The sequence below is a fragment of the Arthrobacter sp. 001422645 genome, assembly GCF_059816125.1.
Genome location: NZ_JCBANT010000023.1, coordinates 1 through 48,019 on the forward strand (window position 1 = coordinate 1; position 48,019 = coordinate 48,019).

The following is a 48,019-nucleotide window of genomic DNA, read 5'->3' on the forward strand; positions in this document are numbered from 1 at the left end:
CGCGTTCCCGTACCAGCAGGCCTACCTGCCCTACAACCGCCTCGTCGACGGAACCGTCCATGACTGGTAACCGGGCAGCACTGATGACCGCCACCGAACCGACAGGCATGACCGGACCCCGCATCGTTGTAATGGGCGTCTCCGGCTGCGGCAAGACGACCATCGGCGACCTCGTCGCCCGCGGACTCGGCGCACCCTTCCTCGACGGCGACTCCCTCCACCCGGTGGAGAACGTCGCCAAGATGGCAGCCGGGATCCCGCTGACGGACGAGGACCGCTGGCCCTGGCTCGCCACCGTGGGCAGCGAGCTCGCCAACGCCGGCGACGGCGGTCTGGTGCTCGCCTGCTCGGCCCTCAAACGCTGTTACCGGGACGCCATCCGCGCCCTGGCGCCCGGCACCGTGTTCCTCCACCTGCACGGCAGCAAAGAGGTCCTGGGATCGCGGCTCGAAGGCCGCTCCGGCCACTTCATGCCGGCCGCGCTGCTCGATTCCCAGCTCGCAACGCTGGAACCGCTCGAGTCCGACGAAACCGGGATCGTGGTGGACATCGCCGCCCCGGTCAGCCAGGTGGTGACGGAAGCGCTGGCCGGCATTGCCGCCGTCGCCGGTTCCGCCGCGGGAACGGGGACCCGCGCCGGTGACCCATCCGGTACCGCGGGCACCCGGCCGCGCGAGTTCGACGTCGACCTCCGGGCCGCGCCGTTCAACCTCGACGACGACGCCGTGGCCTGGGTGGATGCCACGATCGCCGGGATGAGCCTCGAGGAGAAAATCGGGCAGCTGTTCATCAATCACAACAACGATTACTCCCCGGAGTACCTCGACGGTGTCCTGGAGAACTACCACGTCGGCGGCATGCGCTACCGGCCGGGGCCCTCTGCCGCGGTGCAGGAGCACATCCGCTACGCGCAGTCCAAGGCCCGCATCCCGCTCCTGGTGGCATCCAACCCGGAAATGGGTGGAGCCGGAAGCTGCGACGACGGAACGTTTGTGTCGACGCATCTGCAGGCCGGTTCGCATCCGGACAAGTCCATCGCCCGGCGGATGGGGCAGGTCGCGGGAGTGGAAACCGCGGCGCTGGGCTGCAACTGGGCGTTCGCGCCGATCGTGGACATCCACTACAACTGGCGGAACACCGTCATCTCCACGCGGGCTTTCGGCAACACCCCGGAGATTGTGGTGGAGCGCGCCAAGGAATACTTCGACGGCATCAGCGAGTCACCCACAGCCTGCGCCATGAAGCACTTCCCCGGCGACGGCATGGACGAACGTGACCAGCACGTGGTCACGTCCTACAACACCCTCGGCTACGAGGAGTGGAACCGGACGTACGGGCACGTGTACCGGGAGATGATCGGCCATGGTGTGCAGTCCATCATGATCGGGCACATCGGGGCGCCGCAGCTGTCCCGGCACTTCCGCCCCGGTCTGGCGGACAAGGACATCCTGCCGGCCACCCTCGCGCCGGAACTGCTCCAGGACCTGCTCCGCGGCGAGCTCGGCTTCAACGGGCTGATCCTCACGGACGCCTCGCAGATGATCGGCCTGACCCAGGCCATGAAGCGCAAGGATCTGGTGCCCGCCACCATCGCCGCCGGCTGCGACATGTTCCTGTTCTTCCGCAACCCGGCAGAGGATTTTCAGTACATGCTGGACGGCTACAAGTCCGGCGTCATTTCCGACCAACGGCTGCACGACGCCCTGCGCCGGATCCTGGCCCTCAAGGCAAGCCTGGGGCTGCACCGCAAGTCGGCCGCGGAACTGGTTCCGCCGGCGGATGCCCTTGGGGTTATCGGCAGCGACGCCCACCGTGCCGTGGCGGCGGAGATCGCGGACAAGACCGTCACGCTGGTCAAGGACACCGCCAACAACCTGCCCATCACCCCGGAAACGCACAAACGCATCCGGCTGTACGGCATCTCCGGTGGTGCGGACTTCACCCGCGCTGATCCGCTGGCTTACCTGGACACCGTCAAAGCCGAACTGGAAAGCGCCGGGTTCGAGGTGCACCTGTTCAAGACGGCGGACCAGCGGGAGGCGGCAGGGGAGACCGGCGTGAACTTCATGTCGGTCATCTCCGAGGAAGCCACCGGCGACTACGCGGACAAGTACGACGCCGCGTTCGTGTTCGCCAATGTCAAGGGCTTCGCCCAGGAGGCTGCCATCCGGATCAAGTGGTCCACACCCATGGCCGCGGAAATCCCCTGGTACGTCACGGAGGTCCCCACCGTGTTCGTCTCACTCAATCAGCCCAACCACCTGATCGACGTGCCCATGGTTAAGACCGCCATCCACGCGCACGCCGGAACGCCCGAGGCCATCCGGGCAACCATCGGGAAGATCCAGGGCAAGTCGGAATTCCAGGGCACGTTCAACGAGAACGTCTTCTGCGATTCCTTCGACACCCGGCTCTAACGCGGCGGGCTTTTCGGACCTGCGCTACGCATCCGGACCGGCGCTGCGCGGATCTCCGTAGCGCCGGTCCGAAACCGCCGCGCAGGGCGGAATTCGCCGCGAAAACCCCTCCCGCCGGGGCCCGCGCGGGCGTAGCGTATGGCCATGGAGACGACCGGATGCGTGGTGGTCGGCGGCGGCCCGGCCGGGATGATGCTGGGGCTGCTGCTGGCCCGTGCAGGCGTGGATGTGACGGTACTGGAGAAGCACGCCGATTTCTTCCGTGATTTCCGCGGCGACACCGTCCACGCCTCGACCGTCAGGCTGATCGATGAACTGGGCCTCGGCGAGGAGTTCCGCCGGCTTCCGCAAAGCCGGCTCACCAATGTCGCCTTCCCGGTCCCGGGCGGGCGGCCGGTGGTGATGGGCAACTTCGAGTCGCTGCCGCCGCCGTACAACTACGTGGCGCTGATGCCGCAGTGGGACTTCCTGAACTTCCTTGCCGACGCCGCCGCCGCCGAGCCGTCCTTCACCCTGCGGATGAGTTCCACCGCCACCGCGCTGGTCCGGAACGGCGGCCGGGTGACCGGGGTCCGCTACCGCGCCGCGGACGGAACGGAAAGCGAGCTCAGGGCCGACCTTGTGGTCGCCACGGACGGGCGGCATTCCACCCTGCGCCGCGCGGCCGGGCTCGCGCCGAAGGAGTACCGGGTGCCATTCGACACCTGGTGGTTCCGGCTGCCGCGCTATGCCTCCGAGCAGGGTGCCGTGGCCGGAATCGTTCCCGCGTTCGGCCGGGGCGAGGCCCTGCTGGGACTCAACCGCACCGACTACTACCAGATGGGTTACCTCGCGCCGAAAGGCACCGACGCCCGGATCCGCGCCGAAGGGATTGACCGCTTCCGGCAGCGGATCGCGGCCCTTCGCCCCGACCTGGCCGACCGTGTGGACGCCATCTCTTCCCTGGCGGACCTGCATTGGCTCGACGTGCGGCTGGACCGGCTGCGCGAATGGCACATCAACGGGCTGCTCTGCATTGGCGACGCTGCGCACGCCATGTCGCCCGCCGGCGGCGTCGGGATCAACCTGGCCATCCAGGACGCCGTGGCCGCCGCGGAGGGATTGGTCCCGGCGCTGCTCCGCGGCACGGTCTCCCGCGCGGATCTCGCGAGGGTCCAACGACGGCGGCGGACGCCCACCGTCGTCGTGCAGACCGTCCAGCGGATCATGCACCGCGTCCTGTTCGAGCCAATCATGACCGGAAAACGGGCCGGGGCGCCGGCCGTCCTGCTGTTCCTGGCCCGGCACATCCCGGCCGCCGGACGGGTGGTGCCGCGGTTCGTTGCCTTCGGACCCCGGCCCGAACACGCGCCCGCCTTCGCCCGCCGCACTCCGCAGCGTTCGTAGCCGTTCGTCACACAGGCAAGGAGCCGATCAGGGGGCAGTTTGGTTGTCCACCTGCCGGGGTGTAGCGGCCGGGCTCAGCCGTGGGCCGCGAGATAGCCGATCAACCCCTTGACGGTGGCCACTTCCGGGTAATCGCGCTCCGGGATGTCGACGCCGGTGGCCGTGTCGATCGTTTCGACCAGCCGGAGGAAGTCCAACGAGTCGAGCTCCAGGTCCTGCCGCAGCCGGGCGTCCTCGTCCACCTCGGCCAGCTCGACGTCCGGTGCCACCTTGCCGATCGCGGCACGCACCGCGTCCCGGGCGTCCTGTTCGTTCATGGTTCCTCCCGTTGCACACTCTGCTTCACAATTCCCATCTGGTTCACAGTTCCTCCGGCTTCTGCAGCAGCTCGTCGATCCGGGTCAGGTAGCGGCCGCCGCGGAGCCCGTCGCTAACGCGGTGGTCGGCGGAGAGGGTGGCGGTAACAGCCGGCCGGACACCCAGCAGCCCGTTCTGTGCCCAGGGTTGTTCCATGACCCGGCCCAAGCCGAGCATCGCGACCTGCGGGGGATAGATCACCCCGAACACACTCTCCACGCCCAGGTCCCCGAGGTTGGTCACGGTGATGGTGGGATCCGCCATTTCGGCGCGCTGCAGCCGGCCGGCCCGGGCGCGGCCGACAAGGTCCCGCAGCTGCTCCATGAGCACGTCCACGGCCAGGGTGTCCGCGTCGTGGATGGCGGGGGCCACAATGCCGCCCTGCCGCAAGGCTACGGCGACGCCGAGGTGCACGGACGCGCTGGGCCGGAACCCGCCGTCGTCGTAGAAGCCGTTGACCTCCGGCACGTCTTTGGCCGCGAGCGCCGCAGCCTTGAGCAGCAGCGCCGAGGGAACCAGCCGGGACGCCACCGGCCGGTGAGCGTTGACGGACTGCATCCATTCGACGGCGGCGCGCAGGTCCAGGGTGGTGCTCAGGTAGTAGTGGGGGATGGTCTTCTTTGACCGTGACATGAGGGCGCCGACGGCACGGCGCAGGCTGGCGACGCGCTCGCGGGCGTCCGGGCTTTTCCCCGGGTGCGGCGCCTCGGGGGCGTGTTCCCGCGGGGGAGCGGGCTCGGCGGGAGCCGCGGCTTCCGCCCGGCTGCCCGCTGCGTGCTGCACGTCGGCCACTGTCACGGCGCCCTCCGGTCCGGTGCCGCTGACCCCGGACAGCTCGACGCCGAGTTCCGCGGCGAGCCGACGGGCCCGCGGGGAGGACCGCACCCGTCCGGCGGACGGCCTCGCCGCCACAGCGTGCTCCACGTCGGCCCGCGTGACGGCGCCGCCTTTGCCGGTGCCGTGGATCCTGGCCGTATCAACCCCGAGCCGGTGGGCCAGATGCCGCACCGGAGGGGCGATGGGTGGAGGCTCCCCGCGAGATGCCTGCACTACGGCGGCACGGACCGGGGGCGCTGCCGCACTAGATGGCGTGGGGGCAACCGGTGGGGCCGGCGCGCCGACTTCGGCCGGGGTCGGGGTGATCCGGGCCAGCGGGGTCCCGATCGGTACCGTTGCCCCGGGGTCCACGAGCAGTTCGGCGACCACTCCCTCCTGGAAGGACTCCACGTCCATGACGGTCTTGTCCGTGTCCACCACCGCCACGAGATCGCCGCGGCGGACGTAGTCGCCGGGCTTGACCAGCCATTCGACGATTTTGCCGTGCTCCATGTCGGCCCCGAGCGATGGCATCAGGAAATCAGCCACCGGCGCTGACCGCCTGCCTGGCCGCCGCGAGGATCCGGTCCACGGACGGCAGGGCCGCCAGTTCCAGATGCTTCGAGTAGGGGATCGGCACTTCGGCGCTGCAGACCCGGCCCACCGGGGCATCCAGGTCATAGAACGCGTTCTCGGTGATCCGGGCGCTGATTTCGGCGGAGATGCTCCCGCTGCGCCACCCTTCGTCCACCACCACGGCTCGGTGGGTCCTGCGGACGGAGGCGAGGATTGAGGCCTCGTCCAGGGGACGGAGCGTGCGCAGGTCCAGCACCTCGGCGTCGATGCCCTCTGCCGCGAGTTGCTCTGCGGCGTCCAGCACGGCCGGAAGCGTCCCGCCGTAGGTGATCAGCGTGATGTCGGCGCCGGGCCGCCGGACAGCGGCCGTGTCGATGTCCACGGGGCCGGCATCGTCGTCGAGCTCCCCGGTCACGTTGTAGAGCGAGCCGTGTTCGAAGATCAGCACCGGATCCGGGTCCTGCATCGCGGGCCACACCATCCCGCGGGCGTCGGCCAGGGTGGCGGGGGTCAGGATGCGCAGCCCGGGGATGTGCGCAAACCAGCCCTCCAGGCTGTGCGAGTGCTGGGCGCCGAGCTGGCGGCCGGCGCCCGTGGTCATCCGGATCACGATGGGCACATTGAACTGCCCGCCGGACATGTGCAGCAGGCTCGCCGCGTTGTTCACGATCTGGTCCAGGGCAAGCAGGCTGAAGTTGACGGTCATGATCTCCACGATGGGACGCATCCCGCCCAGGGCCGCGCCGATGCCGGCGCCCACGAAACCGGACTCGGAGAGCGGAGTGTCGCGGATGCGTTCCGGGCCGAACTCCTCCAGCAGGCCCAGGCTTACGGCGAAGGACCCGCCGTAGGCTCCGACGTCCTCGCCCATCAGGAAGACCCGCTCGTCCCGGATCATGGCGTCGCGGATCCCGGCCCGGAGCGCCTCGCGGTAGCTGGATTTCATGGCGCGCTCCGCTCGCTGTAGACGAAGCGGGTCAAATCCTCCACGGGTTCCAGGGTCCCGGCTTCGGCGAATTCGACGGCGGCAGTGACCTCCGCGTTGGCCTCGGCCTGCAGCTGGTCCCACTCCTGGGCCGAGAGCTGGCCGGCGGCCTCCATCGTGGCGCGCAGCAGGTTGATGGGATCGCGTTCGAGCCACTGGGCCACCTCGGCTTTGTCGCGGTACCGTTCCGGGTCGAACATCGAGTGCGCCCGGAACCGGTACGTGCGCAGCTCCAGGAAGTGCGGTCCACCGCCGGCGCGCACAGCCTCGACGGCGCGGCGCGCGGCGTCCTCGACGGCGAGGACGTCCATGCCGTCCACGGCCCACGCCGCGATTTCATAGCCGGAGGCCTTGAGTGCCATGTCCGTCTGGGATTCCGAGCGGCCCAGCGCCGTTCCCATCGCGTACAGGTTGTTTTCGCAGCAGAACAGCACGGGCAGCTGCCAGAGCGCGGCGAGGTTGAGGCTCTCGTGGAATTCGCCTTCCGCGACGGCGCCTTCGCCGAAGAAGCACACGGTGGCGCGGGAGCGGCCGCTCATCTTGTCCGCGAGCGCCATGCCGACGGCGAGCGGCAGCCCGCCGGCGACGATCGCGTTGCCTCCATAGAAGCGCGTGGCGGCGTCGAAGAGATGCATGGAGCCGCCGCGGCCCCGGCAGCAGCCCTCGACGTGGCCGTACATCTCGGCGAGGATCGCCCCGGCGGAAACCCCGCGAAGCAGGGCATGGCCGTGTTCCCGGTAGGTCGCGAGGATGGCGTCCTCCGGTTCCAGTGATTCCAGGACGCCTGCCGCGACAGCTTCCTCGCCGATGTAAACGTGCAGGAAGCCGCGGATCTTGGCGGCACTGTACAGCTCGACGCATTTCTCCTCAAGCCGCCGGACACGCAGCATCTGCAGCAGCAGATGCCGGCCGTGGGCCGGGTCCAGCGCGCGGGCCGGCGGCTCGAGCGGCCCGGTCATGTCCGTGCCTCCGGCCGTGCCGGGGTCTCGATCGTAGAGGTGTCACCCTCCGGAAGGCCCAGCTCGCGGGCCTTGAGCAGCCGCCGCAGGATCTTCCCGCTGCGCGTCCGGGGGAGGGACGCGGTGAACTCCAGCAGCCTGGGCGCCACCGCCGCGCCGAGCCGCTTCCGGGCGAAGCCGATGATCTCCAGCTGCAGTTCCTCGGACGGCTGCCAGCCGGGCCGCAACTCCACGAAGGCCTTGACCACCTCGCCGGCCACGGGGTCGGGGACGCCGATCACCCCGGCCTCGGCCACGGCGTCGTGCTCCATGAGGCAGCTTTCCACCTCGAACGGGCCGATCAGGTGCCCTGAGGACTTGATCACGTCGTCGCCGCGTCCGACGAACCAGTAGTACCCGTCGGCGTCGCACCTGGCGAGGTCGCCGGTGAGGTACCAGCCGCCCGCGAAGCAGCGGCGGTAGCGCTCCTCCTCGTGCAGGTAGCCGCGGAACATCGAGGGCCAGCCGGGCCGCAGGGCCAATTCGCCGACGGCGTCCGGCGCCGTCACGAGGGCGGCCTCGCCGTCGCGGACAATCGGCCGGTCCTGGGCGTCCCGGGCCACGAGGCCCGCCACGACGCCGGGCAGCGGCCGCCCCATCGACCCGGGCCGGATCTCCGTGGCGGCGTAGTTGGAGATCATGATGCCGCCGGTTTCGGTCTGCCACCAGTTGTCGTGGACGGGCTGGCCGAATGCCTCCTGGCCCCAGACGACCACCTCGGGGTTGAGCGGTTCGCCGACGCTGGCGACGAAGCGCAGCGCGGACAGGTCATGGCCCCGCGCCCGGTCCGCCCCGGCTTTCATCAGCATCCGCAGCGCCGTGGGAGCGGTGTACCAGACGGTGACATGCTGTTCGGCGAGGATCCGGTACCAGCGGTCCGGGTCCATCTCCTCCTCGTCCACGATGGTGGTCACCCCGTGGGTCAGCGGCGCGATCACGCCATACGAGGTTCCCGTGACCCAGCCGGGGTCGGCCGTGCACCAGTAGATGTCCTCCGGGTGCAGGTCCAGGGCGGTGGTGCCGGTCGCGTGGTGGGCGGTGACGGCGTCGTGCACGTGAATGGCGCCTTTCGGGGTCCCGGTGGTGCCGGACGTGAAGTGCAGCAGGGCCATGTCCTCGGCCTGCGTCGCGGCAATCCCGCCGTCGGCCGGGGCTGCGCGCATCAGCGCGGCGAGATCCAGCGTGCCCGGCTCCGGGCTGCCGTCGGCATCGGTCAGCAGGACGTGCCGGAGTTCCGGCAGCGAGTCGCGGAGCTGGGCGATTTTCCTGCGGTAAAGCGCCCGGGTGGTGACCAGGGCCCGGCCGGATCCCAACTGCAGCCGCTGGCGGACGGGTTCGGGGCCGAACGCGGAAAACAGGGGGCAGAAAACACTGGCGTTCTTGAGGGTGCCCAGCACCGCAACGTAGAGCGCCGGTCCGCGCCCGGTCAACGAAAAGACACGCTCTCCCCGCCCGATGCCGAGGCTCCGGAGCACCCCGGCAAAGCGGTTGGTCTGCTCGGCGAGTTCGGCGAAGGTGAGGGAGTGGCTGCTGCCGTCGGCCCGGACGAACCGCAAGGCCTCGTGCCGTGCGTGCCCGCCGGTGGCATGCCGGTCCACCGCTTCATAGGCGATGTTGACGCCGCGGCCCCCGGGCAGCCCGGACAGTCCGTGGCGGGCCTCATCCCAGGAAAAAGCGGCACAGGCCGCGTCGTAGTCCACCATGTTCGGCCGGACCCGGAAGCTGCCGGGGTCTTTGGGGATGGCGGGCCAGCGGGTGGAAGAATCCGTTCCTGCCGTCATGGTTCCATCGGACTCCTGCCCGGCGGGGGTGCCTAGAGGAGAAAGGCCCGGCGCGTTCATCCCCGGATCCGCCCGCGGCGCCCCGACATCTAACAGACCGGCTGGGAGTCCTGAACCACCCAGCCACTAAACTGGGTCCCATGACTGCCAACAGTGCCCCTGCAGCTGACACCGCTGCCGCCCGTGCCCGCCTGCTTGAACTGATCAAGGAGCTGGCCGTTGTCCGCGGCAAGGTCATCCTCTCCAGCGGCGCCGAAGCCGATTACTACATCGACCTGCGCCGGATCACGCTGCACCATGAGGCGTCCAAGCTGGTCGGCCAGGTCATGCTTTCGCTGCTGGACGACGCCGGGATCGACTTTGAGTGCGCCGGCGGACTGACCATGGGCGCCGACCCAGTCGGCACCGCCGTGATGCACTCCGCCGTCGACGCCGGACGCACCGTGGACGCCTTCGTCGTCCGCAAAGCCCAGAAATCCTACGGCATGGGCCGGCAGGTGGAGGGCCCCTCCGTTGACGGCCGCAAGGTGTTGGTGCTGGAAGATACGTCCACCACCGGCGGCTCCGCGCTGACCGCCGTCGAAGGAGTCCGCAAGGCCGGCGGCAACGTTGTTGCCGTCGCCGTGATCGTGGACCGCGACACCGGGGCCAAGGAAAAGATCGAGGCCGAGGCCGGCGTTCCCTACCTCTTCGCCTTCGGGAAGGACGAACTCGGCCTCGGCTAGGCGGTTCTTCCCTCAGCGGACGCGTGTAGACGGTGGATTGGGTGTGTTTTATCATTCTGTAATATCCCTTTGAACACCCCCGGAGACCACGCGCCATGCTCCTTCCCGAAGAAGTCCTCGGAAGTGAACCCCTCAGTACGGTCGATCAGATCCAGAACCTCATCCTGGACAGCGCCGACTTCGAGGACTTCCTCAACGAACTCGCCCGTTTCTCCGCGCACCAGGTCGCGGGCACCGGGGACGACGCCCTGTGCGGAATCACACTGCTGCGCGACCGCAAGGCCGCGACCATCGGCTGGAGCAGCGATTCCGCCCGCGAGGTGGACGAAATCCAGTACCGGCTCTCGCAGGGCCCGTGCCTGACGGCGGCGCAGGAGGAGCGTGAGGTCTACGTTCCGGACCTGTTTGACGAGGACCGCTGGGGACCGGACTACGCCAGCGCTGTCGCCTCGCACGGACTGCGGTCGGTGCTCTCCGTGCCGTTCCACCTGCAGGGCGAGGCCCAGGCGGCCCTCAACCTCTATTCGGATGTGCCGCACAAGTTCGACGGCGATGTTGCCGCCCGGGCCCGCGGCTACACCCGCGAAATTTCCCAGGCCCTGCGGCTGGCCGTCCGGTTCTCCCTGCACACAGACAGCGCCACGAATCTCCGGGCCACACTCGAATCCCGCACTGTGATCGACATGGCCATCGGGATTGTCATGGCCCAGAACCGCTGCAGCCAGGAGACTGCAGTCAGGATCCTCACGGACGCCTCGAGCAACGGCAACGTCAAGCTCCGCGACATCGCCACCTCACTGGTCCAGTCGGTGGGCGGCACGGCGTCCCGCACCCACTTCGAGGAACCCGGCCGGCAAGAGGCCGGCTGAACCGGTAGCCCAATATGACTTGTGCGCACCGCGGCTGGCCTATACGCTGAATGAGGTTGAGCCGTCGGCCATAGATTCCTTCTTTTTGGAGTACCTATGGACACCTCTCTTAATGCCCAGCCCACCCTAGACATCGCGTCAGATATCGTCCGGATCGACGTCCGGGGGAGCCTTACGCAACAGTCCCGCCCCGTTCTCATGCAGCTGATCCAGCGCGTCCGGCGGATGGGCATCACTTCGCACATCCGGGTGAACCTTGGCCTCGCTGTTCTTGTGGAGTCAGCGGCCCTCGCAGGTCTCCGGAACGACCTCAACGCGATCGATGGCGCGGCAGCCCTGGTCGAAACAGCCGGTGCACTGCCCGCCTCCGCCGGCGTCTCGCTTGAACTGACTCCTTTCCGGGACGCCCCCAGCGGAGCCGTGCGCCCGCTTGACCTCTCCGCTGACTTCTCCGCGTCCATCGACGCCACAGGAACCCGGCCGTTGAATGTCTACTCCGACGATGAACTGCTGGCCGCGAGCGACTCGGTGTTCGGGATGATGGACAACCCCGCGGATATGGCCCGGACGCAGCTCCTCGCGACCTACACCGAAATCGGCCTCGAAATCAGCCGCCGCGAAGGTGGCCTGGAGACCGTCCGCCGCGAGGTGGGCCCCTATCCCGTCATGCGCGAACTCGACCGGGAGATCAGCGGCGCCGTGGCCGGCCGGGAGCCGGAACCGGTCTAGGGACAACCAGCCGCGGCCCGTTTCGGATCCGGCGTCCCCTGTGGCTACGGTAGAGATGTGCCGGATGTTGAGGATATGGACGGGACCGGCGACGCCGACGCCCGGGTGCTTCGGCACGCCGCCGAACTCAAAAGATTTTCCCGGCGAAGTTTCCTGATCGGCACGGGGTCCGCCTCCGTGTTGGCCGCCGATATGTTGTTTACCAGGCGTGTGCAGGCCGAGCGCCGGGTCCATAGGATCCTCACCGTGCCGGACGAGACCGCAGAGAAGTACTTCCCCCATGCCAGCTGGTTCCTCTTCCCCGGCTACAAGACGAGCTGGGAGGAAGCGCTGTGGATTCTGAATGCGCTGCGCGGGGCGCTGAACAAGCGCGGCCAGCTGGCCGCCGTCGGATACTCCAACACGGGCCTCGACATCGACCAGATCGTGATAGCGGTGGTGGAGCACGCCCGGGCCCACCAGCTGGATACGCTCTACTTCTACGGCCACAGCTTCGGCGGTATGGTGGCCACCCAGGTCGCCGCCCGGCTCCGGGAGCTTCACGGCATTGAGGTGGCGTTCATCCTGCTGGATTCCAGCCCGTACAGCAAGTACGACGTGCTGGACCAGAGCTGGTTTGAGGGCGTCGTGTTTCTCTACGAGAGCGGCTTCCGGTTCCCCACGGTGGTGCGCGGCGGCTACGAACTCGGCGAGCGGATGCTGCACAAGAACGAGCGCAGCTGGGGGCAAGTGGTGGACCAGACCCTGGAGCAACTTTCACCGGTTGCGCCCTCCAGCGTCCTGATCCAGTCCGAGTCCGCCTACATCTACCACTTTGATGCCACCCGTTTCGTGGGAAAGCTCGGAGGGACGCGGATGGCCTTTATCGGCAACCCCCGCGACCGGACCGTTGACTACGAGACGGCCCGCGACTCCTGGTCCCTGACGTTCAAGGACAACATGGCCTCGGACTCGCACCGGACCGACGGCGCACGGCCGGCGCACGCCAGCCCGGGCTGGAACCCGTTCGTCTACCGGCCGGTCATCGAAGGGCTGCAGGACGAGCTCTTCCCGCTTCCCTCAGGCGGGGGCAAGAAGATTGCCTTCTAAGGCGGTGCCCTAGATCTGGTTCTTCAGGTCCGCGACGGAGTTCAGGACCTGGTTGGGCCGGAACGGGTAGGCGGCGATGTCGTCCTTGTGGGTGATGCCGCTGAGCACCAGCACCGTGTGCAGCCCCGCCTCCATGCCGGCGATGATGTCGGTGTCCATCCGGTCACCGATCATGGCGGTGGTTTCCGAATGAGCGTCGATCTGGTTCATGGCCGAGCGGAACATCATCGGGTTCGGCTTGCCCACAATGTAGGGCTCCCGGCCGGTCGCCTTCGTGATCAGCGCGGCGATCGCACCGGTGGCGGGCATCGGTCCGTCCTTCGAGGGGCCGGTGGCGTCCGGGTTGGTGGCGATGAACCTCGCGCCGCCCAGGATCAGCCGGATGGCCATGGTGATGGCTTCGAAGGAGTAGGTGCGGGTTTCGCCGAGCACCACGAAGTCCGGGTCCTGGTCGGTGAGGATAAAACCGGCCTCGTGCAGCGCCGTCGTGAGTCCGGCTTCGCCGATCGTATAGGCGCGGTTGCCGGACTCCGAGCCACGCACCTGGTCCTTGAGGAACTGGGCTGTGGCCAGGGCCGAGGTCCAGATGTTCTCCTCGGGGATTTCCAGGCCCGAACTCTTCAACCGTGCGGCGAGGTCCCGGGGAGTGAAGATGGAATTGTTGGTCAGGACGAGGAAGCGCTTGGAGGTGTCCACCCAGCGCTGGATGAGTTCGGAGGCGCCGGGGATGGGCTGGTTTTCGTGGACCAGGACCCCGTCCATATCGGTCAGCCAGCACTCGATCTCCTGGCCGCTGCGGTATACCGACTTTGATGAACGCACGTGATCCGACTCGTCCGTGTGGTTTGACTGCTGCTCCGTCATGCTGTCCTCCGCCGATAATGTGCCGATGCCAGTCCCAGTCTAATGTTGAGTCGTGACTGAACCCGAGATACCCAGCGAAACCCGTTCCGGCAGCTTGACCGCAGGAGAGGGCGACCCGGCGCCGGAGGCGGAGCCCAAGGCGGAGGTCGGCGTCGGCCCCTGGGAAGGCGAACTGCCGGAGGGTGCACACTGGGATCCGGACCTCCTGGCGGACGGGGATCGCCGCAATGTGGTGGACAAGTACCGCTACTGGAAGCACGAGGCGATCGTCGCGGACCTGGACTCCAAGCGGCACAATTTCCACATCGCGATCGAAAACTGGCAGCACGACATGAACATCGGCACTGTCGTGCGCAGCGCCAACGCGTTCCTGGCCAAGGAAGTGCACATCATCGGACGACGCCGGTGGAACCGCCGCGGGGCCATGGTCACTGACCGGTACCAGCACGTCCGCCACCACCCCACCGTGGCGGATTTCGTGGCCTGGGCCCAGGGGGAGGGGCTGGCGATCATCGGAATCGACATCTTCCCGGATTCCGTCCCGCTGGAGACCTATGAACTGCCCAAGGACTGTGTGCTGGTGTTCGGGCAGGAGGGCCCCGGCCTGTCGCCCGAGGTCCACGCAGCAGCGGTGGACACGTTGTCGATCGAGCAGTTCGGATCCACCCGCTCGATCAACGCCGCCTCGGCCGCGGCCATCGCCATGCACGCCTGGATCCGCCGGCACGTGTTCAACCAGCTCCCGGGGTAGCACACCGCACGGGTTGGCGGGGCGCCGGACCCGGACGGGCGAGTATTACAGGCCCGAGTGACCGGAAACACTGCCCCGGCGCAGGAATGGCTAGGATGGTTCCTAGCCGACGAGGTTCACTCCAGGGTCAACCCAGCCCGCAGACGAAATTCACTTTAGGAGTCAGCATGCCCATTGCAACCCCAGAGATCTACTCCGAGATGATCGACCGCGCTAAGACGGGCGGCTTCGCGTTCCCCGCCGTTAACGTCACCTCCTCCCAGACCCTCAACGCAGCCCTCCGCGGCTTCGCCGAGGCCGAGTCCGACGGCATCGTCCAGGTCTCCACCGGCGGCGCCGCCTACTGGTCCGGCGCGTCCACCAAGGACATGGTGGCCGGCTCGCTCGGTTTCGCCGCGTTTGCCCGCGAAGTCGCGAAGAACTACGGCGTCAACATCGCCCTGCACACCGACCACTGCCCCAAGGACAAGCTCGAGGGCTTCGTCCTGCCGCTGCTGGCAGCCTCCGAAGCCGAGGTCAAGGCCGGCCGCAACCCGCTCTTCAGCTCGCACATGTGGGACGGCTCCGCCGAGACCCTGCAGGAAAACCTGCGGATCGCCCGTGAACTCCTGGAGCGCACCGCCGCCGCGAAGATGATCCTCGAGGTCGAGATCGGCACGGTCGGCGGCGAGGAAGACGGCGTCGAGAACGCCATCAACGACAAGCTTTACACCACCGTCGAGGACGCCCTGGCCACGATCGACGCGCTCGGCTCCGGCGAAAACGGCCGCTACATCACGGCGCTGACCTTCGGCAACGTGCACGGCGTCTACAAGCCCGGCGGCGTCAAGCTCCGCCCGGAAATCCTCAAGGACATCCAGGAGCAGGTGGGCGCCAAGATCGGCAAGGCCAACCCGTTCGACCTGGTCTTCCACGGCGGCTCCGGCTCCTCCGAGAAGGAGATCGCCGACGCCGTGTCCTACGGCGTCATCAAGATGAACATCGACACCGACACCCAGTATGCCTACACGCGCCCCGTAGCGGACCACATGTTCCGCAACTACGACGGCGTGCTGAAGGTCGACGGCGAAGTGGGCAACAAGAAGCTCTACGATCCCCGCGTCTGGGGCGCTTCCGCCGAGGCCGGCCTCGCGGCCCGCGTCGTTGAGGCTGCCCAGCAGCTCGGCTCCACCGGCAAGACGTTCTAGGCATGTCGGACGAGTTCCGCAAGAACCTGCTGGGTCCGGAGCCCACGCTCCTGCCTGCCGAGACCGAGGTCTACGCAGCATTGGATGCCGGCCAGGAAGCTCTGGACCTGGTGGAAAGCCACCCGACCTCCTCGCTGCTCTGGGCCGTGCTGGCCGAGGAAGCCTGGACCGAGGGCCGGACCATCGACTCCTACGCCTACTCCCGGGTCGGCTACCACCGCGGCCTGGATTCGCTGCGCCGCAACGGCTGGCGCGGCGTCGGGCCCATCCCGTGGGAGCACGAACCCAACCGCGGCTTCCTGCGCGCCCTGTATTCGCTGGGCCGCGCCTCCGCGGCGATCGGCGAGGCCGAGGAGCCGGAGCGGATCGAGAAGTTCCTCAAGGACTCCGATCCCGCCGCCAAGGCAGCCATCGAAGCCGAGAAGCGCTAACCCGCTTTGCTTTCTTAAAGTACGACGGCGGGCGTCCACCGAAAGGTGGGCGCCCGCCGTCGTTAATGGTGGGAAATTAGCTGGTCTTGGCCAGACCCGTGCGGGCCATAGCGTCCGCGTAGACGGCACCCATTTCCTCGAGGTACTGCTCCTGGCGGGCCGGGGTGCCGGCAAAAGCACGGCCGCTGAGCGAGCGGACCTTGTACGTCTTGAGGCCGCGGCGCCAGATCATGGGCACCTCGGTCTTCAGGAGCAGGTTCGCGAGGCGGTTGGCCTCGGTGCCGTGCGCCACAATCACCGAGGCGCGGGGCACCAGTGCGAGGAACTTCAGCAGCGGCTTCAGGCCGGCGGAAATCTGGTCCGGCGTGAACTTTCCGTTGGGCTCGCCCGGGACGTACCAAGGGTGGACGTTCCAGGGCATTACGTACTCGGGGCGCAGGCCCAGCTTCCATTGGACACCGAGCAGGCGGGTGGCGGCTTCGTCGTCGCCGGCAGTGATGAAACCTGATTCGTCCTCGGTTCCGATGTTGGAGAAGAGGCTGATGATCCGGCACTCGTCGACGTCGTGCATCGGGTCCACGTAGGGGACATTCGTGCCAGCTTTGGTTGCCTGCAGCGTGTCGCACAGCTCGTTGACGGCTGCGACGCTAGGTTCGTAGCGGCGGCTCAGTAGCTGTTCGCGGGAATTTTCAGTGGCCAAGGCTGTCATATGTTGCTGATTCTCCTGCGGGATTGGTAAAGCTGCCAGACCGTACACGGGCACGCCGAACACCGGGCACGCCAAGTACGGTGTGGTTTGAAAATGTGGTGTGGACCGATTCCTGGTCGGTCCTTATTAGTCTATCAAGCCCTGCGAAATGTCGCGGCTGCCGGAGGCCCAGGTACAGGGACCGGGCGGTTCCGGGCGATGCCTCGGCTGGCGTCCTTCCCGGGAATCCGGCCTGGAAGCGGCGGTGTGCGGGTGCGCGAGGCTGCCGGGACCACGGCCTGTGTAGACAATCACAGTTTTCTGCCGGGAAGTCTGCCTGGGAGTCTGCGGCAAAGTCGGCCGGGGAGTCCGCCGGAAGTCCATTGGATGGTCAAATGAGCCGCCGCCACCGCTATCGGCTAAACTTGGGTGGTAAGAGCCCCGGACTCTGGCGTTGATGGAAAGAGCACAGCGGTAGATTCGGGGCATTCTCATGAACGGCGCTGAGCTCCGGTGACCACCCCGGTGAACCACTCGGATTTCGGCCCGAACGAATGGGGGAGGATCCCATGCCAGCAATCGTGATCGTCGGAGCCCAATGGGGCGACGAAGGCAAAGGTAAGGCCACTGACCTGCTTGGTGGCCGAGTCGACTACGTCGTCAAGCCCAACGGCGGCAACAACGCCGGGCACACCGTCGTCGTAGGCGGTGAGAAGTATGAGCTCAAGCTCCTTCCGGCCGGCATCCTGAGCCCCAACGCGGTTCCGATCATCGGCAACGGCTGCGTGGTGAACCTTGAGGCCCTGTTCCAGGAGATCGACGGCCTGGAAGCCCGGGGTGCCGACACCTCCAAGCTGCGCGTCTCCGCCAACGCCCACCTCGTCGCGCCCTACCACCAGGTCCTGGACAAGGTCACCGAACGGTTCCTGGGCTCTCGCGCCATCGGCACCACCGGCCGCGGCATCGGCCCCGCCTACATGGACAAGGTGGCACGACTCGGGATCCGCGTGCAGGACGTCTTCGATGCCTCCATCCTGCGCCAGAAGGTCGAAGGATCTCTGCGGCAGAAGAACGAGCTCCTGGTCAAGGTCTACAACCGCCGCGACATCGAGGTGGACGAGATCGTGGAGTACTTCCTGTCCTTCGCCGAACGCCTCCGCCCGCTGGTCATCGACAGCACCTATGTGCTGAACACCGCCCTGGACGAGGGCAAGGTGGTCCTCATGGAAGGCGGCCAGGCCACGTTCCTGGACGTCGATCACGGCACCTACCCGTTCGTGACCTCTTCGAACCCCACCGCCGGCGGCGCCTCCGTGGGCTCGGGCATCGGCCCCACCCGCATCTCGCGCTCCATTGGCATCATCAAGGCGTACACCACCCGCGTCGGCGCAGGGCCCTTCCCCACGGAACTGTTCGACGAGATGGGCATGTACCTGCAGAAAACCGGCGGTGAGTTCGGCGTTAACACCGGCCGGCCGCGCCGCTGCGGCTGGTACGACGCCGTCCTGGCCCGCCACGCCTCCCGCGTCAACGGCTTCACGGACTACTTCGTCACCAAACTGGACGTCCTCACCGGCATCGAGCAGATCCCGGTCTGCGTGGCCTACGACGTCGACGGCGTCCGGCACGACGAAATGCCCATGACCCAGACCGAGTTCCACCACGCCAAGCCGATCTTCGAGTACTTCGAAGGCTGGACCGAGGACATCACCGGCGCCCGCACCTTGGACGACCTGCCGGAGAACGCCAAGAACTACGTGCTGGCCCTGGAGAAGCTCTCCGGGACACGCTTCTCGGCGATCGGCGTCGGCCCGGACCGCGACCAGACCATCGTGATCAACGACCTGATCAACGACTGATACTGACGCTTTGACTGACGCACGACGGCGGCGGGTCACCTCACAAAGGTGGCCCGCCGCCGTCGTGGTTTAAGCGCCTTCTGCCTACTCCGCCGACGCGAAGCGCAGCGAAAGCCAGTTCTCCCGGCACTCCCTCGCGGCAGCCTCAGCGTCGCCAAGGCGGGCGAGCCGGATGATCTCAGCGTGCTGGGCCACCGAACCCCGGGCCGCGAAGGAGCCGAAGCGCATCCGCTCAACCCGGCGCAGCACGGGGGTGGTCTGTTCCAGCAGTTCCCGGAGCACAGGGTTGCCGCTGACCGTGACAAAAACTCCGTGAAAGTCGTCATCGGCCGTAAGTGCCGACTCGACGTCCACGTCCTGCAGGGCCTGTTCGAAGCGGGCATTGGCCTCGGCCATGGCGGAGATGTGCTCCTCCGTCAGGAGCGGGACGGCCAGCCGCGCGGCCAGCTCGTGCAGCCCGGCCACCACCTGCTGGCAGCTGCGGGTCGAGGCCAGGTCGCAGGGGGCGACGATGGTTGCCTTGCCCGGCAGCGCGATGACCAGCCCGGCGCGTTCCAGCCGCAGCATGGCCTCCCGGATGGGGGTCCGGCTGACGCCCAGCCATGCTTCCAGCTCCGTGTCCCTCAGCTTTTCGCCGGGCTCGAACGTGCCGTCAACGATCGCGTTGCGGAGCGAATCGAAGACGTTGTCCCGGAGCAGCGGCCGTCTGTGGACTCCGGAAAGCGGGGGAACGGGCATGCAACATATCGTATATCCCCTTGCCCTCCCGGAACCGGTATCGGACAATGCAATATATTGCATTTTGGCAGTCCCCGGTTAACCGAGCAAAGGACAGATGATGGCCATCACCGATTTCGAGCGCTACCCGCTGATGTTTGGACCCAGCCCCATCCACCCGCTGCCACGGCTCAGCGCGCACCTAGGCGGAGCGCAGATCTGGGCCAAGCGGGAGGACGTCAACAGCGGTCTCGCGTTTGGCGGCAACAAGACCCGCAAGCTCGAGTATTTCGTCCCGGATGCCCTGGCGCAGGGCGCGGACACCCTCGTCTCCATTGGCGGCTACCAGTCAAACCACACCCGCCAGGTGGCGGCGGTGGCCGCGAAACTCGGACTCAAGGCCCGTCTGGTACAAGAGAACTGGGTTGACTGGCCCGATCCGCTCTCTGACCGCGTGGGCAACATTCTGCTCTCCCGCATCATGGGGGCCGACGTCCGACTGGACAGCGCGGGCTTTGACATCGGCATCCGCAGCAGCTGGGAAAACGCCATTGAAGAGGTCAAGGCCGCAGGCGGCACGCCGTACGCGATCCCGGCCGGCGGGTCCGACCACCGGCTGGGCGGGCTGGGCTTCGCCAACTGGGCGTACGAGGTGGAGCAACAGGAGCGGGAGCTCGGCATCTTCTTCGACACCATCATCGTCTGCACCGTCACGGGATCCACCCACGCCGGGATGATCGCGGGTTTTGCCGGCCAGGATAAACCCCGCCGCGTCATCGGCATCGATGCCTCGGCGACCCTGCAGAAAACCCGCGCCCAGGTGGAGCGCATTGCCCGGAACACCGCCGAGCTGATCGGCCTGGGGCGGGAGCTCCGCGAGGACGAAATCAACGTCATGGAGGGCTGGGCCGGTGACCTCTACGGAATCCCCGTCGATTCCACCCTGGAGGCCATCCGCCTCGGCGCCTCGCTCGAAGCCATGATCACGGACCCCGTCTACGAGGGGAAGTCCCTCGCCGGGCTGATCGACCTCGTCAAGAGCCGGGAGATTCCGGCCAGCAGCAATGTCCTGTACGCCCACCTGGGCGGCCAGATCGCCCTCAACGCGTACAGCGGACTCTTCCGTTCCTGACGGCTGTTGCGCTTTGCGTCGTTCTGAGGCCTGAGAACGACGCCAAGTGATACGCATCGGGTGTGGCGGCGGCACCTCGGCGGGGGCGGACGCCGTCGTCGTCAGGCTGCCCGCAAAGAGCTTGAAAAAAACTTTCGAGCGGGGCGTAACCTTTTGCGTGCCTCCAGCGATTACTCCTTTGTAAGCGCCGCCGGAGCTTGGACCCCCCACCAGGTGTCCGGCTGGCCTTCCACTGTAAGTGCGGCCGGCGTCCGCCCCCATCGGGCGCCGGCTAGCCTTCCACCGAACGCGCGGGCTGTTGACTGCCCCCATCAGGCTTCAGCCGCCTTCAAACAACCAAAGGATGTACGTTTCTCATGAAGAGTGTTAGCAAGACCACCAAGATTGCTGTCGGCGCCGCGATTCTCGCTATCGGAGGATTCTCCGGCGTTGGCTTGGCCAACGCAGCCCAGGTTTCGAACACCCAGCAGGCTGAAGTGACCCCCGCTACGCCCGCCGTCCCGGCATCCCCCGAGGTCCCGGAGACTCCTGAACTTCCCGCCGCGCCGGCCGTCCCCGCTGTCCCCGCTGTTCCGGCTTCCCCGTCCGTTGACGGCTCCGCCAAGGGTGACGCCAGCGTCGAGGATGCCGAAGGCTCCGCAGAGGGCACCGTGTCCGCTGACAAGGACGGCGCCTCCGTCGAGGGTGCAGCCAACGCGCAGGGAGCTGCCCAGGCCAAGGCTCACGCCGGTGTAACCGTTGCTGTGCCGGCCGTACCGGGCGCCAAGGGTGTGCCGGCTGTTCCGGCCGTCCCGACCCTGCCGTCGGACGAGCTGCCTGAGCTCAACAAGTAGGCACTAACGCCTCTTTGGAGGCACCGGGGGTGCGGCCGCTAGACTTGCCGGGGCCGCACCCCCAGCAGTAACCGGAAGGACAGCCTCTTGGCAGAACAGCTAAGCGATGACGAATTGTCAGCAGCCTTAGCTGGCGAGCCATCAGGATTTAGCGCTGTCTACACGGTCATTTCACCCGCGGTGCTCGGCTACTTCCGGGCCCGCGGCGTGGACGATGCCGAGGCGCTGACCCAGGACGTCTTCGTCGATGTCCTGCCGAAACTGGCCAAGGTCACCGGCGGTCACAGCGGCCTGCGGACCTTCATTTTCTCCATCGCACACGCCAGGCTGGTAGACCACCACCGGCGGGCAGAACGCACGCCCCACCTGGCGGAATACGATCCCCGGGACGACACCCGCTACGCCGCTTCCGCCGAGGAAGAGGCCCTGGGGTCCTTGGGTGGCATTACGGATTTCCTCGCCCAACTCAACGACGAGCAACGGGAAGTCCTGGTCCTGCGGATCGTCGCGGACCTCTCCATCGAACAGGTGGCCGGCATCATGGACAAGACTCCGGGGGCCATCAAGCAGCTTCAACGACGCGGGCTCAGCGCCCTGCGCGAACTCGTCACGGAAAAGGACCACGCAGCATCATGACCGGAACACGCGAACCCCAGCAGGATGGCAGCATCCAGGCGATGCTCCGCGATTCCGGACTCGAATCATCCACCGAGCTCCGCGGCTCTCTGGAGGAGCTCCGCGCCCTGGTGCCGGACCGGGCCCCCGCGCCCCGCGCCGACCTCGCCGCGCTGCTGACCGCCGGCGCCCCCGCTGCCGCGACAGTCCCGACGGCCGCGACAACGGCGTTGCCCCTTGTCGCGACCGCGCCCGATCACACTGAGGAAGCCCTGCCGGCCGGGGTCTCGAGCCTCGCCGAGCGCCGCGGACGGAAGCGCAGGCTGGCAATCGTCGGGGGCGCAGTTGTGGGCGCCATGACCCTCGGCGCGGGCGCAGTCGCGGCCTCCAGTGAGGACTTCCGCGACAGTGTCAACCACACTGTGGGCGTCATCTTCCAGCCATCCGGCGAGACGCCCGACGTGGCGCCGAAGCCTGCCAAGCCGTCACCGACGGACATTCCGGCAACTCCCGCGCCCTCGAATGCGGCGGGCGCCACCGCGCAGCCGACGGCAGGTAACGTTCCGGAAAGTCCCGGATCCGCGACTCCCGGTCCCCGGACGCCCGCTGCCACTCCGCCCGCTATTGGCCGCGGCGGAATCCTTCCGACACCGCCCCACCGTCCGGTCACGCCCGGGGTGCCAGGTCTTCCCGGCCGGGGCGGGGACCGGGTCCTTCCCGCGAATCCGCTGCCGGAGCCGACCCTTCCGGTCGAGCTGCCCACGCTCCCAGCTCGCTAGCCCGTCCGGTTCGCCGGTAACGTGCGAATTCGCGGGTTACGGCGACCCCGCACGTAACCCGCGAATTCGGGAGCCGGTCAACCCGGACACGCCCGCGGCAGTCCGGGAGCGTCGCCGGGGGAGCTAGGCCAGCACCTGCCGCTTGGAGGAAATGACGCCGGTGTCGAACCCTGCCAGGTGCAGGCCGCCGTGGAAACGGGCATGCTCAATCTTCACGCAGCGGTCCATCACGACGTCGAGTCCGGCGGCTTCGGCTTCTTTCGCGACATCCTCGTGCCACGAGCCCAGCTGCAGCCACAGCGTCCCGGCACCGGCCGCGATGGCTTCGTCCAGGACCCCCGGAAGGTCGTCGTGCTTGCGGAAGACGTCTACGATGTCCGGGCTTTCCGGCAGGTCCGCGAGGGAGGCATACGTCGGCTCGCCCAGAATCTCCTTCACCACCGGGTTCACAAAATAGACCTTGTAGCGCGTGGAGGACTGCAGGTAGGTCGCCACGAAGTAGCTCGCCCGGGAGGGTTTATCCGAGGCGCCCACAATCGCGATCGATTTAGCCTGCCGCAACAGGGCCAGCCGCTCCGGCGCGGACGGGCCGGTCCAGGTCCGGGTTTCCTCGGTGCTCATACGTTTGCTCCGATCGTGCAGGTGTCCGCCGGCAGGTCGGCCGGGGCGGATTTTTCAGACTCATTCGGCGCTTCCGACGCGGCGTCCAAAGCCTGGTCGAGGTCCCAGAGGATGTCCTCGATGTCTTCCAGCCCGATCGAAATGCGGACGAGGTCTTCGGGGACACCTGCGGATTCGAGCTGTTCCGGGGTGAGCTGCTGGTGGGTCGTGGAACCGGGGTGGATCACCAGGGTCCGCGAGTCGCCAACGTTGGCCAGATGCGAGGCCAGCTGCAGGGACTCGATGAACTTTTGTCCCGCGGCACGGCCACCCTTCACGCCGAAGGAGAACACGGAGCCGGGTCCCAACGGCAGGTACTTCCGGGCCCGCTCGAAGTGCGGGTGCGAGGGCAGGCCGGAGAAGTTCACGTAGGCCACCCGCTCATCCGCTTCAAGCCACTCCGCCACAGCCTGGGCGTTCCTGAGGTGCTCGTCCAGGCGCTGCGGGAGGGTTTCCACGCCCTGCAGGAGCTGGAACGCGGAGGTCGGGGAGAGGGCGGGGCCGATGTCGCGCAGCTGCTCGCAGCGGAGCTTGGTCAGGAAACCGTACTCGCCGAAGTTCCCCCACCAGGAGACGTTGCCGTAGGAGGCCACCGGTTCGGTCATTGTGGGGAACTTGCCGTTACCCCAGTTGAAACGGCCGCTTTCGACGATCACCCCGCCCAGCGTGGTGCCGTGCCCGCCGAGGAACTTGGTGGCGGAGTGAATCACAATGTCCGCCCCGTGCTCAATGGGCCGCACGAGGTACGGGGTGCTCAACGTGGCGTCGACGACGAGGGGGATGCCGGCGTCGCGCGCCACCTGTGCCAGCCCCTCCAGGTCCTGGACTTCCGACGACGGGTTTGCCACCACTTCGACGAAGATCGCTTTGGTGTTCTCCCGGACCGCGGCGGCGTAGTCCGCCGGGTCGGTGCCGGGGACGAAAGTGGTGTCCACGCCGAAGCGCCGCAGGGTGACGTCGAGCTGGGTCACCGTGCCGCCGTAGAGCTGGGAGGCGGCCACGATGTGATCCCCGGACTGCGTCAGGGCGGCGAATGTGATGAATTCCGCGGCCATGCCCGAGGACGTCGCCACCGCGCCGATGCCACCCTCCAGGGAGGCGATGCGTTCCTCGAACGCGGCCACCGTGGGGTTGCCGATCCGGGAGTAGATGTTGCCGTACTTCTGCAGCGCGAAGAGGTTGGCGGCGTCCTGGGTGTCCTTGAACACGAAGGAGGTGGTCTGGTAGATGGGCACGGCCCGGGCGCCGTGCTCGGCGTCGGGCGTGCCGCCGGCGTGCAGGGCGCGGGTGCGGAAACCGAACGTGCGGTCCGCCATTACGCGTTCACCAGCCCGGCGGTTGAACCGGCCGGGGTGCCGGACAGGTCGAGTTCGGTGCCGTTCTTGCGGGCGAGGTCCGCTTCGAGTTCGCGGACGATCGGCAGGATGTCCCGGCCGAACGCGGCCACCTCCTCCTGGAAGTGCAGGTAGCCGGTGAGGAACAGGTTCACGCCGATCTTCTTGTACTCCACGATCCGCTCGGCGATCTGCTCCGGCGTGCCGATCAGCTGGGTCTTGAAGCCGTCGTTGTACTGGACCAGGTCCTCGAAGCTCGAATCGGCCCACATGCCTTTGCCGTCCTTCGTGGACGCGCCGGCTTCCTGGACGGCCGCGCGGAAACCCTCGACGGCGGGCTTGTGCGCCTTCGCGACGATCTCGCGGAGGGTGTCCCGGGCTTCCTTTTCGGTATCGCGGGCAATGACGAAGCCGTTGAGGCCGAAACGCGGGCTGGGGAGGTGGGAGGAATTCAGGGCGGGCAAGGCGCCGCTGGTTCCGCGCCCGGTCTCACCAGAAGCGGCGACGACGCCGGCGATGTTCTCCTTGAAGCCTTCCAGGTCCTTGCCGTTGGAGAAGTACCAGTCCGCCACGCGCCCGGCCGTGGCCTGCGCGGCGGTGGAGTTCCCGCCGAAGAAGATCTCCGGGTGCGCCCGGCCCGGCACGTCCACCGGAGCCGGGTTCAGGGTGAAGTTGTTGATGTTGTAATACTTGCCGGACTGGCTGTACTCCTGCTCGGTCCAGAGCCCGCGGAGGACCTTGATGAACTCCTCGGTGCGGACGTAGCGTTCATCATGCTCCAGCCATTCAAGGCCGAAGTTGGTGAACTCGTCCTTCAGCCAGCCGGAGACGATGTTCACGGCGGCGCGGCCGTTGGAGATGTGGTCCGCGGTGATGATGTACTTCGCCAGCACGCCGGGGTGCCACATGCCCGGGTGGACGGCGGAAATCACTTTGAGCCGCTCGGTGGCGGCCAGCAGGGCGAGGCTGAAGGAGGTGGCCTCGTGCTGCTTGTCCGCGCCGTAGGAAGCGGCGTAGCGGGTCTGGGTGAGGGCGTATTCGAAGCCGGAGTTCTCCGCGATCCGGGCCAGTTTCTTGTTGTACTCGAAGTCCCAGCCGGTGCGCTGTTCGATGGTGGAAACCACCAGGCCGCCGGAGACATTCGGAACCCAGTACGCGAACTTGAGCGGTTCGGAAAGACGGGCGACGTTGCTGATGTCAGTCATGAGAGTTCCTTACTTCTGGGTGTAACGGGACCGCAGGACATCCTGGATGTCCGCGATGGATGGTTCGTTCTGGAGCGAGGTGGTGTCCCCGAGGGTGGTTCCTTCGAACAGCTGGGTCAGCAGCCGGCGCATGATCTTGCCGCTGCGCGTTTTCGGCACATCGGGAACGACGACGACGGCCCGCGGCTTCGCGATCGGCCCGATCGCCTTCGCCACGTGAGCCTTCAATTCGGACGCGATGTCCTCGGTAGCCGCCGAACCTTTCAGGACGACGAACGCGACGATGGCGTGGCCGGTCTTCGGGTCAGCGACCGGGCACACGCCGGCCTCCACCACGTCCGGGTGCGCGACGAGGGCCGATTCGATCTCGATCGTGGAGAGCAGGTGCCCGGAGACGTTGAGAGTGTCGTCCACCCGCCCGAGGATCCAGATGTCGCCGTCGTCGTCGTACTTGGCGCCGTCACCGGCGAGGAACCAGCCCTGGGCGGCGTACTTGCGCCAGTACGAGTCAAAGTACCGCTGCGGGTTGCCCCATACGGTGCGGGCGATTGCGGGGCCGGGGGCGTCCACCACGATGAAGCCCTGGACGCCCGGCGGCACGGTGGTGCCGGCGTCGTCCACGATCCGCGTGCCGACGCCGGGCAGGGGCCGGGCCGCGCAGCCGGGCTTGAACTCCGTGTCCGTCGGGGCGGGGGAGAGGACGGTGGCGCCGGTTTCGGACTGCCACCAGGTGTCCACCACAGGGGCGGTGCCGGCCCCGACGTTTTCCCGGAGCCAGCGCCACGCCTCGGGGTTGACGGCCTCGCCGACCGTGCCGAGCAGCCGGATGGAGGAGAGGTCGTAACTCGCCGGGACGCCGTCCGGGAACCAACCCATCAGCGACCGCACCAGGGTGGGCGCGGTGTAGTACTGCGTCACGCCGTAGCGTTCGATGATTTCGAAGTGCCGGCCCGGGTGCGGGGTGTTGGGGGTGCCCTCGAAGATCACCTGGGTGGCGCCGTTGGACAGCGGGCCGTACAGCTCGTAGGTGTGGGCCGTGACCCAGGCGAGGTCCGCCGTGCACCAGTGGACGTCCTGGTCCCGGAGCGCCGGGTCGGGGTTGCTGAAGAGGTGCTCGAAGCTCCAGGACGCCTGCGTCAGGTAGCCGCCCGAGGTGTGGACCAGGCCCTTGGGCTTGCCGGTGGTCCCCGAGGTGTACATGATGAACAGCGGCGTCTCGGCGTCAAACGGCTCAGGTTTGTGGACGTCCGGGGCCCGCCCGACGGCGTCATGCCACCACACGTCGCGGCCCGCGGTCATCGGGACGGTGTCGAGCAGGTCCGGCGCCGTGGTGCGGTTGACCACCAGGACGTGCTCGATGGCGTTGTCCCCGGAGACGGCCGCATCCGCGTTGTCCTTGACGGGCACGGCGGCGCCGCGGCGGAACTGCCCGTCGGTGGTGACCAGCAGCTTGGCGCGGGTGTCCTCCACCCGGAACTTGAGCGCTTCCGCGGAGAAACCGCCGAAGACGAGCGAGTGGATGGCGCCGATGCGGGCCGCGGCCAGGGTGATGATTACCGTTTCCGGGATGACCGGCAGGTAGATGACTACCCGGTCGCCCTTGCCGATCCCGAGGTCCAGCAGGGCGTTGGCGGCTTTGGAGACCTCGCGCTGCAAGCCGGCGTACGTGATGGTGCGCCGGTCGCCGGGTTCGCCCTCGAAGTACAGGGCCACCCGGTCCCCGCGTCCCGCCGCTACATGGCGGTCGACGCAGTTGTACGCGACGTTGAGCTTGCCGCCTTCGAACCAGGTGATGTCCGGTCCAATGCCGGCGTCGACGTCGGCCGGGACGCGGCGGTGGGTGGTGTGCCACGGTTTGTCCTGCCCAGGCGCGTCCTCCCAGTCGAGCCGGAGTGCGGCCGCCTCCCAGAAGGTGAGCCGCTCCTCTTCGGTGACAGGGGCAGCAGCACTGCCGGGGGCCGTCTGGGGCGCGGGCGAGGAAAGGACAGTTGTCATGGGGATACTCCATCGGTCCTGGCGGTAGCACCCTGCGGTCAGGGTTGCTGCGGCTTCATCGATCCAGGTCTCTTGGCCGCTCGGGATGGTCCTTCCCAACTAAAACGGATCGCGGGCATTTCCTCAAATTCCGGGGATTTGTCGCGTAATATTCGGCGGTCAGTAATTCAGCGGCGACGTGTCAGTCAATTGTTCGGCGTGCAGTGACGCGCGGTCCCGCCGGCGCTGGCCGGGACCAGACGCCGCGGCGGATAGGCTGTGCACATGGCCCACGTCAACGATCCGGCAGTCCTCGAAAAACTCATGCGCACCAAGGGGCGGTGGGCCATCGTCGGCCTGTCCACGAATCAATGGCGTGCCGCCTATGACACGTCCCTGTTCATCCGCGACCGGCTCGGGATGGAGATCATCCCGGTCAATCTCCCCGCCGATCCCGTGCACGGGGAAACCGGCTACGCAGCCCTGGCCGACATCCCCGCGGAGAAGCAGCCGATCGACGTCGTCGACTGCTTTGTGAATTCGCACAAGGTGGGGGCCGTGGTGGACCAGGCGATCGCCGTCGGCGCGAAGGCTGTCTGGATGCAACTGGGCGTCATCGATGAAGCGGCGGCGGCCCGGGCGAAAGCCGCTGGTCTCGACGTCATCATGAACGCATGCCCGGCGCAGGACGCCCGGCGCTTCGGCCTCTGACCGCACGTCTGCGGAGCCGGGAGGTCCACGCACCATGTCCGCCCCGGCCAGTAGGCTCGGATCATGGATGTAACTGCGCTCCGGGGAATCTGCCTCGGCTTTCCCGGCGCTTTCGAGGACTTCCCGTTCGGACCGGAGACGTCCGTCTTTAAGGTGCGGGCCGCGGTGGCCGGCGGCGCCGGCCACGCAGCCAAGATGTTTGCGCTGTCCGCGATGGATCCGGATGATTTCGCGGTCAGCCTGAAGTGCGAACCGGCCCTGGCCGAACAGCTGCGCGCCGCCCATCCGGAAATCACCGGAGCCTGGCATATGAATAAGACACACTGGAACGGGGTCCGGCTGGACGGTTCGCTGCCGGATGACATGATCCGGGACATGGTGGAGGACTCCTATGATCTGGTGGTGGCCACGCTGAGCCGGAAGCAACGCGAGCAGCTGGGCTGGGCGGGGCTCGCCCGGGGTGGAGGCGCATGAGCGGTAACCCTGGCGCCGGCCGCGTCGCCCGGGGCGCGCTGAACTATCCGGGGATTGGCTTCACCGAGCACGGCCAGGCTCCGGCGGGATTTCCCTGCCTCGTGTCCCGGACGCACCTCGGCGCCGGGCCGGAGGCTTATCGGCGGGTGGCGGAGGGAATCCTTGCCTGGGAGCTACAGAAGCGGTCCGGGCTGCGTGTCCGCACCGACTCCGACGTCGTGGTTCCCGGAGCGCGGGTGGTGAGCGGATTCGGCGTCGGGCCCTTCCGGATCAATGCGCCCTGCGAGGTGGTGTGGGTGCGCCGGCCCGCGCCCGGCGGCGGCCCGGACAGCGCCGGGTTCGGCTACGGAACGCTCCCTGGTCATCCGGAGCGCGGCGAAGAGGCGTTCGAAGTGGAGATCGACGCCGAGGGACGGGTTTTCCTGACGATCACCGCCTTCAGCAGGCACTCCAACTGGTTCTACACAGCCGGCGGCTTCGTGGCCCGGGCGGCGCAGCGGCACATCACTTCCCGATACATTGAAGGGGCACGTCAACTCGCCGCAGGTGAAAGCTGATCAGGAGAACGTACATGCTGGAACAGAAATCCCTTGACCAACTGTGGAACTTCGATGACCCCGCCGGCTCCGAAGCACGATTCCGGGCGGCAGCTGGTGATGAAAGCTACGACGCCGACGAACAGGCCGAGCTCGCCACCCAGCTGGGGAGGGCCATCGGGCTGCAGGGCCGCTACGACGAAGCCGATGCCCTGCTGGATTCGATCGATGCCGACGAGCCCACCGTGGCAGTCCGGGTGCTCCTGGAACGTGGACGCCTGCTAAACACCAGCGGCCACGCCGAAATGGCCGTGCCGCTCTTCGAACAGGCCGCCGAACTCGCGGACCATCTCAGCGAGGAATTCCTTGCCGTTGATGCGCTGCATATGCTCGCCATCGCGGACGCTGCCCACGCCGAAACCTGGACCCGCAGCGCCCTGGAGTATGCCTCCACGGTGCACGATCCGCGGACCAAACGCTGGATGGTCTCGCTGCACAACAACCTCGGCTGGACGTTGCACGAGGCCGGGCGTTTCACCGAGGCATTGGTGGAATTCCAACTGGCGGAGCAATGGGCTGAACGCGTCGGCACGCCACAGCAGCTGGTGCGGGCCCAGGAGGCGATCGCAGAGTGTGAGCACTCCCTCGCCGCCGTGTCCGGGAAGCCTGCCGCGCCGGCCGTTTCGCCGGCGGTCGCTGCGCCAAGTGAAACAATGGACTGACCGACCGCACACAACGAAAGGCGTAGCCCCGTGATTTTCATTGTCGTCAAGTTCAAAGTAAAGCCGGACTGGTCCGATAGGTGGCTGGGCCTCGTGGAGGACTTCACCCGGGCCACGCGCCAGGAACCCGGCAATCTCTGGTTCGACTGGTCGCGGAGCGTGGAGGACCCCAACGAGTTCGTCCTGGTCGAGGCCTTCCAGGACGACGCCGCCGGGGACCACGTCAACAGCGCACACTTCAAACAGGCCATGGCGGACATGCCGCAGGCCCTGGAGGAGACGCCCCGGATCATCAGCCGCCAGTTCGACGGCGAAGGCTGGGACCGGATGGGCGAACTCACCATCTGACCGGCGTCGGTTGCGTACGCTGAGGGCATGTGGATTGGCTGGATCGAATTTGATGTCCTCCTCGGCGATGTTCACAGCCTGAAGGAGAAGCGCTCTGTGGTGCGCCCGGTGCTGGCCGAGCTCAAGCGCCGCTTCGACGTCTCCGTGACAGAGGCCGGCCTGCACGACCAGTACCGGCGCACTGTGATCGGCGTCGGTCTCGTCGCGGCGGACCGGTCGCATCTGATCGAGGTGCTTGCCGCCGTCGAACGCTTTGTCGCGGCGCGGCCGGAACTGGAACTGCTCAGCGCCCGTCAGCGCGAACTCCGCAGCGACGACTAAAAGCAACGCGGAGCCACTTACCGCCCATCCCGAGGGGATTTATGGGCGGCAAGTGACCCCGCGTTGTCTGGGGGTGAGGACTAGCCGAAGTACTTCGGCAGGGTGGCCTCGTGGGCTTCGCGGAGCGCGTCCAGGTTCATGGTCTCGACGCCGTTGATCTCCAGCGTTCCGCCCTCGGCGTCCACCACGCCAATCCGGAGGTGCGCGAAGCCGCGGGCGGTGCACATGTCCTTGAAACGGATCTCCTCGGAACGGGGCACAGCCACGATGGCCCGGCCCTGCGTCTCGGAGAACAGCGCCGTGAACAGGTCCACGCCGTCGCGGTCCAGGACGTCCTGGAGCGCGATCCGGGCACCCACTCCGTAACGCAGCGAGGACTCCACGAGGGCTGCCGCGAGGCCGCCTTCGGAGAGGTCGTGCGCGGAGTCCACCATGCCGTCGCGTGAGGCGTTGATCAGGATCTCGCCCAGCTCGCGTTCGGCGGCGAGGTCAACCTTGGGCGGCAGGCCGCCAAGATGTCCGCGCATGTTGGACCATTCCGAGCCGTCCAGTTCCGCCGCGGTGGTGCCGAGCAGGTAGATGGCCTGGCCGTCTTCCTTCCAGCCCGACGGCGTGCGGCGCGCGACGTCGTCGAACTTGCCGAGCACGGCCACCACGGGGGAGGGGTGGATGGGGGTGGTGCCGGTCTGGTTGTACAGCGAGACGTTGCCGCCGGTGACCGGGATGCCCAGCACCATGCAGGCGTCGGACAGTCCGCGGATGGCTTCGGCCAGCTGCCACATCACGTCGGGGTCCTCGGGGGAGCCGAAGTTCAGGCAGTCGCTGACGGCCATCGGCACGGCGCCGGAGGTGGCGACGTTGCGGTACGCCTCGGCCAGGGCCAGCTGCGCGCCGTGGTACGGATCGAGGTAGGTGTAGCGGCCGTTGGCGTCGGTGGCCAGGGCCACGCCCAGGCCGGTTTCCTCGTCCACCCGGACCACGCCGGCGTCGTCCGGGAACGCCATGGCGGTGTTGCCGCCGACGTAGCGGTCGTACTGGTTGGTGATCCAGGACTTGCTGCACATGTTCGGTGAGGCGACGAGTTCGGTGATGGCGGCGGCCAGCTCGGCGGGGGCAGAGGGGCGGCCGGCGTCCTGCACGGACCCGGTGAAGACATCGGCCTGCACGGCGTCCTGCCACTCGGGGCGCGCGTACGGGCGGTCGTAGACCGGACCGTCGTGGGCCACGGTGCGCGGGTCGACGTCGACGATGACTTCGCCTTCCCACGTGATGATGAGGCGGCCGGTATCGGTCACCTCGCCCAGCCAGGAGTACTCCACGGCCCACTTGTCCATCACAGCTTCGAACGCGGCAATGTTCTCCGGGGTGACGACGGCCATCATGCGTTCCTGCGACTCGGACATCAGGATTTCGCCCGGGGTCAGGGTGGGGTCGCGGAGCAGGACGGAGGTCAGCTCGACTTCCATGCCGCCGTCGCCGTTGGAGGCAAGCTCCGACGTGGCGCAGGAGATGCCTGCGGCGCCGAGGTCCTGGATGCCCTCAACCAGGGAACCCTTGAACAGCTCAAGGCAGCATTCGATCAGGACCTTCTCGGCGAAGGGGTCACCCACCTGGACGGCCGGGCGCTTGGACGGCTTGGTGTCGTCGAAGGACTCGGAGGCCAGGACGGAGGCGCCGCCGATGCCGTCGCCGCCGGTGCGGGCGCCGAACAGCACCACCTTGTTGCCCTTGCCGGAGGCGTTGGCCAGCCGGATGTCCTCGTGCCGCATGACACCGACGGCCAGGGCGTTGACCAGCGGGTTGCCCTGGTACACCGAGTCGAAGACCATTTCGCCGCCGATGTTCGGCAGGCCCAGGGAGTTGCCGTAGCCGCCGATGCCGGCCACGGCGCCGTGCATAACGCGGGCAGTGTCCGGGTGGTCGATGGCGCCGAAGCGCAGCGGATCCATCACAGCCACCGGGCGGGCGCCCATGGAGATGATGTCGCGGACAATGCCGCCGATGCCGGTCGCCGCACCCTGGTAGGGCTCCACGAACGACGGCGAGTTGTGGGACTCGATCTTGAAGGTCACGGCCCAGCCGTCGCCCAGGTTGGTGACGCCGGCGTTTTCGCCGATGCCCACCAGCATGTCCTTCTTCATCTCGTCGGTGACCTTGTCGCCGAACTGGCGCAGGTGGTTCTTCGAGGATTTGTAGGAGCAGTGCTCGCTCCACATCACGGAGTACATGGCGAGCTCGGCGCCGGTGGGGCGCCGGCCCAGGACCTTGACCACCTCGTCGAACTCGTTCTGCTTCAGGCCCAGTTCGGCCCAGGGGAGTTCGACGTCCGGGGTCCTCGCCGCGTTCTCGACGGTGTCGATGTTGAACTTCTTGGTCTCGGTGGCGGTGCCGGCCGTCCGGCCCGCTGACGTCTCCGTCATTTGTTGTCTCCCACGATCTTGTTCAGGACAGAGGTGAAGAAGCCGAGGCCCTCGGTGCCGGAGCCGTCTTCCGGGCCGAAACCTGCCTCGACGGCGTGCTCCGGGTGCGGCATAAGGCCCACCACGTTGCCGGCGGCGTTGGCGATGCCGGCGATGTCGCGGCGGGAGCCGTTCGGGTTCCAGCCGACGTAGCGGAACACCACGCGGCCCTCCGCCTCCAGGGCGTCCAGGGTCTTCTCGTCCGCGATGTACTGGCCGTCCTGGTTCTTCAACGGCACCGTGATTTCCTGGCCGACGGCGTAGTCCCCGGTCCAAGCGGTGGTGTTGTTCTCCACCCGCAGGACCTGGTCGCGGCACATGAACTTCAAGTGGTCATTCTTGATCATGGAGCCCGGCAGCAGGTGCGACTCGGTGAGGATCTGGAAGCCGTTGCAGATGCCCAGCACGGGCAGCCTGGCGTCCGAGTTGGCGGCGTCGATGATCTTGGACATCAGCGGTGCGAACCGGGAGATGGCGCCGGCACGGAGGTAGTCGCCATAGGAGAAACCGCCGGGAATGACGACGGCGTCGACGTCACCGAGCGTGGTGTCCGCGTGCCAGAGGGCCACGGGCGTGGCGCCGGCGAGGCGCACGGCGCGGACGGCGTCGCGGTCGTCCAGGGTGCCGGGGAAAGTGACAACGCCGATCTTGGCGCCAGCGAGTTGCGGGTGCGCGGCAACGGCGACGGCCTCGCCGATCAGGGGGAGTTCAGTCATGTCAGGCCTCGACGACCTCGACGTTGACGACGTCCTCGATGACCGGATTGGACAGGAGGGTCTCCGCGGCGTTCCGGGCCTGGGCCAGGATCTCCTCGGTCACCTCGCCGTCAACTGTGAGTTCAAAGCGCTTGCCCTGGCGGACGGCGCTAAACGCGGTGAAGCCCAACCGGGGGAGCGCACCCACGATGGCCTTCCCCTGCGGGTCGAGAATCTCGGGCTTGGGCATGACGTCGACAACGATCCGGGGCATCCGGCAACTCCTGTGCGTGAGCATTGGGTAAGGGCGCAGCGGAGTGGTGCCGTCTCACGCCGGTCCGCTGTGTGGTGAGGGCTACAGCGTGAAAGGGCGCTCCGCGAGCTTGCATGCCCATTCTACCGGCCGCGGCGCGTCCGGCCGCATCCGGCCGGGAGTATGAACGCTGCCCGCCCGCCTCCGGGGCCGTCGGGCCGGCAGCGCGCCCCGCCGAACAGCCCCCACACACGGGGTGGCCTGCGACGACGCTATGGTCACCCCGGAGCCCCGTCAGTAGCATGTGCTTATGGCTGAGAAATCGAAATCCGTGCTTTTGCCCGTTGTTGCCGCTGCCGTTTTCGCGGGCCTCGGGCGGATGGTCCTGCAGAAGATCAAAGCGGACCGTAAGGCCCGGGAAAGCAACGTGGCCGGTCCGCTCGATGAGAAGACCCGTGCCTGGATCAGCGAAGTTGTCAGGACGCCCCGCCGGTAACGCCCCGCCGGTAGTCGACTCGCGGGCAATCGACCGGGCGCGGCTTTTTCTCCCGCGTGCGGCCGGGCGGCCTTTCTCCCGCGTGCGGCGGCGCGCCGCCGGGCCGCCTGCGCCCATCCGACGCTCCCGGTTCCCCGGTTCCTGTCGAAGTGTGTGACAAATTTTGATTTCCCCATTGTGGCCTATGTCATATCTGGCTCTCAGTCTGTACTGTATGAATCGGCTGGTATCCGTCGGGGCCGTGAGAGTCTCAGCTCCTTTCTGTCCTGCCAGTCCTTTGACCCGGCAGCAACGTCGGGACCGTTCCTTATGAAAGGTTCAACCACACGTGAAATCACCAGGAAAGAGCTTCCTTCGAAGCGGGGGACTCCGGAGGGCCGTGGCACTGACCCTGGGCTTGCCGGTTCTCTTGTCAACAGCCGCGATCGTACCCGCCACCGCGGCACCGTCGCAGGGATCCACCGTGGCGGGGATTGCCCAGAAGAATCTGGATCCAAACAGCTACAAGGACGGCCGCTACATCGTTGTCCTGGCTGACAAGCCGGCGGCCACGTATGACGGCGGGAATCCCGGATTCGCGGCCACCAAGCCGAAATCGGGCAAGAAGCTCGACACCAACAAGACCGAGGTAAAGCGGTACGAGGCGTACCTCGAAAAGAAACAGGCCGACGTCGCAGGCCAGCAGAACGTCCAGATCAAGCGGCAGTTCACGGCAGCCGTCAACGGCTTCAGCGCCAGCCTGACGGCGGATCAGGCCATCAAGCTCGCCAAGGACCCCGGCGTGCTCATCGTTGCCCCGGACACGGAAAACGCGCCCGACTACTCCAGCACCGACTTCCTGAAGCTCAGCGGCCCCAACGGCACCTGGAACACGAAGTTCGGCGGCCAGAAGAACGCGGGCAAGGGCGTCGTCGTCGGTGTTATCGACACCGGCTACACCCCGTCCAGCGCCTTCTTCGCCGGCGAAGAAGTTAAGCCCCTGGTCGGTGATCCCGTTGTCGGTGTTCCCTACCGCACCGACGACGGCAAGATTGCGATGCTCAAGTCTGACGGCGACACGTTCATCGGGGAATGCCAGAAAGGCGAAGGCACGGGCGCGGACTTCGACGGCTCTGCCTGCAACTCCAAGGTCCTCTCGGCGCACTACTTCGCCGAGGACTTCCTCAAGTACGTTCCGGCGGACAAGCGTTCCCCGATCGAGAAGATCTCCCCGGTCGACGTCGCCAGCCACGGAACGCACACGGGCAGCACCGCAGTGGGCAACGCCAACGTCGAGACGTTCGTTGACGGCCGCAGCTTCGGCCTCACGAGCGGGATCGCCCCGGCGGCCAAGCTCTCCGTCTACAAGGTCTGCTGGGAAGATACCGACCCCAACACCGGCGGTTGCTACAGCTCCTCGTCGGTTGCCGCAATCGACCAGGCCATCGTCGACGGCGTCGATGTCTTGAACTACTCGATCTCCGGGTCCACGTCCACCACCACGGACCCGGTCTCCATGGCGTTCCTGTCAGCGGCCTCGGCCGGAATCTTCGTGGCAGCCTCGGCTGGCAACTCCGGTCCGACGGCCAGCACCGTCAACCACGGCGCGCCGTGGGTCACCACGGTCGCTGCCAGCAGCTTCTCCCAAGAGCTCCAGGGCACCGTCGAATTCTCCGACGGCAGCAAGTTCCGCGGAGCAAGCATCATGAACCGCGAGGTCAAGGGTGCCGGCGTCGTGCTGGCTGCCAACGCGGCGGCGACTGCAGGCGATGCGAATGCTGCCCTGTGTGGTCCGGACACACTGGACCCCGCCAAGGTCGCCGGCAAGGTGGTCGTGTGTGACCGCGGCGTCTTTGACCGCGTCGCCAAGAGCGCCGAAGTCAAGCGCGGCGGCGGCGTCGGCATGATCCTGGTGAATCTCAGCAACTCCTCGCTGGACACGGACAAGCACTCCATTCCCACCGTCCACGTGAACCCGCCGGCCACGGAGACCATCAAGGCCAAGGTCACGGCCAACCCGGCAATCACCGTTTCCCTGGTCAACAAGGACACCACCGGGCTTCCGCTTGAGGCCCAGCCGCAGATCGCAGGATTCTCTTCCCGCGGCCCGCTGCTGGCAACCGGATCCGACCTGCTGAAGCCCGACGTTGCCGCGCCCGGCGTGGCGGTCTTGGCCGGCGTATCGCCGATCGGGACCGGCGGGGACAACTTTGGCTTTATGTCGGGTACCTCCATGGCCGCCCCGCACGTAGCCGGCTTCGGTGCGCTGATTCTCGGCAAGAACGCGAACTGGTCCCCGGCGACGGTCAAGTCCGCGATGATGACCACCGCTGGTGACGTCAAGAACGCCGACGGCAGCAAGAACACCGATGTCCTCGCCACCGGCGCAGGGCAGGTCGACCCGGCCCGCGTGCTGGATCCGGGCCTGGTCTACGACGCCAATGGCGATGACTACCTGAAGTTCATCCAAGGTACCGGGGTCGATCTCGGCATGCCAGGCCTGGGCACCACCAAGGCACGCGACATGAACGTTCCCTCCTTCTCGCTGGGCAACCTGACCGGCAGGATCGAGGTCACCCGCACGCTGACGGCGCTGACCCCGGGCACCTACCGGGCCAAGACGGACGTCCCCGGTGTCAAGGTCACCGTGACCCCGTCGATCCTGACCTTCGGCACCGCCGGCGAGAAGAAGACCTTCAAGGTCTCCTTCGAAAACCAAAACGCAGCCCTGGGCAAGTTCGCCATGGGTTCGCTGACCTGGCAGGGTGCGAATAAGAACGTCACCTCTCCGATCGCGGTCCGCCCGCAGTCGGTGGTTACGGCCAAGGACGTTGCCTTCACTTCCGAGGGCGGCACCGGCTCCGGTGAGCTCAAGGTTGTCTCGGGCACCAACAACCCGATCAACATGACCCTGGACGGCCTGTCCAAGGCGGATTCCTCGGCCATTGAACTGGTTCCCGGTCCGGGCGTTCTTGGGGCCACCAATGCCTCGAACTACGCCAAGACCGTCCAGGTTCCGGCCGGCAGCCCGCTGGCCAAGCTCTCGGTCTACTCTGCGGACCCGAATGCCGACTTCGACATGTACGTGGTGAACCCGGCCAACCAGCTGATCCAGGTTGCGACGTCGTCCGCGAGTGAATCACTTTCAATTCCGAACCCGGCCCCGGGAACCTACCGGATCTTCGTGCACCTCTACGACAGCCCGAACGGCCAGGCCACCAAGGCAAGCGTGGATGCAGCAATCCTCGGCGCCAACGTCGGCAACGCGACGCTGACGCCCAACCCGCTGCGGCTCGCCAACGGCAAGTCCGGCGTCGTCACGATGAACTGGAAGAGCCTAGCGGTTGGCTCGTACATCGGCCGGGTGACCTTCGCCGGGGCCAGTGAGCCGACCTTCGTCAGCGTGCTGGTAACCACGTCCGGCACAGTCGTGGTTCCGCCGACGTCCGAGGACCAGGACAGCAACGACGGTCCCGGTAACAGCGGCGACGACGGTAAGAAGGACAAGAAGGAGAAGAAGGAAAAGGGCAAGAAGGTGAAGAAGGAGCAGGGCAAGATCCAGAACGAGGAGCTGGCCGGCCCGAACAACGCCATCTAGGCGCAGCACCCGACTCTCAAAGCAACAACAAAAGCAACGGTCGGCGGTTTCCACCGCCGGCCGTTGCTTTTAAGCCTGGGGCCAGTGCCGTCCGGGCTGAATCCTGTTCAGCAGTCTTGCGGCTGGCAGCTGTCGCCTGTCTGTTCGTCCTAGACCGCGCCGGTGGAACCTGCCACCCCGCCCAGCAGCGGTGCCATGGTGCGCCAGCGGGCGATCTCGCAACCGTCGGTGCGGCTGAACTGGCTGTTGACTTCCCGGCCATCAAACCAGCCGGTCACCACGGCCACCTGCGGACCTCCATACTGCTGGGTGCACAACTTGGGCGGGCCGGGCTGGGGGAAGAAGATGTCCTCCCCGTGCCGGCTGACCGCCTCCAGGGCGGCCGGCGAATCCGGCAGCGTGCACCCCTCGGCGAGGGCGCCGCCGCTGGCCGTCAGCCGGAACACGTATTCCGGGGCGCCGGGGGCCTCCGTCAGGCGGATGGTGAGATCGATGTCGTGGAGGCTGAGACTGTCTGTCATTGCGGTCCTTCCGTGCTGTCGGGAGCAGCGACCGGGCTGGACGCCGCCGCCTCGAGCCAGGGCGCGAGTTCCCGCAGCAGCCGCTGCCGCAGTTCCTGCGATTCGGCGGAAAAAGCGCGCTGGTGTTCGACGTACTCGGCTTTGCCGTCGGGCGTCTCGATCAGGATTGCGGGATAGCCCCACTCGTTCAAGTCGTAGGGGGAAGCCTGCATGTCCATGGCCCGGATGCGCCAGGAGAGTTCAAAGCAGTCCATCACCAGCTCGCTGGGGAGCAGCGGCGCGAGCTTGTAGGCCCACTTGTACAGGTCCATGTTGGCGTGCAGGCACCCCGGCTGTTCCATGGTCCGCTGGGTTTCCCGGCTCGGCTCCAGGCTGTTCAGCGGCACGGCGTCCGGAGTGTAGAACCGGAAGGCATCGAAGTGCGAGCAGCGGATCCTGTTCTCCTCGACCACCCGGTCAGTCCGTTCGGCGCCGAGCCGCAGCTGGAGGTACTCGTGCCGGAGCTCGAACTTGTCCTGCCGGTAGACCATGGCCCATTCGTGCAGCCCGAAGCAGCCGAACTGGGCGGGCCGCGCCGCCGTTCCGGCGAGGATGATCCCGGCAAACTGCAGGGCCTCCCGGCGGTCGCGCACGAACGTTTCGACGTCGACCGTGACGGCCGTGGTGCCGGCCGGCAACCCGACGGCGGCGAGTTCGCCGGCGTCGGGCATGCGGTAATGCTTCCAACCGGCGCGCTCCGCCGCGGCGGCACCGGAGAGCACGACGCCGGCACCGGGGTGCCAGCGCATCAGCTGGCCCGGTTTCTGGGTGTAGTACGTGAAGAGGAAGTCCTCGACGGGGTGCTTCTTGCCCGCCGACCGGCGCGCGAGGTACGGGTCCGCGTAGCGCCGGACACGCGCTTGATGATCGGCCTGGCGCGGCAGCCAGTCTTCCTGCAGGAGATGTTGCAGCTTAGACAGCTCCGCCGCTTGAGCCGAGGACAACCTTGGCCGCATTCCACTCAGCGATCTCGCAGCCGTTTGTCAGGCTGAAGTTCGACTCGACCGGGATGCCGTCCACGACGCCGGTTACCGTGGCCTGCTGCGGGCCGCCGTACTGCTGGGTGCAGGGCTGGTCCGTTGGGCGCGGGCCGGGACTGACCAGCGCCGTGTTGCGCTTCAGCGCGAGGCAGGCTGCGGCGGCGTCGGGGTGCTGGCTCTCGGCCGCAGGGACGCCATCCTGGCAGACGAGCGTGAAGTTCGTGGGTTTGCCGGTCTCGGACGGTTTGACCATGATTGCGAGTTCGGCGTTGCCCTCCCCGGGGCCCGAGGGCACGGCCGAAGCAGAAGGCGGGGGCGCCGGACTCTTAGTCTCAGTGTCCGGCGAGGGGGTGCCCGTCCCTTCGGTCTGACCGGGAGCCGGGGCCGACGACGAGGGGGCTCCGCCGCCACCCGGTGTGCAGGCGGCCAGTGTGGCTACCGCGATCAGAACGAGCGCCGCGTGGCTCAGTTGCTTGCGCATCAGCAGTCCTCCTGTGTTGTGCCCAGTCTACCGCCGGGGCGGCCCGTCGGCGCCGGTCTTCGTGGCCGCAATCAAGTCCATCATGGAAGCATGCAGTTGCTGGACTTGTTCACGCGTCAGGCCCAGCCGGTCCATCATGGTGCCGGGAACGGCGGTGGCCTGCTTCCGCAGCGCGGCGCCTTGCGGGGTCAGTCCAACGGCGAGGGTCCGTTCGTCGCCGGGCACCCGCTGGCGCGTGATGAACCCGCCCGCTTCCAGACGGCGCAGCAGGGGCGAAATTGTTGCCGGTTCCTGGGCGAGGGCGTCGCTGATGTCGCGGACGGACCGGGGGCTGGATTCCCAGAGGGACAGCATCACGAGGTACTGGGGGTGGGTTAGCCCGAGCCTGTCCAGTACCGGTTTGTATGCGCCGACGACACTGCGGGAGGCCACCGTGAGCGCGAAGCACAGTTGGTGTTCCAGCAGGAGGTCGTCCTGGGTTCCGTCGGTCACATCCGTCACGGGGTCCTCCGTCGATAGTTAGTGCACTAATCATTAGCGTACACTGATAGGAACGTCTCGTTCTCAGGAGTGGATAGTGATGGGCAAGGAAAGCACCGAAAACGCCTCGCAGAGGTTCATGCGTTCAATGGGCAAGCTCCGGATGATTTTCGGTCCGGCCAACCGCAGTTCCCTCGGGCACGAGATGACCGAGCAGAACCGGCAGCTGCTGGCCCAGCGCGAAGCCGAAACCCAGCAGTGGGAGACACTCCACCGCCCCGACGGCAGCACCTATGTTGTGCCGCGCAACCCCGAGGACAAGTCACTGCGCTGAGCGGCGCCCGGCCGCGATTCCGGCCGAGGGAGCCCATGCCTTTTCCCGGCGCCGGGCGTAAAATGAGGGCACTGGCACCGGTGCCAGCACTTGGCTGCAGCCGTTCCGTGTGACCTAGGGGCTGGAGAGGGGGTGGGAATTGTGGCACGTGCACTGAAGAAAGTTGCACTAAGGCAGCATCTGCACCCGTCCTCTTGGGCGCGCTTCCTTTTCGGACCTGCCTCGCGGGGAGACTACGCCGCGCCGGTTGTGCACAAACGTGACGACTTCGAATACGCGTCAGAGACGGACCTCGCCGGTTTTGAAGTCGAGACCGACTCGCAGGGACATCACTACGCGGTCCGAAAAGAAGACCTCCCGAAAGAGGAAGTCTGAACAACGGCCCGCGAGGGCATGGAAAAGGGAGCGGCCCAGGCCGCTCCCTTTTCCAGTCAGCTCCCGGTGCTCACGGGGTGGCTCAGCGGCCGGTACCGCCATAGACGGTGGCCTCGTCCTCGCTGTCCAGGTCGAAGGCCTTGTGGATGGCGCGCACGGCGTCGTCGAGAAGGTCCGCGTGTGTCACGACGGAAATCCGGATCTCGGACGTGGAGATCATGTTGATGTTGATGCCGGCCTCCGAGAGCGCGGCGAAGAACCGTGCAGAGACGCCCGGGTGGGAGCGCATGCCGGCACCGATCAGTGACAGCTTGCCGATCTGCTCGTTGTACTCGATGCTCTCGAAGCCGATCCGGTCCTGTGCGGCGTGCAGGGCGGCCAGGGCGTCGGCGCCCTCGACGATCGGCAGCGTGAAGGAAATATCGGTCCGGCCGGTGCCGTGGGTGGAGACGTTCTGGACGATCATGTCGATGTTCGAGTGCGCATCAGCGATGACCTGGAAGATCGCAGCAGCCTTGCCGGGGATATCGGGAACCCCGACGACCGTGACCTTGGCCTCGGAGCGGTCGTGTGCGACGCCGGAGATGATTGGCTGCTCCAAGGCAACTCCCTCTTGGGTTGTGATCTTGTCGTCGGCGCCGGGCAGGACCCAGGTGCCTTCGTTCTGGCTGAATGAGGAACGGACGTGCAGCGGCACACCGAAACGCCGTGCGTACTCCACGCAGCGCAGGTGCAGGATTTTGGCCCCGGATGCGGCCAGTTCGAGCATTTCCTCGCTGGAGATCCGGTCGATCTTGCGGGCGGAGGGAACAACGCGGGGATCGGCGGTGTAGATTCCGTCGACGTCGGTGAAGATCTCACACACGTCGGCGTCGAGGGCGGCGGCGAGGGCCACCGCCGTCGTATCCGAGCCGCCGCGGCCCAGCGTGGTGACTTCGTTGGTGGTGCGGCTCATGCCCTGGAAGCCCGCGACGATGGCAACATGCCCCTTATCCAGGGCAGTGCGGATGCGGTGCGGGTCGACGTCGATGATCCGTGCCTTGCCGTGGATGCCGTCGGTGATCATGCCGGCCTGGGATCCGGTGAAGGACTGGGCCGAGGAACCGAACTTGTTGATGGCCATGGCGAGCAGGGCCATCGAAATGCGTTCGCCGGCGGAAAGGAGCATGTCCATTTCCCGGGCGGGGGCGGAGTCGGTGACCTGCGCGGCGAGGTCCAGGAGTTCATCGGTGGTGTCGCCCATGGCGGACACCACCACAACCACTTCGTCGCCGGCGTGCTGGGCATCCACGATCCGCCGGGCCACGCGCTTGATGCCCTCGGCATCCGCCACCGAGGAGCCGCCGAACTTCTTCACCACAAGGTGCTTCGTGGGGGCGGCGGAAACGGGCAGCCCCTGCGGCTGCGGTCCGGGGTGGACTTCTGTAGTGGGCAAACTCATGCGCGCACCCTCACTGGATCATCGGGGTTATGGGCCAAGCAACCAAACGGCGCGACGGCGTAACTTCTTAGCCCAGTTTATCGCCGCGACCACGCGGTTGCTGAATTGTGACCAAATGCCAGACAGTCCCGTAGCCGGTCCACCGGACATGCCCGGCGCCGGGGACGAGGAGCGGGCATGTTCCCCTGCCCGGCGGGGACATGTGCCCCGGTGGTGTCGAAGGATGGACATAAGGGCAGTATGTCCACCGCTGGGCGTGCAGGCTGGGCATTTCCATGACGGGATCCAGGCGCGACGGCGGCGTACCCGGTTAGCGGCGGTTGGGGCTCCGGTGGGTTATGTGGCCCGGTCCAGTCTGTAGCGCCAAGACGGAAGGTTCTTGACCGTTGTGTCCTCTAGTGACGTGAAGTGGCGGTCCTGCCGGAAGCCCAGGCCCGCCAAGAGCCGGCTGGAGGGTAGGTTGGGCTCATAGACGCCGGCGAACACAGTTTGTGTTCCGCGTTGTTCGAAAAGCCAGCTGACCAGGGCACCTGCCGCCTCGCGGCCCAGGCCGCGACCGTGGTGGTCGGGATGGAGAACATAGCCGAGGCTCCCGCAGTCGGCGGGTATCCTGCCCGGCGCCGGCGGCTCTGCCGAGTTCCACGTCCGTCCCTCACCAATGACCTCGCCCGTCTCGCGGAGCTCAATGGCCCAGCCGAAGTTGAACCAATCCACGCCGGACGATTCAGCGGCCTCGACCAGCTGAACCAGTCTGGCGAAGTTCTCCGTGGGACTCAGGGGATCGTGGGACAGATATTGTGTGGCCACTGGATCGCCGCGAAACCGGAGGACGGCCGTCGCATCTTCGATTGCGACAGGACGCAGCACCAGGCGTTCCGTGCGGATCGGGGCCGGTCGGGACATTGGCGCGTCTCCTCAGCTCAGCGCGTTGCGGCGGCCCTCGAAGGCACGGCCCAGGGTGACCTCGTCGGCGTACTCGAGGTCGCCTCCCACCGGCAGGCCCGAGGCCAGCCGGGTGACGGCGATGCCAATCGATTTGAGCATGCGCGCCAGGTAGGTCGCCGTGGCCTCGCCCTCAAGGTTGGGGTCCGTGGCGATAATGATTTCCTGGATGGCGCCGTCATTGAGCCGGGTGAGGAGTTCGCGGATCCGGAGCTGCTCCGGGCCGATGCCGGCGATGGGGTTAATCGCCCCGCCCAGCACGTGATACCGGCCGCGGAACGAACGCGTGCGTTCGACGGCGAGGACGTCCTTGGATTCTTCGACGACGCAGATGATCGAGGGGTCCCTGCGGGGGTCGCGGCAGATGTTGCACAGCTCCTGCTCCGTCACGTTGCCGCAGACCGTGCAGAATTTCACCCGTTCCTTGACCATGGTGATGGCGTCCACGAGCCGTTTCATGTCCTGCGGGTCCGCCTCGAGGATGTGGAAGGCTAGCCGTTGCGCGGATTTCGGCCCGACTCCGGGAAGGCGTCCGAGCTCGTCAATCAGCTCTTGAACTGCACCTTCGTACACAATGTCCTCGTTCGTTTGGGGTGATGACGGGCGGAGGGCCCGACGGGGAGGTTAGAAGCGCGGCGGCAGCGGACTTCCGTCCAGTGACCGCTCTTCAACCAGCTTTCCGCCCAGGATGCGTTCGACGGCGGCCCGTCCGAATACGCCCGATTCCTCGATCGTTTCGTCGTCAGCGCTCGGGATGTCCTGGACGTAGGTGGTGGTTGCGGCCCGGGCCGGAGCCTTGGCCCGTCCGGCCTCGGCTTCCGGGCTGTTGGACAGCCGCTGGTAGAGGCTTTGCCGCGCCGTCGGGTTCGACGCGGCCGGAGCTTCAGGGGCAGTAACTGGTGAAAGGGCGGGCGCGGCGACGGGCGCAGCGCTTGCCGAGACTGGAGCAGCGGGTATGGCGGGCGCGGCGATGGGCGCAGCGCTTGCCGAGGCTGGAGCGGCTGCAGCACCGGCCGGCACCAACTCGGCGGAGTCTCCCCAGCCGTTCGACGCGGACACCACTGGCTCATAGGCGGCGGATGACGACACTGCTGCGGCGTAGTGCGGGACCTGGGCCGCCGCGGGTTCGTAGTGCGGCGGTTCCGGCTCCGGCGTCGGCTCGGGTGACACCGACTCCTCCGGCGGGTAGCTCCCGACATTGGAACTTGTCCCGACGGCCCAGATTCCGGGAGCCGCTTCAACTGCACGGGCCCACGGGTCGTTGGCGGCGTCCGGCGCCTGGGGAATCGGGACAGTGGCCGGGGACTCCTGAGAGGCCGTGCTTGCTCGCCCTGCCGCGGCCTTCCTTTGGCGGGAGGGTGCGGGCTCGGCGGCCGGCCGGGCGGAACGCACCACGGCCGGGGTCGACGGGTCCCAGTCCATAGGCGGTTCTTCGTCGAGCGGCGGAGCGTCCTCGTCGCGCGGGGGTCCCCAGTCGTCGTCGGGGTAGGCGTAGGATCCGGCGGTCTCCGGCGGCCCGGCCGGCTGCTCGCCGGCCGCTGCGACTGCCGGCGCCGGGGCGGAGGGCCGCTCGGGAGCGGACGCTGCCGGGGCAGGGGAGTCGGCTGCCTGGACTGGAGCGGTCTGCGGCGCGGGAGCCGGAGCCGCCGGATGCGCGAGTGACGGAGCAGCCGGAATGACCGGAACAGCTGCCGGGGCGGGCGCTGGCTGCGGTGACCCGGTTTGCGCCGGGGCGGCGGCCGGGGGCAGCCCCCAGTCAGCGTCAGTGGACGCGGCCGGGACGTCCCGGCTAACGGGTACTTTTGGGTTTGGCTCAGAGCTCGCTGCGCTGTTGCTTCCACTGGCCACGGCATTGATCTGGCATTCGATGCCGATGGTCTTGTGGATCGCCTGCCGCAGGTTCTCTGAGTGGTCTGCGCGGCCGAACGCGCCGGCCAGCCCGGAGGTGGTGAACGCGAGCGTCAGGACATGGTCCTCGAAGTGGCCCACCTGGGCATTCGGTTCGACGAGGGCCCACGTGCTCCGCTTGATCTTGGTCAGCGTCTGCAGGATCTCCGGCCAGGCGCGGCGGAGGACCTCGACGTCGGGCCCGGAGCCGGCGACCGGTGCCGTCACCGGCGCTGGCGCGGGGGGCTGCTGGGTGCGGACCGGCGCGGATGGGACGGACGCATTGTGTCCGGAAGGAGTCGGAACGGGTTGTGCCGTGGCCGCTGGCGCTGGCGCTGGAGCCGGCTGCGTCGGCGCGGACGCCTGCGGGGCCGGAGCCTTCCCGGAGGGTGCCCGGTCCGCCCCGGCGGGCTCGTCGACGGGCCAGTCACTAGTGCTGACGCGCGGCGGCGTGAGTGATGCCCTGGCCGGTTCCGTCTCGCGCTCCGGAGCCACGGCAGGGGCAGGGACAGTTGCGGGGACGGCGGCAGGAGCCGGAGTTGCGGGTGCCGGGGCCGCCGGACCGGCCACGGCAGGAACCGCGGGTGCCGAAGCGGTCTGCACAGGAGCCGATGGTGCCGAAGCGGACGGCGCAGTAACGGACTGCACAGGAGCCGATGGCGCCGCAACCAACGGCGCCGGAGCGGGAGGCGCCGTTGCGGGGGACCCGACGTCGTTCCCGGCGTAGTTCAGGCGGCGTTCCACCCGGTCGATCCGGGCGGCAATTCCGCGCTCGGTCTGCTCGGCGGACGGCAGCAGGATTCGGGCGCACAGCAGTTCGAGGTGCAGCCGCGGCGAGGTGGCCCCGGTCATCTCGGTCAGGGCGGTGTTGGTGACGTCCGCCGCCCGGGACAACTCGGCCGCGCCCAGGTTGTGCGCCTGGTTCTGCATGCGTGCGATCTGGTCCGCGGGCATGCCGCGAAGGATTGACTGGGCGCTTTCCGGCATCGCCTGGACGATGATGAGGTCCCGGAAGCGTTCGAGCAGGTCCTCGACGAACCGGCGGGGGTCATGTCCGGTCTGGATGACGCGGTCCACCGCGCGGAAGACGGTGGCGGCGTCGGACGCGGCCACGGCCTCCACGACGTCGTCCAGCAGGGAGGCATGGGTGTACCCCAGAAGCGCGACGGCGAGTTCGTAGTCCAGGCCGGTGGGGCCGGCGCCCGCCATGAGCTGGTCCAGGACGGACAGCGAGTCGCGCACGGAGCCGCCGCCGGCCCGGATGACGAGCGAGAGCACGCCCGGCGCCACGGGGACGTTTTCCTGCGCGCAGAGCAGTTCAAGGTAGGCCATGAGCGGTTCCGGCGGCACGAGGCGGAACGGGTAATGGTGCGTGCGGGAGCGGATGGTGCCGATGACCTTGTCCGGCTCCGTGGTGGCGAAGATGAACTTGATATGTTCCGGCGGTTCTTCGACGATCTTGAGCAGCGCGTTGAAGCCGGCGGAGGTGACCATGTGGGCCTCGTCGATGATGAAGATCTTGTAGCGGTCTCGGACGGGGGCGTACGTGGCCCGTTCGCGAAGGTCGCGGGCGTCGTCCACACCGCCGTGGCTGGCGGCGTCGATTTCGATGACGTCGAGGGACCCGGAGCCGCCGCGGGCGAGTTCGACGCAGCTGGGGCACTTCCCGCAGGGGGTGTCCGTGGGGCCCTCGGCGCAGTTCAGGCAACGGGCCAGGATGCGGGCGGAAGTGGTTTTACCGCAGCCGCGGGGGCCCGAGAAGAGGTAGGCGTGGTTCACACGGTTCTTGCGCAGGGCCGTCATGAGCGGCTCGGTGACGTGTTCCTGCCCGATAACGTCCGCGAACGAATCAGGGCGGTATCTACGGTAAAGAGCGGTAGTAACAGTCACAGCTAAACCCTACCAATCGGCACAGACATAAAAGACCCCTCATGCACCCGCCAGAGCCCATTTACCCTTGCTACCTTCCGGTCCTGGGGGAGTTCAACAGGATGACGCCACATGAGGGGCCGTCAGTAAGTTTACCCGACATTTGAGTGTGCCCCGAATCGCACTCTTTGGTCCCGGGAAATCCCGTGGGACATGCCCAGTTTTCGCGGCCACTGGCCCAACCCCCGTTATGGCCCCTCCTGGCCGCGAAAACTGGGCAATTCCCCCGGGATTTCCCGGGACCAAATCGAGCGAATTGTG

General features: G+C 67.3%; 47 protein-coding genes and 1 other RNA gene. 24 read left to right on the forward strand and 24 right to left on the reverse strand.

Translation table 11 applies throughout. The features are described from left to right. Window positions 1-107: 107 nt before the first annotated feature. On the forward strand, window positions 108-2,417 hold the full coding sequence (locus tag AC6EUH_RS17500; protein ID WP_499739442.1) for a gluconokinase, GntK/IdnK-type: 2,310 nt from the start codon (window positions 108-110) through the stop codon (window positions 2,415-2,417). A 144-nt stretch (window positions 2,418-2,561) separates the two neighbouring features. Beyond that, the gene (locus AC6EUH_RS17505; protein ID WP_499739426.1) at window positions 2,562-3,803 is read left to right on the forward strand and encodes an FAD-dependent oxidoreductase; all 1,242 of its coding nucleotides are present in this window, start codon (window positions 2,562-2,564) and stop codon (window positions 3,801-3,803) included. A 74-nt stretch (window positions 3,804-3,877) separates the two neighbouring features. On the opposite strand, the gene AC6EUH_RS17510 is transcribed toward AC6EUH_RS17505, so the two are convergent. The 5 genes from AC6EUH_RS17510 to acsA are packed head-to-tail and all read right to left on the reverse strand — an operon-like array spanning window position 3,878 to window position 9,316. Further along, complete coding sequence (locus AC6EUH_RS17510) at window positions 3,878-4,120, reverse strand: acyl carrier protein (RefSeq protein ID WP_056427728.1); 243 nt, start codon at window positions 4,118-4,120, stop codon at window positions 3,878-3,880. A 43-nt stretch (window positions 4,121-4,163) separates the two neighbouring features. Then, window positions 4,164-5,525 (reverse strand): dihydrolipoamide acetyltransferase family protein, encoded by a 1,362-nt coding sequence (locus tag AC6EUH_RS17515; RefSeq protein ID WP_499739427.1) that lies wholly within the window; start codon window positions 5,523-5,525, stop codon window positions 4,164-4,166. Continuing rightward, window positions 5,518-6,498, reverse strand: coding sequence for an alpha-ketoacid dehydrogenase subunit beta (locus tag AC6EUH_RS17520; protein WP_499739428.1), 981 nt, complete (start codon window positions 6,496-6,498; stop codon window positions 5,518-5,520). The genes AC6EUH_RS17515 and AC6EUH_RS17520 overlap by 8 nt, the downstream gene beginning before the upstream one ends. Continuing rightward, a complete protein-coding gene (gene pdhA, locus AC6EUH_RS17525; RefSeq protein WP_499739429.1) occupies window positions 6,495-7,496 on the reverse strand; it encodes a pyruvate dehydrogenase (acetyl-transferring) E1 component subunit alpha in 1,002 nt (333 codons plus the stop codon). The genes AC6EUH_RS17520 and pdhA overlap by 4 nt, the downstream gene beginning before the upstream one ends. Further along, window positions 7,493-9,316, reverse strand: coding sequence for an acetate--CoA ligase (gene acsA / locus AC6EUH_RS17530; RefSeq protein WP_499739430.1), 1,824 nt, complete (start codon window positions 9,314-9,316; stop codon window positions 7,493-7,495). The genes pdhA and acsA overlap by 4 nt, the downstream gene beginning before the upstream one ends. A 140-nt stretch (window positions 9,317-9,456) precedes the next feature. Here acsA and pyrE point away from each other — a divergent pair, with 140 nt between their 5' ends. The 4 genes from pyrE to AC6EUH_RS17550 all read left to right on the forward strand — a co-directional run bounded on the left by pyrE (window position 9,457) and on the right by AC6EUH_RS17550 (window position 12,728). Then, entirely contained in the window at window positions 9,457-10,041 is a 585-nt protein-coding gene (pyrE, locus tag AC6EUH_RS17535) for an orotate phosphoribosyltransferase (protein ID WP_056427715.1), read from the forward strand. 95 nt (window positions 10,042-10,136) lie between these two features. Then, the gene (locus AC6EUH_RS17540; RefSeq protein ID WP_056427712.1) at window positions 10,137-10,910 is read left to right on the forward strand and encodes a GAF and ANTAR domain-containing protein; all 774 of its coding nucleotides are present in this window, start codon (window positions 10,137-10,139) and stop codon (window positions 10,908-10,910) included. 96 nt (window positions 10,911-11,006) lie between these two features. Further along, a complete protein-coding gene (locus AC6EUH_RS17545) occupies window positions 11,007-11,639 on the forward strand; it encodes a hypothetical protein (RefSeq protein WP_200913005.1) in 633 nt (210 codons plus the stop codon). Between the two features lie 75 nt (window positions 11,640-11,714). Beyond that, the gene (locus AC6EUH_RS17550; RefSeq protein ID WP_056427706.1) at window positions 11,715-12,728 is read left to right on the forward strand and encodes a thioesterase domain-containing protein; all 1,014 of its coding nucleotides are present in this window, start codon (window positions 11,715-11,717) and stop codon (window positions 12,726-12,728) included. Between the two features lie 9 nt (window positions 12,729-12,737). On the opposite strand, the gene AC6EUH_RS17555 is transcribed toward AC6EUH_RS17550, so the two are convergent. Continuing rightward, complete coding sequence (locus AC6EUH_RS17555) at window positions 12,738-13,592, reverse strand: HAD-IIA family hydrolase (protein WP_056427703.1); 855 nt, start codon at window positions 13,590-13,592, stop codon at window positions 12,738-12,740. Between the two features lie 94 nt (window positions 13,593-13,686). Between AC6EUH_RS17555 and AC6EUH_RS17560 the strand changes: the two genes are divergently transcribed. The 3 genes from AC6EUH_RS17560 (at window position 13,687) to AC6EUH_RS17570 (ending at window position 15,961) form a co-directional block, all read left to right on the forward strand. Further along, window positions 13,687-14,343, forward strand: coding sequence for a TrmH family RNA methyltransferase (locus tag AC6EUH_RS17560; protein WP_156367538.1), 657 nt, complete (start codon window positions 13,687-13,689; stop codon window positions 14,341-14,343). A 167-nt stretch (window positions 14,344-14,510) separates the two neighbouring features. Then, a complete protein-coding gene (gene fbaA / locus AC6EUH_RS17565; protein ID WP_056427700.1) occupies window positions 14,511-15,530 on the forward strand; it encodes a class II fructose-bisphosphate aldolase in 1,020 nt (339 codons plus the stop codon). A 2-nt stretch (window positions 15,531-15,532) separates the two neighbouring features. After that, window positions 15,533-15,961 carry a DUF3151 domain-containing protein gene (locus AC6EUH_RS17570; RefSeq protein WP_056427697.1) on the forward strand — a complete coding sequence of 143 codons (429 nt, stop codon included), beginning with the start codon at window positions 15,533-15,535 and terminating at the stop codon, window positions 15,959-15,961. Between the two features lie 76 nt (window positions 15,962-16,037). On the opposite strand, the gene AC6EUH_RS17575 is transcribed toward AC6EUH_RS17570, so the two are convergent. Then, complete coding sequence (locus AC6EUH_RS17575; protein ID WP_499739431.1) at window positions 16,038-16,670, reverse strand: uracil-DNA glycosylase family protein; 633 nt, start codon at window positions 16,668-16,670, stop codon at window positions 16,038-16,040. 548 nt (window positions 16,671-17,218) lie between these two features. Between AC6EUH_RS17575 and AC6EUH_RS17580 the strand changes: the two genes are divergently transcribed. Next, on the forward strand, window positions 17,219-18,508 hold the full coding sequence (locus AC6EUH_RS17580) for an adenylosuccinate synthase (RefSeq protein WP_056427692.1): 1,290 nt from the start codon (window positions 17,219-17,221) through the stop codon (window positions 18,506-18,508). An 84-nt stretch (window positions 18,509-18,592) separates the two neighbouring features. Here AC6EUH_RS17580 and AC6EUH_RS17585 read toward each other — a convergent pair whose 3' ends face one another. Further along, window positions 18,593-19,246 carry a GntR family transcriptional regulator gene (locus tag AC6EUH_RS17585; protein WP_056427689.1) on the reverse strand — a complete coding sequence of 218 codons (654 nt, stop codon included), beginning with the start codon at window positions 19,244-19,246 and terminating at the stop codon, window positions 18,593-18,595. 100 nt (window positions 19,247-19,346) lie between these two features. On the opposite strand from AC6EUH_RS17585, the gene AC6EUH_RS17590 reads away from it, so the two are divergent. From AC6EUH_RS17590 to AC6EUH_RS17605, 4 genes are all read left to right on the forward strand, one after another. After that, a complete protein-coding gene (locus AC6EUH_RS17590) occupies window positions 19,347-20,357 on the forward strand; it encodes a 1-aminocyclopropane-1-carboxylate deaminase (RefSeq protein ID WP_056427685.1) in 1,011 nt (336 codons plus the stop codon). Window positions 20,358-20,713: 356 nt separating this feature from the next. Beyond that, entirely contained in the window at window positions 20,714-21,190 is a 477-nt protein-coding gene (locus AC6EUH_RS17595; protein ID WP_056427682.1) for a hypothetical protein, read from the forward strand. An 87-nt stretch (window positions 21,191-21,277) separates the two neighbouring features. Next, the gene (locus AC6EUH_RS17600) at window positions 21,278-21,826 is read left to right on the forward strand and encodes an RNA polymerase sigma factor (RefSeq protein WP_056427679.1); all 549 of its coding nucleotides are present in this window, start codon (window positions 21,278-21,280) and stop codon (window positions 21,824-21,826) included. Continuing rightward, complete coding sequence (locus AC6EUH_RS17605; RefSeq protein ID WP_056427677.1) at window positions 21,823-22,584, forward strand: hypothetical protein; 762 nt, start codon at window positions 21,823-21,825, stop codon at window positions 22,582-22,584. Before AC6EUH_RS17600 ends, AC6EUH_RS17605 begins: the two co-directional genes overlap by 4 nt. Before the next feature lie 123 nt (window positions 22,585-22,707). On the opposite strand, the gene AC6EUH_RS17610 is transcribed toward AC6EUH_RS17605, so the two are convergent. Genes AC6EUH_RS17610 through acs form a run of 4 tightly spaced genes read right to left on the reverse strand, consistent with a single transcriptional unit; the run spans window position 22,708 to window position 27,778 of the window. Next, window positions 22,708-23,205: a CoA-binding protein gene (locus AC6EUH_RS17610; protein WP_056427675.1), complete on the reverse strand. Its 498-nt coding sequence runs from the start codon at window positions 23,203-23,205 to the stop codon at window positions 22,708-22,710. Continuing rightward, a complete protein-coding gene (locus tag AC6EUH_RS17615) occupies window positions 23,202-24,560 on the reverse strand; it encodes an O-acetylhomoserine aminocarboxypropyltransferase/cysteine synthase family protein (protein ID WP_056427672.1) in 1,359 nt (452 codons plus the stop codon). The genes AC6EUH_RS17610 and AC6EUH_RS17615 overlap by 4 nt, the downstream gene beginning before the upstream one ends. Continuing rightward, a complete protein-coding gene (sfnG, locus tag AC6EUH_RS17620; protein ID WP_056427671.1) occupies window positions 24,560-25,783 on the reverse strand; it encodes a dimethylsulfone monooxygenase SfnG in 1,224 nt (407 codons plus the stop codon). The genes AC6EUH_RS17615 and sfnG overlap by 1 nt, the downstream gene beginning before the upstream one ends. A gap of 9 nt (window positions 25,784-25,792) precedes the next feature. Continuing rightward, a complete protein-coding gene (gene acs / locus AC6EUH_RS17625; RefSeq protein WP_056427668.1) occupies window positions 25,793-27,778 on the reverse strand; it encodes an acetate--CoA ligase in 1,986 nt (661 codons plus the stop codon). A 264-nt stretch (window positions 27,779-28,042) separates the two neighbouring features. On the opposite strand from acs, the gene AC6EUH_RS17630 reads away from it, so the two are divergent. The 6 genes from AC6EUH_RS17630 to AC6EUH_RS17655 all read left to right on the forward strand — a co-directional run bounded on the left by AC6EUH_RS17630 (window position 28,043) and on the right by AC6EUH_RS17655 (window position 30,869). After that, window positions 28,043-28,468, forward strand: coding sequence for a CoA-binding protein (locus AC6EUH_RS17630; RefSeq protein ID WP_056427665.1), 426 nt, complete (start codon window positions 28,043-28,045; stop codon window positions 28,466-28,468). Between the two features lie 63 nt (window positions 28,469-28,531). Beyond that, window positions 28,532-28,942, forward strand: coding sequence for an MmcQ/YjbR family DNA-binding protein (locus AC6EUH_RS17635; RefSeq protein ID WP_056427662.1), 411 nt, complete (start codon window positions 28,532-28,534; stop codon window positions 28,940-28,942). Then, on the forward strand, window positions 28,939-29,499 hold the full coding sequence (locus AC6EUH_RS17640; protein ID WP_056427659.1) for a DUF1990 domain-containing protein: 561 nt from the start codon (window positions 28,939-28,941) through the stop codon (window positions 29,497-29,499). Before AC6EUH_RS17635 ends, AC6EUH_RS17640 begins: the two co-directional genes overlap by 4 nt. A 14-nt stretch (window positions 29,500-29,513) precedes the next feature. After that, window positions 29,514-30,200: a tetratricopeptide repeat protein gene (locus tag AC6EUH_RS17645; RefSeq protein ID WP_056427656.1), complete on the forward strand. Its 687-nt coding sequence runs from the start codon at window positions 29,514-29,516 to the stop codon at window positions 30,198-30,200. A 30-nt stretch (window positions 30,201-30,230) separates the two neighbouring features. Beyond that, window positions 30,231-30,548 (forward strand): putative quinol monooxygenase, encoded by a 318-nt coding sequence (locus AC6EUH_RS17650; protein WP_056427654.1) that lies wholly within the window; start codon window positions 30,231-30,233, stop codon window positions 30,546-30,548. Window positions 30,549-30,575: 27 nt separating this feature from the next. Next, on the forward strand, window positions 30,576-30,869 hold the full coding sequence (locus tag AC6EUH_RS17655) for a DUF503 domain-containing protein (protein ID WP_056427651.1): 294 nt from the start codon (window positions 30,576-30,578) through the stop codon (window positions 30,867-30,869). An 80-nt stretch (window positions 30,870-30,949) separates the two neighbouring features. Here AC6EUH_RS17655 and purL read toward each other — a convergent pair whose 3' ends face one another. Genes purL through purS form a run of 3 tightly spaced genes read right to left on the reverse strand, consistent with a single transcriptional unit; the run spans window position 30,950 to window position 34,297 of the window. After that, window positions 30,950-33,289, reverse strand: coding sequence for a phosphoribosylformylglycinamidine synthase subunit PurL (purL, locus tag AC6EUH_RS17660; RefSeq protein ID WP_056427648.1), 2,340 nt, complete (start codon window positions 33,287-33,289; stop codon window positions 30,950-30,952). Next, window positions 33,286-34,044: a phosphoribosylformylglycinamidine synthase subunit PurQ gene (gene purQ / locus AC6EUH_RS17665; RefSeq protein WP_499739432.1), complete on the reverse strand. Its 759-nt coding sequence runs from the start codon at window positions 34,042-34,044 to the stop codon at window positions 33,286-33,288. Before purQ ends, purL begins: the two co-directional genes overlap by 4 nt. A gap of 1 nt (window position 34,045) precedes the next feature. Then, entirely contained in the window at window positions 34,046-34,297 is a 252-nt protein-coding gene (purS, locus tag AC6EUH_RS17670; protein ID WP_056427643.1) for a phosphoribosylformylglycinamidine synthase subunit PurS, read from the reverse strand. A 289-nt stretch (window positions 34,298-34,586) separates the two neighbouring features. Between purS and AC6EUH_RS17675 the strand changes: the two genes are divergently transcribed. Next, window positions 34,587-34,772 (forward strand): hypothetical protein, encoded by a 186-nt coding sequence (locus tag AC6EUH_RS17675; protein WP_056427640.1) that lies wholly within the window; start codon window positions 34,587-34,589, stop codon window positions 34,770-34,772. Window positions 34,773-35,151: 379 nt separating this feature from the next. After that, a complete protein-coding gene (locus AC6EUH_RS17680) occupies window positions 35,152-38,349 on the forward strand; it encodes a S8 family serine peptidase (protein WP_499739433.1) in 3,198 nt (1,065 codons plus the stop codon). A gap of 149 nt (window positions 38,350-38,498) precedes the next feature. On the opposite strand, the gene AC6EUH_RS17685 is transcribed toward AC6EUH_RS17680, so the two are convergent. The 4 genes from AC6EUH_RS17685 to AC6EUH_RS17700 are packed head-to-tail and all read right to left on the reverse strand — an operon-like array spanning window position 38,499 to window position 40,871. Further along, window positions 38,499-38,870 carry a serine protease inhibitor gene (locus AC6EUH_RS17685; protein ID WP_499739434.1) on the reverse strand — a complete coding sequence of 124 codons (372 nt, stop codon included), beginning with the start codon at window positions 38,868-38,870 and terminating at the stop codon, window positions 38,499-38,501. Beyond that, window positions 38,867-39,865 (reverse strand): 3-methyladenine DNA glycosylase, encoded by a 999-nt coding sequence (locus AC6EUH_RS17690; protein WP_499739435.1) that lies wholly within the window; start codon window positions 39,863-39,865, stop codon window positions 38,867-38,869. Before AC6EUH_RS17690 ends, AC6EUH_RS17685 begins: the two co-directional genes overlap by 4 nt. Continuing rightward, window positions 39,822-40,370: a subtilase-type protease inhibitor gene (locus AC6EUH_RS17695; protein ID WP_499739436.1), complete on the reverse strand. Its 549-nt coding sequence runs from the start codon at window positions 40,368-40,370 to the stop codon at window positions 39,822-39,824. The genes AC6EUH_RS17690 and AC6EUH_RS17695 overlap by 44 nt, the downstream gene beginning before the upstream one ends. 27 nt (window positions 40,371-40,397) lie before the next feature. Beyond that, window positions 40,398-40,871 (reverse strand): MarR family winged helix-turn-helix transcriptional regulator, encoded by a 474-nt coding sequence (locus AC6EUH_RS17700; protein ID WP_499739437.1) that lies wholly within the window; start codon window positions 40,869-40,871, stop codon window positions 40,398-40,400. Window positions 40,872-40,950: 79 nt separating this feature from the next. Between AC6EUH_RS17700 and AC6EUH_RS17705 the strand changes: the two genes are divergently transcribed. Together AC6EUH_RS17705 and AC6EUH_RS17710 are read left to right on the forward strand one after the other, a co-directional pair. Beyond that, window positions 40,951-41,184, forward strand: a complete 234-nt coding sequence (locus AC6EUH_RS17705) for a hypothetical protein (protein ID WP_056427627.1) — start codon at window positions 40,951-40,953, stop codon at window positions 41,182-41,184. A 180-nt stretch (window positions 41,185-41,364) separates the two neighbouring features. Then, window positions 41,365-41,559 (forward strand): hypothetical protein, encoded by a 195-nt coding sequence (locus AC6EUH_RS17710; RefSeq protein WP_056429214.1) that lies wholly within the window; start codon window positions 41,365-41,367, stop codon window positions 41,557-41,559. Window positions 41,560-41,641: 82 nt separating this feature from the next. Here the strand turns inward: AC6EUH_RS17710 and AC6EUH_RS17715 are convergent, their stop codons facing one another. From AC6EUH_RS17715 to ffs, 5 genes are all read right to left on the reverse strand, one after another. Beyond that, complete coding sequence (locus AC6EUH_RS17715) at window positions 41,642-43,000, reverse strand: aspartate kinase (protein ID WP_499739438.1); 1,359 nt, start codon at window positions 42,998-43,000, stop codon at window positions 41,642-41,644. Window positions 43,001-43,336: 336 nt separating this feature from the next. Further along, window positions 43,337-43,903 carry a GNAT family N-acetyltransferase gene (locus AC6EUH_RS17720; RefSeq protein WP_499739439.1) on the reverse strand — a complete coding sequence of 189 codons (567 nt, stop codon included), beginning with the start codon at window positions 43,901-43,903 and terminating at the stop codon, window positions 43,337-43,339. Window positions 43,904-43,915: 12 nt separating this feature from the next. Then, a complete protein-coding gene (gene recR / locus AC6EUH_RS17725) occupies window positions 43,916-44,515 on the reverse strand; it encodes a recombination mediator RecR (RefSeq protein ID WP_499739440.1) in 600 nt (199 codons plus the stop codon). A 51-nt stretch (window positions 44,516-44,566) separates the two neighbouring features. Next, window positions 44,567-47,719, reverse strand: coding sequence for a DNA polymerase III subunit gamma and tau (locus AC6EUH_RS17730; RefSeq protein WP_499739441.1), 3,153 nt, complete (start codon window positions 47,717-47,719; stop codon window positions 44,567-44,569). Between the two features lie 27 nt (window positions 47,720-47,746). Next, window positions 47,747-47,843: signal recognition particle sRNA small type (ffs, locus tag AC6EUH_RS17735), an RNA gene on the reverse strand. Between the last annotated feature and the right edge of the window lie 176 nt (window positions 47,844-48,019).

Coding starts and splice junctions, on each gene's coding strand:
- AC6EUH_RS17500 (WP_499739442.1), top strand. CDS start 108: ATGACCGGACCCCGCATCGTTGTAATGGGCGTCTCCGGCTGCGGCAAG.
- AC6EUH_RS17505 (WP_499739426.1), top strand. CDS start 2,562: ATGGAGACGACCGGATGCGTGGTGGTCGGCGGCGGCCCGGCCGGGATG.
- AC6EUH_RS17510 (WP_056427728.1), bottom strand. CDS start 4,120: ATGAACGAACAGGACGCCCGGGACGCGGTGCGTGCCGCGATCGGCAAG.
- AC6EUH_RS17520 (WP_499739428.1), bottom strand. CDS start 6,498: ATGAAATCCAGCTACCGCGAGGCGCTCCGGGCCGGGATCCGCGACGCC.
- pdhA (WP_499739429.1), bottom strand. CDS start 7,496: ATGACCGGGCCGCTCGAGCCGCCGGCCCGCGCGCTGGACCCGGCCCAC.
- acsA (WP_499739430.1), bottom strand. CDS start 9,316: ATGACGGCAGGAACGGATTCTTCCACCCGCTGGCCCGCCATCCCCAAA.
- pyrE (WP_056427715.1), top strand. CDS start 9,457: ATGACTGCCAACAGTGCCCCTGCAGCTGACACCGCTGCCGCCCGTGCC.
- AC6EUH_RS17540 (WP_056427712.1), top strand. CDS start 10,137: ATGCTCCTTCCCGAAGAAGTCCTCGGAAGTGAACCCCTCAGTACGGTC.
- AC6EUH_RS17545 (WP_200913005.1), top strand. CDS start 11,007: ATGGACACCTCTCTTAATGCCCAGCCCACCCTAGACATCGCGTCAGAT.
- AC6EUH_RS17550 (WP_056427706.1), top strand. CDS start 11,715: ATGGACGGGACCGGCGACGCCGACGCCCGGGTGCTTCGGCACGCCGCC.
- AC6EUH_RS17555 (WP_056427703.1), bottom strand. CDS start 13,592: ATGACGGAGCAGCAGTCAAACCACACGGACGAGTCGGATCACGTGCGT.
- fbaA (WP_056427700.1), top strand. CDS start 14,511: ATGCCCATTGCAACCCCAGAGATCTACTCCGAGATGATCGACCGCGCT.
- AC6EUH_RS17570 (WP_056427697.1), top strand. CDS start 15,533: ATGTCGGACGAGTTCCGCAAGAACCTGCTGGGTCCGGAGCCCACGCTC.
- AC6EUH_RS17575 (WP_499739431.1), bottom strand. CDS start 16,670: ATGACAGCCTTGGCCACTGAAAATTCCCGCGAACAGCTACTGAGCCGC.
- AC6EUH_RS17580 (WP_056427692.1), top strand. CDS start 17,219: ATGCCAGCAATCGTGATCGTCGGAGCCCAATGGGGCGACGAAGGCAAA.
- AC6EUH_RS17585 (WP_056427689.1), bottom strand. CDS start 19,246: ATGCCCGTTCCCCCGCTTTCCGGAGTCCACAGACGGCCGCTGCTCCGG.
- AC6EUH_RS17590 (WP_056427685.1), top strand. CDS start 19,347: ATGGCCATCACCGATTTCGAGCGCTACCCGCTGATGTTTGGACCCAGC.
- AC6EUH_RS17595 (WP_056427682.1), top strand. CDS start 20,714: ATGAAGAGTGTTAGCAAGACCACCAAGATTGCTGTCGGCGCCGCGATT.
- AC6EUH_RS17605 (WP_056427677.1), top strand. CDS start 21,823: ATGACCGGAACACGCGAACCCCAGCAGGATGGCAGCATCCAGGCGATG.
- AC6EUH_RS17610 (WP_056427675.1), bottom strand. CDS start 23,205: ATGAGCACCGAGGAAACCCGGACCTGGACCGGCCCGTCCGCGCCGGAG.
- AC6EUH_RS17615 (WP_056427672.1), bottom strand. CDS start 24,560: ATGGCGGACCGCACGTTCGGTTTCCGCACCCGCGCCCTGCACGCCGGC.
- sfnG (WP_056427671.1), bottom strand. CDS start 25,783: ATGACTGACATCAGCAACGTCGCCCGTCTTTCCGAACCGCTCAAGTTC.
- acs (WP_056427668.1), bottom strand. CDS start 27,778: ATGACAACTGTCCTTTCCTCGCCCGCGCCCCAGACGGCCCCCGGCAGT.
- AC6EUH_RS17630 (WP_056427665.1), top strand. CDS start 28,043: ATGGCCCACGTCAACGATCCGGCAGTCCTCGAAAAACTCATGCGCACC.
- AC6EUH_RS17635 (WP_056427662.1), top strand. CDS start 28,532: ATGGATGTAACTGCGCTCCGGGGAATCTGCCTCGGCTTTCCCGGCGCT.
- AC6EUH_RS17640 (WP_056427659.1), top strand. CDS start 28,939: ATGAGCGGTAACCCTGGCGCCGGCCGCGTCGCCCGGGGCGCGCTGAAC.
- AC6EUH_RS17645 (WP_056427656.1), top strand. CDS start 29,514: ATGCTGGAACAGAAATCCCTTGACCAACTGTGGAACTTCGATGACCCC.
- AC6EUH_RS17655 (WP_056427651.1), top strand. CDS start 30,576: ATGTGGATTGGCTGGATCGAATTTGATGTCCTCCTCGGCGATGTTCAC.
- purL (WP_056427648.1), bottom strand. CDS start 33,289: ATGACGGAGACGTCAGCGGGCCGGACGGCCGGCACCGCCACCGAGACC.
- purQ (WP_499739432.1), bottom strand. CDS start 34,044: ATGACTGAACTCCCCCTGATCGGCGAGGCCGTCGCCGTTGCCGCGCAC.
- purS (WP_056427643.1), bottom strand. CDS start 34,297: ATGCCCCGGATCGTTGTCGACGTCATGCCCAAGCCCGAGATTCTCGAC.
- AC6EUH_RS17675 (WP_056427640.1), top strand. CDS start 34,587: ATGGCTGAGAAATCGAAATCCGTGCTTTTGCCCGTTGTTGCCGCTGCC.
- AC6EUH_RS17685 (WP_499739434.1), bottom strand. CDS start 38,870: ATGACAGACAGTCTCAGCCTCCACGACATCGATCTCACCATCCGCCTG.
- AC6EUH_RS17690 (WP_499739435.1), bottom strand. CDS start 39,865: ATGCGGCCAAGGTTGTCCTCGGCTCAAGCGGCGGAGCTGTCTAAGCTG.
- AC6EUH_RS17695 (WP_499739436.1), bottom strand. CDS start 40,370: ATGCGCAAGCAACTGAGCCACGCGGCGCTCGTTCTGATCGCGGTAGCC.
- AC6EUH_RS17705 (WP_056427627.1), top strand. CDS start 40,951: ATGGGCAAGGAAAGCACCGAAAACGCCTCGCAGAGGTTCATGCGTTCA.
- AC6EUH_RS17715 (WP_499739438.1), bottom strand. CDS start 43,000: ATGAGTTTGCCCACTACAGAAGTCCACCCCGGACCGCAGCCGCAGGGG.
- AC6EUH_RS17720 (WP_499739439.1), bottom strand. CDS start 43,903: ATGTCCCGACCGGCCCCGATCCGCACGGAACGCCTGGTGCTGCGTCCT.